This is a genomic window from Bradyrhizobium sp. USDA 4501, assembly GCF_054062115.1.
In genome coordinates, this window is record NZ_JBSSEX010000001.1 from 5113295 (window position 1) to 5170965 (window position 57671).

Consider the following 57671-nt stretch of genomic DNA (forward strand, 5'->3'; position numbering starts at 1 on the left):
TCGATGGTGAACCGCGCGGTCCCGAGGTTCAGCGTCGTCTTAACCCACTCGACAAACGTGTCGTAGTCGGCCGCATAAAAGCGAACCGGTTGCGTCACCGTGCCGACATTGTCGCCAGGCCGCGGACGCTGCCGCGTGTTGCCTTGCTCCATGTCGGTCGAGATCGGATCGCAGCATGCGCTGCAGGCCGAAACCGTCTTTGAGGATGACGGCGTCTGCGATCGGGAATGCCAGTAAAGCCATAACTTATTGCCCGTGAACGGTTTGACGCCGTACTGGCTGCCGAGCACGCGCGGCCGGTCCCAGTTGACAGCGAGTCCCCGACCGCGCCGTCGACCATCTTGCGCAACGTCACGCTGACGTCGCCATTCGGCGACTGCTCGACGCTCGGCGTCACATCCGCATAGTTGTTGATGGTGACCTGCGGCGGCCGGCCTCCGTTGGCGCCGGCGCCGAGCGCGGCCATTTGACCAGGCGTAAAGACGTCCTCGCCGCGCTGCGCGATGATCGGCACTGTCAATCGGCGTTGGACTGGGGCTCTGTCGCAATTTTGGTGCAGCTCCGATTATTCTGCGCCGATTAGTCTGGCCTGAAGCAGATCGATTTTCCCGCGGCCATACATCTGACGCCTGACGAGCTTGAGGCGCGTGATCTGACCTTCAGTCTGTCCATTGGACCAGGGCGAGGTGATTGCCGCCCGAACCGCCGCTTCGTCCCTGACGACGCCGCTCGCGAACGAGGCGACGAGACTGATGCGAGCGCGCTCGATCCATGCGGTAAGCCCTTCCTCAACCTTTCGCCGGATCATCACGTGGAATTCGGCGATGATGTCGCGGGCCTCGACCAAGCTTGGTACGCCCGCTTCGATCGCCGCGATCATGACGGTCTCCGCTTTCGTCAGCAAGTCCCGGCCGATTGTCATGAGGCGAGCGATCGTTCTGGCCGACGGAATCCGTTGAAGGTTTTGCGTGTCGGCCTTTTCAGCTCGTCGTCTGCGGGTCGCCCACTCGCTGATGACGCGAAGCGAGCCTCGAAAGCCTCGCGCCTTCAGGCGGCGCCAAAGTTCAGCTCCGTTTCGACAGCCGGACGCCCACTGATCGTCGAGCCAAGGCAAATGCAGGTCCAACGAGCTTTGTCGGGTCCGGAAAACATCGTTGCGCTCGCCGCGGATCACGTGCCGAACCAGCTTCCTGCTGTGGCCAATTTGACGCACGATCTGCTTGATGGGTAAGCCATTCTTCGAAAGAGTCAGGATGGCCGCATTGGTCTCCTCGCGGCGAAGATAGCCCTCATACTGGAGGCGCTCGGCGGCTGTGAGCAGTTTGGGATCGATCGTGGTCACACCGATGACGGTGCGCATCTGTGCATCGAATTGCGGACGGCATCAAGGAAGACTCGGCTGGCGTTCTCCATCAGATGCCAACGATCCGCGACCTGTACCGCGTGCGGCAAGGCCTTTGCTGCCGCTTCGCCATAGCCACCGCCACGATCGCGGGCGACGATCTGGATCGCAGGATGGGCAGCAAGCCAGGCTTGGGCGGTCGCAGGCTCCCGATCCGGCAGCAAGGTGACGACCCGGCGGCGTTCCAGATTGCAGATGATGCTGGCGTATCGGTGATTGCGGCGCCAAGCCCAATCATCAATGCCGATAACTCTAAGCGGATCAGCCGGCGGACGGCTACGGCGCCGGACGACGCGCAGCAACGTATCCTTGCTCACCGGCAGCATCAGCCTTTTTGCGAAGCCTGCCGCCAGTCGACCACCAAGCGCCAAGCCGAGGTGATGAACGATCGACTCCATCCTCGCCGTGCGCCGCGCCGACGGAGCCAGTACCCCTTCGGCGAAGCGCTCCGTGAAGATCTGACGCCCGCACAGGACGGCGTCGCAGCGGAAGCGGCGGGCAATTACCAGGAGCTGGACGATCCGCCCCGAGAGCGGCAGATCGGTCACACGTCGCCGATATCGGCTATGGACACGCCGGGAAACCGTTCCGCACGATGGACACAGACCAACGCTTCCGGACGCCCGGACCGCAATAACGGCCTTATCGCCTTCGAAGTACGCACTCTCTACAACAAACCCACTCGGCACCAGATTGGAGCGCTGGAGTGCCTGCTGCATGGCGCTGATTCTCCCCCAATGAATGCGCCAGACATCCCCCAAACTGCATCAAAAGTGAGTCAGAGCCCAAAATTGACCCCCTACAGTTAGGTCTGTTGCGCTGCCTGCTTTGGAATGAAGCAGGTGGATGGGATGCTGGTCGTGGAGACGATTGCGCGGATTCGGCGCGAGCACTTCATCAAGGGCAAGACGATCAAGGAGATCGCCCGTGACCTGAAGGTGTCGCGGAACACGGTTCGGAAGGTGCTGAGGTCGGGAGAGACCTCCTTCGAGTACGAACGGCAGGTGCAGCCACGGCCAAAGCTGGGACGATGGGCAGTAGAGCTTGACGGATTGCTGGCGGCGAACGCGGCCAAATCGGCTCGTGAACAACAACTGACCTTGATCCGGATCTTCGAAGAGCTGCGCGGCCGCGGCTATGACGGCGGCTACGATGCCGTGCGGCGTTACGCCAGGCGGTGGAGCAAAGAACGCGGGCAATCGACCGCGGCCGCTTATGTCCCGCTGAGCTTTGCCCCAGGCGAAGCCTACCAGTTCGACTGGAGCCACGAGGTGGTATTGCTGAGCGGCACCACGGTGATGGTGAAGGCCGCCCATGTCCGGCTCTGTCACAGCCGCATGCTGTTCGTGCGGGCCTATCCGCGGGAGACGCAGGAGATGGTGTTCGACGCCCACGACCGGGCGTTCGCCCTGTTCAATGGCACGCAGTAAAAGCACTGCGGCGAAGTGAATCAGTGAGCCGAAAGGGCAAGAGAACCGGGGCAAATGTGATCTTGTCGGGTCAATGACGCCGCCCGATCTCAGCCTCCCGAATGACGTAGAGCAGCTGAAGGCCATGGTTTTTGCCATGGCCGAAAAGGCAGCCCGCGCCAGATGCTCTGGCGAGCGAAGTCACCGATCTTGTCGAAGCACGGAATGCGTGGCGCGCGATTCAAAGTCGGGATGATGCCCGAATTAAGAGAAGTCCGCCTTTCGAGGCAAGATCGTAAGGTGCTTGAGGCGTGTTGTCGCTCACCGATGACATTCAGCGATTTGAAGCGAGCGCGGATAGTTCTATTGGCGAAGGCCGGGAGTAGGCCGCAGACAGGCGTGCACATGAGGACGGGGAGAAGCAGCGCAAGCACACCTGACCTGGAAACCTCCCACGCGTCGTCGCTGTGCTTGGTATTTGAGCCAGGATCGGGATCAGATCGATGCTTAGCCAGGCTGTTGCTCGACCACCTGTTTGTGCAAGCACCGCAACTCGCCACGGTGTCCGATCTGGCGAAGCGGTTTGTGTCCCTTCTCAGTGGTAGCGACATCGCCGAGCTCGATGAGAAGCAGGCATTAGGCTCGGTCTTTAAAGCGCGTCACACGTCACCAACTCCCCCAACGGACCACAACGTTTCGCGTGCGCCTGGCGCTCGGCCTTGCCACCTCATTCAGTTGCAATACGAAATCATAATTCATTCATGCATCTGTTACGGACTCGGCCTATGCTTCAACGCCGTCAAATGACCGAGGGTTGATCATGAGCCATTTGTCAGACATGCTGCGAAGCCTGCGGTGGGATGACTACCGCTACTATCACCGGAGCAGAACTAACCAGACGCTGCATTTGATCAGCGCTTTCATCTTCCTCGGTTGCTATGCGCTCTTGTTCAAGGACCCGGCAATGGCCGGCATCCTCGGCTGGCTTGCGATGCTGACGCGGCAGACTGGACATTTCTTCTTCGAGCCGAACGGCTACGATGACGTGAACAAAGTCAGCAACGAGTACAAGGAGGCGGTCAAGGTCGGCTACAACCAGGCGCGCAAGATTGTGCTTTTGATAATCTGGGGCCTGGCGCCGGTCGCACTGTACGTCTTTCCGCTGTTTGGCATGTTCGATCCGCCTGCGGGGAGGCTTGACTTCATCTGGCAAGTCGGCACGGTATGGCTCGTCATCGGCATTGGCGGCGGCCTGTTTCGGATGATCCAGCTCTTCGTCACCCGTGACGGCCAGACCGCGATTGTATGGGTCTTCAAAGTCCTGACGGATCCCCTCCACAACGTCGCGCTGTACTACAAATCGCCGCTCGCGCTGTTGCGCGGAGAGCTGATCGACACATCGATCGCGGACGCTGGTTGGGGTGGTGACGACGCCGGAAAGGCGCCGCATCTCACCTGAGAGACGCACATTGAGCAGGTGCCCACGAGACGACCCAAGCGGCCGGCCGAGTGGGGAGGTCTGGCTTCTCAAAACACGCCGCATCTATCGCGAATTGGGCCTGCAATTGCGCAACAAGACGCCAAAGCGCCGGGTCAAGGCCAAACTGCGCGATGACCGCAGGCCGGCGACACGATCGAACGAGACCTGGGCAATGGACTTCGTCCATGACCAGCTGGCGACGGGACACAAGTTACGCGTGCTTACGATCATCGATACCTTCTCCCGCTTCTCGCCGGCGCTGGCGCCACGGTTCATCTTCCGCGGCAGCGACGTCGCGGCGATACTGGAAAGGGCCTGCAAGGAAGTGGGATTCCCGGCAACGATCCGGGTCGATCAAGGCAGCGAGTTCGTGTCGCGCGATCTTGATCTGTGGGCTTACCAGCGCGGCGTCACGCTGGACTTCTCGCGGCCCGGCAAGCCAACCGACAACTCGTTCATCGAGGCCTTCAATGGCCGCTTCCGGGCCGAATGCCTCAACGCCCACTGGTTCCTGTCCCTTGCGGACGCCCAGCAAAAAGTGGAGGATTGGCGCAGATATTACAATGAAGAACGGCCCCACGGGGCGATCGGCAATCGACCGCCGATTTTGCTGCAAAACCACGTCGGCGCAACCAGCCCGCCAACGTGACCAAAACGCAAAACTCTAGTTCTGGGTGGTCCAAAGTTCGGTCTCGCTGCACACGCCCCGAGACTCTAACCGCCGCTGGATGAAAGTTTGGTGACAGGTCACCCCGTGTTCTGGCGGTAAAGCGGCTCGCCATTGTGCATATTTGGCGACGGTGATCTGGGCCAGAAGCGCTTCCGCCGTCAACGCTATTGGAGCGTCGGAAACGAGAGACGCGGAAGCCAGCTCCAGCGTCGCCGGCCGCTTCGCAGTTCTCCTCTCCAGTTCAACGTCGTCCCGGCCTAACTCCGCCGTAGAAATCATTCGGCTCGGCGAACCGAGGGGCATCAGCAGCTATCGGATTGCGCGTCTCTCCACCATACTGTGTATGTGAAGGGCAGGACTTGGCGGCAATCAAATACCTGAACGTGACCGCTGATGATTTTCACCGAAAAGAAGGACAATGTGTCGTCCTCATAGCCGATGCATATCTCCGACGTCTTGGGGCTCAATATCCAAGGCGATTTCGCGCCGTGGTGATATAAGTACGGCAACAAGCCGCTGACCTGGCATTCACGGTCGTGGTCGTATCCGTCCACTTGTCTTCCGCATACGGCGACACTAATATCGTTGCACGTTTTGGTCTCGCGTTCGTACACGCCGAGGACATCGCAGCGGCGATGGTAAGCGAACGCGACCGCAGCTGACGCCGCTCGGACATGCTGTTTCATGTCGCCTACCTAATGTGGGACGGACGAAGGGCGGGACGCGCCGAGTTCGCCCACCATGTCGTCACTAGAGCGGTTTCCAGTTGAGGTGAATCGGAACAGTCAAAGGGGATTCCCACGGGCACGCAAATCAGATTCGGTGTTGCCCGCGGCAACATGCGGGGCATGCGATGGCGAAGGGATACTCCAAGGACCTCAGGGTGCGTGCGGTTGAGCTTGTTGAGTCCGGCGAAAGCGCACGTGAGGCTGCGCGCATTCTCAATCTCGGCGCTTCGACTACGATCCGATGGATGGATCGTTGGAGGAAGACCGGAAACGTTGAGGCCAAGCCCGGCACCGGGCACAGCCGCTCGCCGTTGGAGCAGCACAAGCAGTGGCTGATCGAGCTGATCGCCGCGGAGCCGGACCTGACGCTCGAGGAGATCCGCGCGCGTCTGCGCTCTCAGAGAAAGCAAAAGGCCGGCATCGGTTCGATCTGGCGTTTCTTCGACCGTCACAGCATCACCTTCAAAAAAAACACTGCACGCCGCCGAGCAGGATCGACCTGACGTCGCTGCCGAGCGTGCCGCGCTGAAAGCCGAGCAGCCCAAGCTGCGTGCACCGCGCCTCATCTTTATCGACGAGACTGCGGTCACGACGAAGATGGTCCGGCACTATGGGCGCTCTCCTCGCGGTGAGCGCCTCGTCTCTGGCGTGCCCCATGGTCACTGGAAGACGCTGACGCTTGTCGCCGCGCTGCGCATCGATGGCCTCACGGCGCCCTATGTCATCGACGGTGCAATGGATGGGCCCTCGTTCCTGGCTTATGTCGAGCAAGTCCTGGCGCCGACCTTGCGCAAGGGCGACATCGTCTTCATGGACAACTTGCGCACTCACAAGATCGCCGGTGTCCGCGAGGCGATCGAGGCTGTCGGCGCCCGCGTGCGTTATCTGCCGGCCTACTCGCCCGACCTCAATCCAATCGAACAGGCCTTCTCCCGGTTGAAAGCTGCGCTGCGCAAAGGCGCCACCCGCACGGTCCAAGCCCTGCTCAAACTCATCGGCAAACTCGTCAAGTCGTTTGCGCCGCAGATGTGTGCCAACTACTTTAGGCATGCTGGATACACCAGATGATCCACATCATGTGGAAAATGCTCTAGCCGGCAACGATCGCCGAGGGTAAGGGGAGTCCAAATAAAAAACGTCGCTCCTCTTCACTCTAACTCACCGCCGTGGGTTCTTTCTTTAGGCGTGCAAGGGTGGTGACCCGGGTTCTGATCGCCGACTCTCACTGCGCTTTTGCTCACTCGCGATCTCTTTCGCAGCAGCCCGGCTTCCCACAGTTCGATTACCCGCTGGTCGTCCGGCTTAGACCATCGGTAAATCGCTTGCCTGGCAAGTCCCACCTAGAAGCGCTCATTTATCTAGGCTGCCCCCAGCTAAATTCGTGTCCTATGGCTGTGCGACGTCAGTGCTTTGCCTGACCAGCTCGCGCACTCTTACGCGACAAGGTCTTGTCTGAGGATGCTGACGTCCAGTGCTCGGTGCAGCGCATTGCCCTCACATGTTGTCATCCTGCCAGCAGACCGCTCGGACGCACAATCCATCATGACCCGTTGACTCTGGACCGGTGTCATTACTTTCGATCTGGGCAATGCGCGTCTTAACTTCGGGGCGCAAGTTGGTAGTCATTTTAGACATCGCCCGATCCTGATGCTCCACGGAGTCCAGCCCGAAAGGCTAACGACGTTTGACGGTACAGCATCAACATTGGATCTGGCTCCTACCTACTCTTGGGGGGCCGTCGCTCCCTGGCCACTCGCCTCTATTCGGTTCTGCGACAGGCGGACCTTCTCCCCTGACGCGTGAACCGAATGAGGGATATGTCCGCACGGGTGAAATCACGCGCTACATTTGCGGGGATGGCTTCGCCATCCGGCGGAACAAGGAAGCGCTTGCAATCGCCATTGCGGCCATGGTCGTGAACCACGACTTGCCCGATTGCTGCGTAGAGCGACTGCCGCTTGCAGCTCGACTTCACCTCGACGATTTCGCGCAAGACGCCCCCGGCCTAGATCCCGAGATCAACATGCTATCCTTGAAACTGGTCTAAGCGGTAGCTGCAATGACCCGTGCTTTGCACGGGAATGTTGCATCGTTGATAATGGCGCAGTCAACAGAGTTGCCGAGCAAACCGTTCCGCCCATAAAAACCGAGCCAAAGTACTTGTCGCGGAAAATTCGTGTGTTGTTATCACCCTGTTTAAGAGCGCCATGACGGCCTCTTGCGAAACCAAGCCGAGGTCGGCCAAGGCGCAAGAAGCAAGCTGGGATGAAATTATGTCCGAACGAGCCATAATTGCCTTTGGCAGTACAAGTGCAAAAGTCTCCTTTGTGTAACCAGTTGGAAATACGTCGGAGCCCAAGCGCTCACGCAAGTAACAACGGAGGAGTTCCTTGCGCGAGCGAAGTGCAAATGGAAGCTGGGCTCCAAACTTGATCAATCTCGGATCGCCAAATGGGCGGACGGGCCAAAGTCCTCGCGTCGCGAGTGGGCGAGCATGGCAAAGACTTGCGAGCAGAATTGTGGATTGAGTTGCACTGATGGGGGCGCTAAAAAGGAAGGATGAACGAGCGGCGTCGAGCCCGCGCTTCGTCAATAGGTCTTCTGCAAGCCCAAGCGCGATATCCAGGTGGGGTGAAGATGGAGACCTGGGTTCATCCTCGTCGCTGGTGAAGCGAGCGCAAAACTCGTCTCCTCCTATGCCGGACCAGATTATTTCGCAGCCGTCACCGCGAAACCGATCCCAGAGCGACCCGAACGCCTCAAGGTAATATTCAGAAATTAGTGGCAGGCGTCCTTTCGGGTCGAGATCTAAATCAATCGCCGGCATGTAGGCGCGCATTTCAACTTTGTGATCGCGGCAATTCAGTGCGCTCAAAATGCTCGCTCGGCGGTCAACCTGCTTGGGGCTACTCCCGTCGCCCAATAGTATCCCGCCACATGCTAGCGGCTCTATGTTCTCGCCAACAGCAATTGCGACGGAAGCGGAGTCCATTCCTCCGCTCAGCTCCACAGCACTTGCGCAGAAGGCGGTCGGCCGCGAACGAACAACCGCCTGAAGAGTATTAGAAAACTCAAGGACATGATTGCTGTCCTCTCGTCCAGAGAGCTCAGGGGCTGATGAAGGTGTCGTGCCATACTCAAATGACGTTCGCGATCTGTCGACGTACAAGGTGGCGCCAGCGGTCAGCAGGTTAACGCCTACGCAGGCCTGCCGCGCAGAGTAGAACGTTCTCATAGATAGATGATGGCTTATGATTTCTGCATCAATCGTTCTCGATTTATCCAAAAGATCCATGAAATCCCAGGAGAGCGTAACCGTACGAGTGCGCTCCTCCACGTGGAAGTAAATTGGGAGGCTGCCAATATGGCCTCCTCGTACACGCAACCGAGGACCCCGGCGAGCGCCCTCGATCACGATAAAATCGAGCGGCCAGTGCATGTATTTCTGGTAGTTCTGACGAAACTGATCCGTAGACGCATGGGCTATTACGACCGAATGAACGCCAGCTTCGTCCGCCGCTCCTTGACGCTCACGTATGACGAAGAACCATTGCTCAGAGTTCGTCACTAGCGAACTCTCAAGGCTCTTATGTTGGAATGGCCAGATGTAGCTTTCACCAAACTGTATCGAACTGCCTTTGGCAAAAGGATCGAAGCTTTCCAAATCGGCTATTGTCAGAGTGGCCTTGAGCATTTGTTCCTGGACTTAATCGTTACCGCCTCTCGTGTGAGAGGCGGTAACGGAGTGACGAATGATCTTAAAGGTAGCCCTGGTTAGCGCTGTCGTTAGGGAAAGGGGCCTTCTCTCCCTCAATAGTGGGAGGCGGCAGCACCGGCAAGGGGAGGTCAGTTGTATCGGGCCGCAATGGCCGCTTAGGCGTGTCTGCAGTTGCGCTCTTCATGTCAATCTCCGGGTGATCGAGCTTCTCGTCTCAAGTCTGGGCTTCAGTAAAAGCCACAGAGAGTGGCGCGGCAACGTGTCGAGCCATAACAGACACGCTCTCATGTGAGAAGGTGGGCGACAACCTACCAATGTCGGCAGTTGGATGACGGTGCTGGTGAACCGCCCCGGGTTTGCCGGAGGCCAATTGGAAACGGGTTGGTGAGGACCTGGTTGCTGATTCCGCTCGATGTCGCCCACGATTCCGGAATGATCTCGCCCACCGTTCCGATTTGATGTCGCCCGCCATTCCGAGATGATCTCGCCCACCATTCCGGGATGATGTCGCCCGGGGTATCGCAAGGGCGAACCCGGGGCGACGAGGCCTCTTCTGGCTCCGATACGGTCCCGCCTTTCGGCTTTGCGAAGGGGGACCTGGATGCCGATGGAGAGGTTTGCGATGCGCCAAGTGCGCGAAGTGATCAGATTGAAGTCGGCCGGGGTGCCGACCCGCGAGATTGCGCGGCGGGTGGGGACAGCCCCTTCGACGGTGCGGTTGACGATCCACCGGTTCGAGGCGGCGGGGCTGACCTGGCCATTGCCCGACGACATCACCGACGCTGCGCTGGAAGCCCGGCTGTTCGCCAGTGCGGGAGCCGGTCCCGGCACCCGGCGGGGCCATCGCCGGCAGGCCGGACTGGGCGGCGGTACACCGCGAACTCCGGCGCAAGCATGTGACGCTGTCGATCCTGTGGGACGAGTACATCGCAGGCGAACCCGGCGGGTATCGTTATTCGCGTTATGTTGCGGCCAGATTTATGTTGTCGCTGCTGGAGTGAGCCATGGATTTCGCCGACCTCCTTGGCTCGCTCCGCAACATAAGAGTGTGGACCTTTCGACCTACAGGGCCTTCAGGAATGCCATCAACGACGGGAGAGAGGGTTGCCGAGGCGGCGGCCTCAGGCTGCTGATATCGACCCTGGCTAACGCCTCTGCTTTCATCTCCAGGTCGACTTCAGCATAGATGTGCGTGGTATCTAATGACACGTGGCCCAGCCAAGCACGGATCGTGTTGATGTCGACGCCGGCGCGCAGCAGGTGCACGGCCGTTGTGTGCCGAACAGTATGTGGACTCACGCGCTTCGTCGCCAACGTCGGCACCGTTTCGCCCGCCATAGCGGCATATTGCGTCACGAGACGATGTATTCCGAAGCGCGTCAAAGGCTGGTTCGTCCGCCCGAGAAAGACCGCTTCACTTTTGTTCCGGTCGGCCACAAGACGAGTCAACGAGGTTGCCGTCGTTGACCACAATGGACAGATTCTGACCTTGTTTCCCTTGCCGTGAAGTCGCACTGACGGGGACGCACCCAGTTGGAGATTGCCGACCATCAATTTTGCTGCCTCATCGGCGCGAGCACCGCTGTTGTATAGGAAAAGCAGCAGAACATGGTCGCGCACCCCAAGACTCGTGCGTCTGTTAGGTTGGTTTAGCAACGCGTCCATCTCGGCCTTTTCGAGATATCCGATCACGGTCTTAGCCGTCTTCTTGAACGGCACTGCCCGTATCTCGGAACACCAGGCCAGGTGGATCGGCGATCGCGTCCCGATAAAGCGCGCTAGTGAATGGATGGTCGCCAGCCGTTGGTTACGGGTAACCTCGCTGCACTGGCGATCGCGCTCCAGGTGGTCCAGGAACTTGCGGACGACTTCCGGCGTCAGCTCTTCCACGGTCATGCGATCGATGGCGCAGCCTCCCTGCTTGCTGGCAAACGGCAGCAACAATGTCAGCGTGTCGCGGTAGCTGGCTTGGGTGTTGCGGGAAAGATTGCGCTCGGCGACCAGATGTTCCAGCAAGAACCGCCGGATCCACGGACCAAGCAGGCTCTTATCCTTCATGGCCGGCCTCCATCGCGTACCGAGCAAAGCGCTCGCCGGCCGCCTGGAGGAGATCCGGCGTCATCTGCAAATAGCGCTGGGTTGAACGGATATCGATGTGACCAAGGTAGGTTGCGAGTTGCGGAAGCAGTCGCTGCACCTCCTGGCCGGAGCGATACCATGCGATCACCCTGTGCACCGCGGCTGTGTGGCGAATATCGTGCAGCCGTGGAGGTCGAGGCTCGCCGACAGGGCAACTGATTCCGGCGGCTCGGCGGACATGCTGAAACCAGGAGATGACGCGCACATAGTGCCACGGTCGACCGCCGCGCGTAGTGAATAATGGAGATTCTTGCCCGCGCGGCAGAGGGAGCCGGCGACGGCGCTCGACGTACTCGACCAGTTCCTGGTTGAGCTTTGGTCCGATTGGCACGAGGCGCGTTTTGAAGAACTTCGTGTCACGGACGGTGATGATCTGATCAGTCAGATCCACGTCTTGCAAGACCAAACGAAGCGCCTCGCCAATGCGCATGCCGCTTCCGTACAGCAACAAGAGGAGCGTACGGTACATAGCCGGCACGTGAGGGCGATGCCCAACCTTCAGGATCGAGGTCGCGTCCAACAGGCGGCGCAGTTCTTCCGTGGAATAAACATAGGGCGTTTGTTGCGGCGGCAGCTTTGGAGACGTTGTCGGCAGTGGGGAGGATCTCGCGTACCCGCGACTGATGGCAAATCTATAAAGGCCGCTCAAAACCCTATATCGCAGCATCCAGTCGGCACTGAGCGATCCTTTGCCTTGGAGGAACTCGGCCACCGCCTCTGGGGTGACTTCGCCGATATCTCGATTGCCCATCGCTCGGCAGAACCTGCGGAGCAGAACCTCAGCGGACTCGAAACGCGTCCCCAGTGATCGCTGCTTGGCCAGATAGGCGTCGACAACATGGGTCAGCATCATTGGAGGCCTCCCAGGTCGAACGCTCCGACCTCGCGAAGCGCTTGCATGTTCACCTTGGCGTAGATGCTGGTTGACGCCGCGCTGCGATGTCCCAAATGGTCTCCGATCTCCTTTATCGACAGACCTTCGGCGAGAAGCCGAGAGGCGCAGGCGTGGCGCAACGCATGGCCGCCGCGGTGGGCAGCGTCGATTCCAAGTGCAACAAATCTGCGGTTAGCGACATCATAGATGCTCCCTGCCTTCAACGGCCGACGGGGCGCATGCATGCAGAGGAATACTTCCGGGCATGATGACGGCGGCCGCACCGTGTCGATGTAGCGGGCGAGCGCCTCAGCCACAGAGGAAACCAGCGGGTAAATCTGCGGCTGGCGGCGCTTCAGGCGGTAAAGCCGGAGCGTCCTACCTTCCCAGTCGATCTGATCGAGGCGCAATGCCGCCACCTCGCCGCTGCGCATCCCATAGACCGCAAGTAGCAGCAGGATCGCACGATCACGGATGTCCCGAGGCTCGTCGGTCTCGGCATCGGCCAACATGCGCTGCACGTCGCACCAATCTGGGGCATACGGCAGCGATTCCTGTCGATAGAGCCGAGGCCGGCAAATCGAGGCCGCTAAGCGGTCCGTACACATTCCCCGCTTTGCCGCGTAGCGCAGAAATGCCCGCAAGGTCGAGGCTGTGTTGGCCACCGAAACGCGAGACCATCGTCCCGTCGCCTGGTCGACGAAATAGGCGTCGACGTCTTCAGGCTGAAGAGCCCTGAGTTGCCGATTGGTTTTGTCGCACCAGCGCAGGAATCTGCCGACTATCCGGCTCCATTGCTCCACCGTCGATGGCGTGAACCCGCGCTCATTGCGCATCCATGTCACATACTGGTCGAGTTGGCTCTGGCACTGAAACACGACGGTTGGTTCACGCCACCAACCTAGAAATCGAAGCCAAGGTCGTCCGATGTCGACCACTCTTCGTGCTGCGGTGACAGCGCCCGTCAGGCGCAGACGCTCAGTCGCGATCCGTTGGAGCGCCTCGATATCGATGCCCTGCGAAGCATCTGGACCGAGATATGCGGCAATCCGCAACAGCTCGTTCCGCTTGATTCTGAGAGAACCTGCGGTCGCGCCGGCTTCTGCACAGTGGCGAAGGTAACGGTACCGCTCGTCGGTGAATGGCGCGTCATCGCGGTGGGGCACGGTCAAGGGGATGGAATAAATCGTCTGATCCATAGCGAGCCTCCATTGGACAAATGGTTCGCTACCCAGCGTCGAATTATGTTGCGTGAACAATGCCCGCAGTGTTCATGCTCCCCGCAATTATAGCTCCTTGCACAACATAAATCTGGCCGCAACATAACGCGAGATATGTTCACGATCACATATCTCGCGGTTCTGCGAGCTCTACCGCGCCTGGGAAGGCCGCCTGTCGGTGACGATGCGCCAGTCGCATACGGCCGGCGACAAGCTGTTCGTCGACTATGCCGGCGACGGCGTGCCGGTGGCAATCGACCGGTTCACCGGCGAGCGACGCGCCGCGCAGATCTTCGTCGCGGTGCTCGGCGCATCGAGCTTCACCTACGCGCAGGCGACCTGGACGCAGGGGCTCGCCGACTGGATCAGCGGCCACGTCGGCGCCTTCGAGGCGATCGGCGGCGTGCCGGCGCTGCTGGTGCCGGACAATACCAAGGTCGCAGTGATCAAGGCCTGCCTCTACGACCCGCAGATCAACCGCAGCTACGCCGACATGGCGGCGCATTACGGCACCGCCATTCTGCCGGCCAGGCCGCGACGGCCACGGGACAAGGCGAAGGTCGAACAGGCGGTCCTCATGGTCGAGCGCTGGCTGCTCGGGCGGCTGCGCCACCGCACCTTCCACAGCCTCGCCGAGGTCAACGCGGCGATCACCGAGCTAATGACCCGGCTCAACGAGGAGCGGCCGATCCGGTGGCTCGGCGTGACCCGCCGCAAGCTATTGGAGGAGATCGACCGGCCGGCGCTCAAGGACCTGCCGGAGAGCCCCTACGTGTTCGCCGAGTGGCGGATCTGCCGGGTCAGCATCGACTATCACGTCGAAGTCGAGGCGCATTACTATAGCGTCCCGCATCGCTTCGTCCGCGCCGAGGTCGAGGTGCGCTTCACCGCCCGCACCGTCGAGATTTTCCACAAGGGCGAGCGGATCGCCGCGCATCAGCGCATGAGCGGCAACCACAAGCACACCACCGTGCCGGAACACATGGCGTCCAGTCATCGGCGCTACGCCGGCTGGACCATCGAGCGCATTCGCAAGGAGGCCGTCACGATCGGGCCGGCCACCGCGGCGCTGTGCGACCTGATCCTCGATGAGCGGGCGCACCCTGAGCAGGGCTTCCGCGCTTGCCTCGGCATCATCCGGCCCGGCCAATCCTACGGGCAAGAGCGGCTCGATGCTGCCGCCATGCGGGCGATCGACATCGGCGCGCGCACCTACGGCTCGGTCAAATCGATCCTTGCCAACAACCTCGATCGGCGTCCTTCACCCAAGCGCCCCGCGGACAACGCGCCGGTCCTTCATCCCAACATCCGCGGGCCGCGCTACTACAACTAGGAGATCACGCCTTGCTCACGCATCCGACCCTCGATCAACTCCACGCGCTCGGCCTTCATGGCATGGCCAAGGCCTTTGCCGACATCGAAGCCGGCGGCGATGCCGCAAGCCTCGGCCATGCCGAATGGCTCGCGCTGCTGCTCGAACGCGAAGCCTCGCTGCGACGGGACAAGCGGCTATCGAAGCGGCTGCAATACGCCAAGCTGCGCCAGCAGGCTTGCGTCGAGGGCATCGACTATCGCACCCCGCGCGGCCTCGACCGCAGCCTCCTGACGATGCTGGTCGAAGGCCAATGGATCGACGACCACGCCAACCTGCTGATCTGCGGGCCCTCCGGCGTCGGCAAGAGCTGGCTCGCCTCGGCGCTCGGCAACAAGGCCTGCCGCGACAATCGCTCCGTGCTCTATCAGCGTGTCCCGCGGCTGTTCACCGATCTCGCTTTGGCGCGCGGCGACGGCCGCCACCCGCGGCTCCTGCGGGCGCTCGGCCGCATCGATCTGCTCATCCTCGACGACTGGGGCCTCGAGCCGCTCGACGCCGCAGCCCGCCACGACCTCCTCGAGATCCTCGAGGACCGCTACGGCCGCCGCTCCACCACCGTCACCAGCCAGCTCCCCGTCGATCAATGGCACGCGCTGATCGGCGATCCCACCTACGCCTACGCCGTCCTCGACCGCCTGGTCCACAACGCCCACCGGATCGATCTCAACGGCGAGAGCCTGCGGCGAACCCGCAAACCCGATCGAAAGGCCTGAGCCAGTGGCGCTGTGGACATGCCGCTGCGCTTGGACAACGCAAAGAGCGTTGCCCACATGCCCACAGCAGACCAACAGCAGACGAAGAAGGGCCTCAAGCCGCGATTCAAGGTTGACCCCGCGGCTTCACCGATGCCAGAAACCAAACAGCCAGAATGCCTCGCGCCCCGGGCGACATCAAATCGGAATGGTGGGCGAGATCATCTCGGAATCCTGGGCGAGATCAAATCGGTACACCCGGGCGAGATCATCGGAATCCGCAGACCTGGTGGATCTTTGTGTAAGTGGGGGCGACCCAGCGGAGATCGACAAGGCTGTTGGAGTGCAGCGGAAAGCGCAGGCCTTGCGAGCGGAACCACAGCCACACGCGTCGTGCCGAGCCGAATTCGGCAAAGCGGTCGAAGACAGCATGGATCGCGGCTTGCACCGACTCGTCAGGATGCAACAGCACCTCCCCGTCGGCGTCGCCCCGTACCAGACCCACCGGCAGCCCGCGGTGCAGTTCTCCGCGTGCGGCCTTGTTGCGGATGCCACCGAGCAGCCGCGCACGCAGCACATGCAGCTCTGCCTCTGACATCGTACCTTTGAGCCCGAGCACCAGGCGGTCATTGAACAAGCCCGGATGATAAATCCCATCTCCATCACCGATGAGCGTGTGGGTCAGGCCACATAGATCGAGCAGACGGTACCAATCAGCATTATTGCGCGCTAGTCGCGAGACTTCCAAGCCGAGCACGATGCCCACCTGGCCGAGGCCGACCTCCGCGGTCATACGCGCGAAGCCGGTGCGCTCGGAAAGGCCGGAACCGGAAATACCGAGGTCCTCATCGATGACCTTCACCTGATCGCGTCGCCAACCAAGCCGCGCGGCGCGTTCGGCTAACTCGTACTGACGGGCAGTGGACTCGCGATTATGCTCGACCTGCGTCGTACTGGACTGACGCACGTAGACGATTGCGCATCGGCGTAGGTGCTCAGCGGTGATCTTGCTCAGTTCGTTCATCGTTGTGATCTCCGGCAGTGGCGATTGCTCGGGCGATTAGTCGGGCGAGTCGCAGCACGAGATGTGCGCGCTGTTTTTTATCGAGGGCCTCCCATACGGGTACGGCCCCGCGCTGAGGTGGTGGGTCGAGAAAGCTTAGCTGCTGCATGGCTGTCCTCCGATTCCGGTGGCAGGACAGTATGCGCGGCATCCAATTGCCGCAGCAAAGCGTCGACGATCGTCCGGGCATGCAGCAGCTCGGCGTGGGAAGCCAGGAATGCCGCTCGAGCGCATTGCGGGCTTGCACGCCGTAAATGTTGTGCGATAGGCAGATCTGTCCACGCGGCCGGTACAAGGGCACGGGTACCATCGGGCAGTACAAGCGTCAGATGAAGTTCGCCGCGTCGATGACACCAGCCAAGCACATTAAGCGCAGATCCCTCAAAGGGATGGCGCGACCGAACGATGGTTACCTGATCGGGATAGTCGTCGAGATGATGAGCGCGGTGGTGGGTAGTCTGTCGAGTAGTCTTTTGACTCGATGTCGCATGAACTTTTGCTCAAGGCGATTCGGAAGCACACGGACTGCGCCTGGGTGTTGTTGTACATTGAACGGTGGCTTAAAGCTCCCGTTCAACTGGAAGACGGCACCTTTGAACCCCGAGAGAAGGGCACGCCGCAGGGCTCGGTGGTATCACCGCTGATGGCGAATCTCTTTCTCCACTATACGTTCGACATGTGGATGCGAAGAAATCATCCGAGCATCCCGTTCGAGCGTTATGCCGATGGTATTCTCTGCCATTGCGACAGTGAGCGGCAGGCACAAGAACTGAAGGAGGCGCTTGCGAAGCGCTTTGCCGAATGCGGACTGGAGCTTCATCCGAACAAGACGAAGGTAGTCTATTGTAAGGATGACGACCGGCGAGGTGATTATCCTGAACAGAAATTCGACTTTTTGGGCTACACGTTCCGTGCCCGTCGGTCGAAGAATCGTTGGGGAAAGCACTTCGTCAACTTCAGCCCCGGTGTCAGCAATGCCGCGACGAAGGCAATCCGACAGGAAATCCGTGCCTGGCAACTACGCTGCCGGGTGGATAAGAGGATCGACGACCTGGCGAGGATGTTCAACCCGATCATTCGAGGCTGGATGAACTACTATGGTCGGTACTACAAGTCGGCGCTTTATCCGACACTACGCCATCTCGACCGATGTCTCGCGCGATGGGCGATGTCGAAATACAAACGTCTGCGGCGACATCGAAGACGGGCAGAGCACTGGGTACGGGACATTGCGTGCCGCACCCCCGCGCTGTTGGCCCATTGGCCGATGCTGCACAAGACGGCGGCTGGGCGGTAAGAGCCGGATGAGCGTAGACGTTCACGTCCGGATCTGTGAGCGCCTGGGGGGGAAACTCCCCCGGGCGACTCGACTCATCTGCCATTGCCGCACGCGGCAGGAAGCGGAGGAGCTTAAATCGGCGCTGGAACGACGGTTTGCCGACTGCCATTTATTGCTGCATCCGGAGAAGACTAAAGTGGTCTACTGCGCTGACAGCAATCGACGGCGGTCCTACCCGCATATCCATTTTGACTTCCTGGGCTTTAGCTTCCGCCCCCGTATGGCGAAGAACCGGTGGGGCAGGATCTTCACCTGCTTCCTTCCGAGCGTGAGTCCGAACTCTCTCAAGGAGATGAGGGCTCGCATTCGAGGATGGCGCTTGCCTCAGCACTCGTCGCCTCCGCTTGAAGACATCGCGCGTAGTCTCAACCCCGTCCTTCGGGGCTGGGATCAATACTACGGGCGATTCTACCCGACGGAACTGCGTAGGCTCTATGAGTACTTCGATGAGCGCCTCGGCGCGTGGCTTCGGTGCAAGTACAAGCAACTGAAGGGCCATCGGGGACGGTCGTTGCGGAAACCCAATGAGATGGCGAAGCAAAATCCAAAGCTCTTTGTCCATTGGCAAAAGCTTGGACGGGCTACGGTTGGATGACAGGAGCCGGATGATGCGAGAGTATCACGTCCGGATCTGTGAGCGGCCGAGGGTGAAACTCCCTCGGCCTACTCGACAATACTTCTGCGGCGAGTTGAGCTTCTGCCACCGGCTGCCGTTCGATCGATCGTCGATGACGCGCTGGCGGCAGCGGCTCGGCGAGGAGCAGCTCGTTGCGCTAATCCAGGAAAGTCTGTCGGTGGCGCACAAGACAGGCGCCCTCGGCCCGAAGGACCTGGAGCGCGTGGTGGTCGGTCGAGTAGCCCCGGGGATTTGCACCCCGAGGCTCTCACGAAACCGGACGTGAACCTCTCGATTCATCCGGCTTCTATCTTCCAGCCGCAGGTCGAATGCCGACCCGCCACAAATAGAGTAGGTTCGGATCGCGCTGTGTGAGCCGTCCCAACCAATATACTGAGGCGACTTTCCGGCCTTTCAACCGCTTGTATTTCCGCCTCGTCCAACGGGCGAGCGCGTCGTTTACGTGACGAAGGACGTTGACACATTCCGTCCGGTAAAACCGTCCGTAATAGTTCAGCCATCCTTGCACGACAGGATCAATCAGCTTGGCGAGTTCTTCAAGACTCCAGTGGTTTCGCGTCGAACCCAGTCGCCATGAGCGAATGGTTTGTCGGATTCCTTTGGCAGCCTTGTTGCTGATTGCCGGGAGGAAGTTGAGGAACTTCTCGCCCTTTCGATCGCGAGCGCTGCGCGGCTGGAAGGTGTAGCCAAGGAAGTCGAACGAGATGTGTTCGCATTCCTTTCTCCGTTTGTTATCCTTGCAGTAGACGATCCGGGTTTTCTCCGGGTGGAGCTCCAGACCACATTCCGCAAGACGTTTTCGGATCGCCTCCATCACGGTTCGAGCCTCGCTTTCAGTTCTGCAATGGACTATCGCATCGTCAGCGTATCTTTCGAAACACAAACAAGGGAAGGTCCGCTGCATCCAGCGATCGAATGCATAGTGCAGAACCAAATTTGCGAGCAGCGGAGAAACCACTGAACCCTGAGGGGTTCCGCGTGTTCTCTCCACTAGACTAGGATTCCGTCTTCTTTCTCCACGGGAGCTTGCAGCCACCGCTTTACGTAGAGACGAATCCAGCTCAGCTCCGTGTGGTGGGCGACGGCCTTTTCGATCAGGTGCCAAGGAATCGAGTCGAAGAACGACTTGATATCAAGGTCGATAACCCAGTCGAATTTCCAGCAACGCTTTCGCGCTGTCCCCACTGCGTCAAGCGCCGAACGGCCGGGCCGATAGCCGTAGGAGTCGGGATGGAATATTCGTTCCATCGTCGGCTCTATAACCATCTTTGCAACCGTCTGAGCCACGCGGTCAGCTATAGAGGGTATTCCTAACGGACGCTTCCCTCCATTAGCCTTGGGAATTTCCACGAGACGGACGGGAGGCGGAAAGTATGTCCCCGACGACATTCGATTCCAGATCTTGTAGAGGTTTCTCTTCAAGTCCTTCTCGAATTCCTCGATGGAGACCCCGTCCACACCCGCTGACCCGCGGTTCGCTTTCACCTGTTTCCAAGCTTCCCAAACGAGATGTTTGGGGATCTGATACGACTTTGCCTCAGTCATCGGCTCCTCCCGTTTCCGGTTGGCCTGTGACTTTGGCTGGAAGATCGGGTCCCTTCGCTCCGCCCGTGTTACCGGGCCTCATCACTATTACGAACCCGTCCGCCCCTGCGTCGCGCATTGGTACTCCGCCCTCGGGGGGCCGCCGCCTTTGGGGTCTCCCTTGGCATTGCGACGCAGGTTCCCATGTTCCGCGCAAGAGCCTGCCATCGGGATCACGCCGCCTCTACACCGGTTGCCGCCCGGCCAATAGACAGGCTCTCGCCGCGCTTGATCCCAGGAGGTGGTATCGCCCCTGGTTTCGACAACACCTGAACTGTACTTTCGATGCATCATCGGCGGTTTACTTGCGTTCGTCTTCCCGTGGCTCACCTGACGGGCTGATCGCCCGCCTTTTCCAGCAACGCTCACCACCTCAGCCATTGAGCTAAGGCAGCTTGTGGCGGTTTGGACTCTGATCCTGCAATCCGAGTCCGAGGGGCCTGCCCTCATCTCTTGCGCAGCAAGGCTGCTCGAAAGATGGTCTACATATTCAACCTCCTTCTTCGCGCCGTCATGGCGCACATACCACGGTGCAGCCCAGGCGGTTGCGCATCCGACCGACGCGCGGCTCCTGCATCGAGCAATCATCAAGCTGGTCGGGCTCGCCAAGCGCAACCGTGTGCCGCTACGCCAGAGCTATCTGCGCCTGGCCAAGCGCGCCGCCATCATGACCGGCCGCTATACCCACGCCCACCAGTTCAAACGCGCCCGGCGGCAGCTCAAGTTCCTGCGGACACGGCTTGGCCGGATCATCCGCGACATCCGCCGCAAGATTGATGGCGATACGGTGCTGGAAGCTCGCTTCGGCCCGTTGCTCGGTTTAGCGCAGCAGGTGCGCAGCCAGGATCAGCATCAGCGCGGTCCGAAGGTCTATGCGTTACATGCTCCGGAGGTTGAGTGCATCGGCAAGGTAAAGCCCGCGCGCCCTACGAGTTCGGCTGCAAGGTCAGCATCGCCACCCCTGTGACGTCTCCGAAGGGCGGCCAGTTCGTGCTCCATGCGAAGGCCCTGCATGGCAATCCCTTCGATGGGCACACGCTCGGTCCCGTAATCGCCGACATGGAGAAGCTTACCGGGGTGGAGGTTCGCCGTATCCACGTCGACAAAGGATATCGCGGTCACAACCACCCGCATCGGTTCAGGGTCTGGATCTCGGGTCAGGTCCGCCGCGTCACAGCTTCCATCCGTCGCGAGATGAAGCGTCGCGCGGCTGTCGAGCCCGTCATCGGCCACGTCAAGGCCGAGCACCGCATGGACAGAAATTATCTCAAGGGACGCCTCGGCGACCGCATCAACGCTGTTCTCGCCGCTGCCGGCTATAACTTCGGCCTGCTGCTGCGATGGCTCGCAGAGCTCTTGCGTGTCATCATCCGAGCCTTCTTCGAGACCGTCCCGGCTCGAAACACCGCTTAAGCCGGGCGCCGGCGCCAGTTCTTCACGAACGACTCTCGAGCCCGTCGATCCGCTTCTGCGCCGCCATGAAGGCCCTTGGGGTCCGTCACGACGAAGCGGGACGTGGTCGGCACCACCAACTTCTCCTGCGCCTGGCGATCACGGTCCAATTCAACAACTCGGCAACGAACAGTTTACGCGCGAGCTTCAAGCGCTGATCGCCAAATCCATCACGCCCGCGAGTTCCTTCGCGGACTATTGCGCCATCACCGATGAATTGACCGAGGAGGAGCACGGCTCGCCGAGAAGACCGAAACGTTTCCGGATGAGGAGGTCAATGCCTCGGTGACCGGCCCGGCACCGGACCCTATAAAGGGTAAATGATCACCGACGACCTACGAGTTGTGCCAGCAAGCACTCAGTCGACGATTTCAAGTTGGTGCCCCCAAGGATCAAGAACATAGAGATTGGTCTTTCCAGCCAGCGGGCCCGCATCGATGTAAATTGCGTCGAGGACAGTGCAGCCGTGAGCGGCCAAATAGCTAGCCGCCTTACCGACATCATCCACCCGAAGGCCAAGGTGGTGTCCGCCACGATCGCAGTTCCGGGGCAAGTCAAACCGGCGCTGTTTAGGCTTGTCGTATTGAACAAGTTGAAATTTCAGATTCGGCGTGAGTTTCAACATAGCGAACTTCAACCTGGCCTCCGCCACGTTGACGTGAGATTCCATCCAGTCTCGACCGTCCGTTCCGCGAGGTAGGTCGGCGGCATCCAGCGGTCCCAAGCGAAAGAGCTCGGTGGCGCCGAAGACATCGCAGTAGAAAGAAATGGCGGCATCAAGATCCGGCACCGTCCAAGAAACATGGTCTGCTTCAAGGAAATTTGGCTTTTCCATAGCTGCACCATCCAGTTGACACGGCACCTCCATCGCATTTTGAGACATGCCGCATGCGAAATATGAGATCCACCTCGCTTCATCACAGCTCCAGACTGCATCGCAAACTGCGATCGGCTTCTACGACCGCGCATCAGAACACCATTTGTCTATGTTGTTGAAGAGAAGAGACTTTGCTGATTGGGATGCTCCTGGGGGTATTTTGGGGTTCTGCCGCGCCAGTGCCACCCTGCGGCGGATCTTCGCACCTGCCCCAGGGACGCCGAACCCGTCGCGGCTGTTCTACCATAAACGTGGGCTCCGCCGTAGACCAAATTCTCGACCATCCTGTGGAGGGTCGCGTAGTTGGGCCGCCGCCAGGCTGTGTCGCCGTTCAGCTGCTACACCCGGTAGGTCGAGGCCGTGTTCATGGAACCACAGCAGCGCCTGCCGCGCGTTCGATTATCCCCGATGGGATCTCCAGAAGACGCTCCGTCTCTGATCCATCCAGCGTGCAGCAGAGAGAACATCGCCGTCCGCGTTGTCGATCACAGCATGATGGCGGCGAACAGATGCAGGTCGCGAACGCGGTGGACATGATGGACAACGCCGGCGCGTTGACCATCATGTCCACAGCAACAGCAGCAGACAGAGTCTCTGGCAGCGTGATAGAAAGGGAACAGGAGCGGTCAGTTTCCAACTAACAAACCGGTTCAAGCGGTCCCGCTCCGCGGGTCCATTTCAGAGTCCTGACATGCATTCACCCCGGAGAAATCCGCGAGCTACCTCGACAATTCAGGCTATCGCACCTAATTCTATGACGCCACCGGACGGGACGCGCATTTTGTAATGCGGGAATGAAACGTTGGCAGCAACTTACCATATGTCCGATTGTGCGACAAGTTCTTGTTCACCGCGCAAGCGGTCTAGGATCGCGTCTTGGCGCAAACCTGCCGGCGTCACTGAGATCGCATGATGAGTTCGTCCACGATTCTCCGCGACTTGAAACTCCTAGTGCGCGGTAAAGCCCGGATAGCCACTTGCGGCGACTTCGTCGCACTTTTGCCGATAGTTGCCTGCGCCCCCGGTGTAGGCGAGTACTCGGCGCGGTTTGCCTTCAACATTCGACCCCAAGTACCAGGAATTCGTCTTGGCGATCAGCATTGCGTTGGCGAGCTCGTCGTGATGCGCCACCCATTGATCTTCCAACTCTTTGGAGGGTTCGATCACCTTCAAATTGTTGTCCCGGAGATAGCTAATGCATCCAGTTATCCACTCGACCTGCTGCTGCAAGCAGGTTGTCGCGTTGCAAAGCGCGGCCACCGGGGCAAGCGGCACTGCGGTTGTGAAGAGATTGGGATAGCCGTGCACCTGCAACCCCATGGTGGTCCGGATGTCTCGGCCCCAATCCTCCTTCAGGGATCGTCCATCGCGGCCGCGGATGTCGATGCGGGTCAAAGCGCCCGTTGCTGCGTCGAAGCCCGTTGCCAAGATGATGACGTCGAGCGGGTGAACTGTGCCGTCCACCGTCTGGATCCCTTCGGTCGTGATGCGCTCGATAGGGTTGGTCTTGACGCTGACAACTTCCACATTGACTCGATGGAACGCCTCGAGGAAATTCTGCTCCAAGGGCACCCGATGAGTGCCGAATCCGTAATCGCTCGGGATCAGCAGGTCATAAAGTTTTGGATCTCTGAGCCGCTCGCGCATTTTCGCGCGCACGAATTCGGAGATCTCCGCGTTCACCGCCTCATCGAAGAACAGCTCGGCGAAGGACGATATCCACAACTTCACGGAACCGTCGTTCCAGCAGTCTTCAATCACCCTGCGGCGTTGTTGCGGTGGCAGACCGGCCCAGGCGTACTCGACGTCATGTTCGAAGCCCGTGAACGTGTGCGGCAGTCGCTCGGTAAGGGTTTTGAACTTTGACTTGTAGGCCTCGACGTCCCCGGCAGTGTACTTGGAATTCTTCATAGGTATGATGTATTGCGGCGTGCGGACGAATACTTTGAGATGGCCAACCTTTTCCGCGATCGTCTGGATCACCTGGATCCCCGTTGGTCCGTTACCAACCACGCCGACGAGCTTCTCATCAAGATCGACCGGTTGCTGCGGCCATCGCGCCGTATGAAACACCTGCCCCTTGAACGCCTCCTGCCCCGGAAAGGACACATGGGGTGCCGAAAGCACACCGCAACAGGCGACGACAAACTGGGTATCGATCACATTACCTTTGTCGGTCACGACCACCCATCGCTCCGTCGCTTCATTAAAATGCGCGCTCTGGACCGTTGTGCCGAACTGAATGTCCTTGCGCAGGTCAAGCTGATCCGCCACGTAATTCAGCCAGCGTTCGATTTCGGGCTGGCTCGGAAATCTTTCGCTCCAGCTCCATCGTTTGTAGAGGTCTTCGGAGAAAAGGTACTGGTACTGGTAGCCTTCTGAATCGACACGCGCACCAGGATAACGGTTCCAATACCAAGTGCCGCCGACACCCGAGGCAGCGTCGATCGCCCTGACGTTCAGCCCGAGCTCTCGTAGCCGGTACAGCTGGTAAAGACCGGCGACGCCTGCTCCGACGACCAGGGCATCGAATTTCGTTGTCGCACGCCCGCCACTACGACAATTGTCCTTGTTCGGCGTCTTGGTCATTTCTCCTCCCTTCTGTTTTTGACGACCTGCGAGGAGAACAGCAAGTATCGTACCAATGAGGGGAGGGGGCGCAAGAAGTCCGCAGTCCTAAGCGAGATGAAGCCGCCAAAGAATGGCTGTCAGCAGCGCCCCACGCGGTACTCTGACGTGTTCGGTGATCCCGTCGTCGCCACTGCGATCCTCGACCGGCTCCTGCACCACAGCCACATGCTGACCGTGAAGCCCTATGTCAATTCGAATAAGAACGACGTGATCGACGCGGCTGCGATCGCCGAGGCCGTCACGCGGCCGACCATGCGCTTTGTTGAGATCAAGACGGAGACGCAGGCGGAGCTGCAAGCGCTTCACCGTATCCGCGACCGCATGGTAACCGGGCGAACCCGACTGATCTGCCAGATGCGGGCGCTGTGTATCGAGTTCGGCGTCGCAATCCATCAGGGGGTGGGTAAGTTCAAGGCCGACATGCCGCGAGTACTGGCCAGCGAGGAAAACAACCTGACGCCGATGATGCGCCGGCTGCTGGGAGATCTGTTCGGCGACCTGTGCCATCTCGAAGAGCGGATCACCGAAGTCACCCGTGAGATCGAAGCAAATGCCGCAGAGGATTCGACGGCTGATGACAGTACCCGGCATCGGCCCGCTCATAGCCACCGCAATCCTGGCTTCGGCTGGAGACGGCCGGCAGTCCCGCACCGCACGTGATATGGCTGCTTGGCTGGGCCTCGTCCCAAGACGGCACTCGACTGTCGGAAAGACGACGCTGCTGGGAATCAGCCGCCGAGGGAACCACTATTTGCGGCGCGTGCTCATCCACGGCGCACGATCCTGTGTCATCCACCTTGATCGAAGCCGAGGCCGGCTCGGCGCCTGGATCGACACCTTGCAGAAGCGCATGCACATCAACAAAGTCACGGTGGCATTGGCGGCAAAGGTCGCGCGCGTCGCATGGGTGATTCTCAATCGGCCGGGAGCAACCTACGAACGCCGTGACCCCACGGTGGCATAGAGCTCCTGGCCGGCAGACTGCGAGGCTCGAGGAAACGATGACGAGAACGTTGATCCGGCGCACTGTAAGCCTTCCTGCCGAAAGCGTGCTCCAGCACGACGAAGCTATCCAGGAACAGCGCGCGCGTATCTCATCTTGGCCTGGCTGCAACCGCAGCTCGCTCGCGAGAGGCCGGATACATTTAAGCAGACTGTGCTCGTTACGAGACCGAACAGGCTTGCACGGACGGAGTGGACCATACATTTTGGCGGATCACGTCCTGCAGCATCTCCTTGTCGAGCGGCAGATCCGCCACCAGCTTCTTCAGCTTGCTGTTCTCTTCCTCGAGCTGCTTCAACCGTCGCATCTCGGTCGGCAGCAATCCGTCGTACTTCTTCTTCCAGTTGAAATAGGTCCGCCTGGCTGATCCCGGCCTTGCGGCAGGTCTCCGCCACCGCAACGCCATCGTTGCCCTGCTTCAGGATGAACGCCTTCTGGCCGTCCGAAAACTTCGAGGCCTTCATCGTCTTCACTCCTCCCAGCCGAGGGAATCGATGCGAAAACTCTAGCCAAAACTCGTCCAGTTTGCCGGCCTCAGATCATCCCGCGCACAGGTCGTGAACCTCGTCAAGTTCTCAGCCGATCTAATGACCATTATGGACAAGTACCCCACGGCGTTGGCGCCAGAGTTTGAGCCGAGTGGTGCGGTCAAAACACCATTCGATGAATGGTGGGCTCCGGGTTCAATCATCATTTCCTAGTGTGCCGGAGGAAGTCGCGCGCGAGTGGCTGCATCGGCATTGGAAGTATTCGCCGCATGGGTACCTGGTATCGCGGAATTACAGCTTCGAGCTGAAGCGCTGGCGAGACCTGGATGTTGTGGAGCGATTTCAAAGCCAACAATGCCGGCGCGTTCCGTAAAGGTGAAGAGCTGATCGATCTCCAGCCTGGCTGGATGCCTGGGTACCAAAGTACATGTTGGCAAGACAACGACACGCAAGTCGGAAAGTAGACAAAGCCGTCACAACTACGCTGCAGATTGCAGGGGTTTTGTTTTGGCACAAAGAATGCAGCTCTTCGGGCATAGCCCAGGCCGCCCTCTCTTGGGTATGGTTATCATCGCAAGTTGAAGCTTTGGTTGGCCAGCGGAGTTAGCGGCGCGTGACTTGAGGCGCGGGACGGCGTCCGCTCGGCCGACACCGACGGGCGTTAGGTCACCACGCGTATCGCGGCATTTCCCCCGGGCTCCTAGTTGATGAACATGAAGGGAACACGGACGACGAGAAGGCGCGAAGGCTTCGGAAAATGAACGCAGAGAACGACTTCGCGGCGCGGCTCATTGATGCCGGGCGCCTTGCAACGATAGCCCGCACATGCGGCCTTAGAGCTGACGTCTCCCACTACGTTAACGAGGCACTCAAGGAGCCTTGGCAAACCCAGTCTCCTGAAAAGGCAAGAAAGATCGCCGAGCGCTGGGTCTTTTGGGACGCGGAGGGGAAGCCGTGGCCGTGCATGCCCCCGTTGGATAACGTGGTCCAGTTCCATCGCGCCGGCCCAACACAGATATCGATGGCGAGCCAGCCGGCAACACCATTGCAGTCAATCCGGGATTGGTTCGAACGACAGGATTGCATTTTAAATGGCCGCCGCGAGTGCAGGTTCAATAGATAGCTCCTCGACAACGGCACACACAAGCACGCCATCGCGGCTGCATCTCAGCCCTTGGTGTGCGCACCCAGGCAATAGAGAGCGGAATGCTATGAAAGGCTCTTCTGTTTTGGTGGCTTGGGAGGCTCCCCGCCGACCGCGAAGCCGATCGCCAGTTGGCTTTTACCGAGTCGGGACGTGCGTCTCGCCTTCGGCCGCACCGTCTCGAGCTATGCGGGAAACTGGGTGATGAGGGACTGAGATAGGCGGCGTATCGAGGCGGGTGACGAGCCTGCCAGAACCTCTCGAGGAGAGCGATACGCCATGAACGAGACTAGCGATATTGTTGCACTTCGTCAGCCCGATGAGATCGACGATCCACTGACCGATATTCTGCGCGCTGGTGCGCGGCAGCTTCTGGCGCAGGCGATCAAGGTCGAAGTCGAGACCTTTCTTGCCACCGTGAAGGACTTGAAGCTTGCCGACGGGCGCGCCCGTGTGGTGCGGCATGGTTACGGGCCGGCGCGGAGGATCCAGACCGGGGTCGGCCCGGTCGAGGTCGCGCGGGCGAAGATTCGCGACCGCGGGACGTCCAGCGATGGCGAGCGGATCCGGTTCAGCTCGGCGATCCTGCCGCTGTGGGCACGGCGGACCAGAAGTCTGGATGCGCTGTTGCCGGTTCTGTACCTGCGCGGCATCTCGACCGGCGATTTCCAGGAGACGCTGACGGCCTTGCTGGGCAAGGACGCGCCGAACCTGTCGCCCGCGGTGATTTCCCGGCTGACGGCCGAGTGGCAGGGCGAGTACGAGCGCTGGAGAGGCGCGACTTGTCGGCGCGACGATACGTGTATGTGTGGGCCGATGGCGTCTTCCTGCAGGCCCGCATGGAAGATCACAGCGAATGCATGCTGGTGCTGATCGGCGCGACGCCGGAAGGCAAGAAGGAACTGATCGGCTTTCAGGTCGGCGTGCGGGGAAGCGCGCAGAGCTGGCGCGAGTTCCTGATCGACGTCAAGCAGCGCGGGTTGCAGACCGCCCCGGAAATTGCCGTCGGCGACGGCGCGCTCGGCTTCTGGAAGGCGCTCGACGAGATCTGTCCCGATACGCAGCACCAGCGATGCTGGGTGCACAAGACCGTGAACGTCCTCGACAAGGTCCCGCTCTCGGTACAGGCCACCATGAAGAAGGATCTGCGCGAGGTCTACTGGGCACCGAACCGGGCGTCCGCCGAAGCGGCGATCGACGTTTTCGCCGAGAAATACCGCGCCAAGTACGGTCGGGCGGTTGAATGCCTTACCAAGGATCGCGACGAGCTGCTGGCGTTCTACGACTTCCCTGCCGAGCATTGGGATCATTTGCGAACGACAAACCCAATCGAGAGCGTATTCGCCACCGTGCGGCACAGGACGGTGCGCACCAAGGGCTCGTTGTCGCTGACCACGGCCAGGCTGATGGTGTTCAAGCTGGTCATCGCTGCAGCAAAGACTTGGCGGCGGCTCAAAGGCACAAATCAGTTGCCGAAGCTGATCGCAGGTGTCAGATTCAACGACGGCATCGAGGTCATCCAAATGCCGGCAAACCACGCCGCCTGATCACCTCGTCACCCAAAATCCCGCATAACTCCGCTTACCCTTCTTGGGAAGTGAGGTGTCATCAATAACCAGCACCGCATCCCTGCCGCCGACAAGTCGGTCCGCCTGGTTGAGCAGCTCTGTCTCCAGCGGCGTCGCGTCCCAGACACCGTCCGCAATGAAATGGTGCAACGGTCCAAGAACGGCATCAGCCAGCGTTCGAGTTCGTCTTCCCATCCGGGCATGGTCAGCCCTCCCAGAGCCGACCACCCATGAATCATTGAAAAATTGATTCGGGAATCCTATAAAACGCGGCAAAATCAACAATCTGCCAACGTAGTGCTAGTATAGAGTGACTGATCGAAGCTCTTGAGTGTACTCGCGAGTTGCCCGCGATTGAGTGGGTTCAGGCGGCCATAGATGTGCTGCAGAATGAGTCCGGCCTGATCGTAGCCGCATTGGTCGATATACGGTTCCTTGTTGGCGCTGCAGTCGTTCAGTCCCGCGTCGTTCTGTTTCGTCACGACGAAAGAATGGCCCGCGCCAAGCACGGTCTGATAGAAGAGATTGCCGCGCTTGCCATCGCCCAAATAGTGGCGGTAGAACTCGGCAGCCGCATCGGGCGCGGCTTTATAGACAACCGCGTCGTTGTAGCCGTGAAAGAGGTAGATTTTCTGCCTGGCAAGATTGCTAAGTGCATCGATCTCGCCGGCTGACGCCTTCGCATCAGCTTGATTCGTGAAGTGCTTGATGTTCAGGTCCGACGCAGGCCCTTTCATGCATTGACCCGTCGCCCGCCAGATCGGCCCCCAATACCCGGTGATGACATCGTACCAGTAGTTCGCCTCCGCGCACCAATAGGGGCCGCCAGCGGCCGCACCGACTTCCTTGATGATCGAAGACCAGGCTGTGCCGAACTGGATTGCCATGAAGGCGCCGAATGAAATGCCGGAGACCGAGCTCTCGCCGATCGGCGCATTATAACTGCGCAATGCCGAAGGCTGGGCAGCGAGCGGCGATATTCCAACGGCCATAGCACAGATCAGGCCGACAACGTGTTGCCGCAACATGGTCACGTGCATGGAAGCCTCGCCAATCAACAGGCCAGTGATTGGACAACCGTAGGGCAATTGAACGGGACAAGCGACCCACCAAAAATGAGGGGAGTCCGCCAATCCGCTGGATAGTTGCCGAGCTCTCCACGTGACGATGAAACGAGGACGGCGCCCAGTCGCGTACCCGGTCGACGAGCCTCGTTTCGCGCCAGACGACGCTGTGAATCGGCGTGGGGTCCGGACGCCGATCGGCGTCCCAAGTGCTTGATTGACTTCGCGCGTGCGGGGTCAATGTTCGGGTCTGGCTCAGATCTGATGATGTTCTCTGCCGAGCTTGCGGTTCTCCAATGGGGGACTCAGGACCATGCGAACCGGCATTCGAATTTCGTCGCTTGTGCCGAGTGGGTTGGCTATCGAGAGCGTAAGTGATTCATCTGACTCGATTATTATAGCCGTCCGAGCGGAAAGCGGCGTGGCCGAATGCCCATTGTGCGGGGCGAGATCAAGCCGAATCCATAGCCGATACGACCGACAGGCTCCGGATTTGCCTTGTGCTGGCAAGGAAATACGCCTCCGCGTGATCACGCGGAGGTTCGTTTGCGAGGTGCCTCATTGTCGGCGGCGGATTTTCGCTGAACGGTTCGGGGACGATGTTCTCCCGTCCCGGTCGCGCCGGACCGCACGGCTGGATTGCATCGTCCACCATCTGGGGCTGGTACTGGGCGGCAGACCTGCAGCGAGCTTTGCCAAAGGACTGATGCTGCCGGTCAGCAACGATACGTTGCTTCGGGTTGTGCGACGGCGGACGGCGCTTCGAACGGATCCGCTGACGGTTGTCGGCATTGATGATTGGGCTTTTCGACGCAATCGCCGCTACGGAACGATTGTCTGCGATCTCGAGCGACGACGGATTGTGACGTTGTTGCCAGATCGGGAGGTCGCGACCGTTCGAGCTTGGCTCGCTGAACATCCTGGGATCAAGGTCGTGTCACGCGATCGCGGTGGCGGTTATGGTGAGGCGGTTGCCAAGGCACTACCCGATGCGGTTCAGGTCGCCGATCGTTGGCACCTGATGGAGAACGCCAGCCGCGCGCCTTCCTCGACGCGGTGCGCAAGTCCATGCACGCAATCCGCAGCGCGATCGGTTCGCCAACAATCACCCCAGAGCTGCTCACCTCGGCAGAGAAGCTGCGGTACGAGAGCTATCTGCGGCGGGAGGATACAAATGCGGCGACGGATCGAAAACAATTTTGCCGCAAGTTCGCGGCCGGGACAGAAAGGGAAGATCCAGACATGACCGGGCTGGCCGTTATAGAAAATGTGCGCCGCTACCGTGCAATAGCTTCGATATGCCGCCAGACCGCGGCATTTCGACCGGTACTGCGCTGCTCTCTGCTTACGCGGGCTGAGGAGTGGGAGCGCCGGGCGGTTGTAGAGCTCGAAAGACACTTCGAAAGGCATCGTCAACTTAATCGACCGCCGAGCTGAAGGAGGCGCGACTCCAAGGTTCGAGATTCGGCGATAGCGCTTGTCGTGGAGATCTCGCGCCAAGTCGCAAAGGCTCGCTCGCGCGAAGCGCGACGGAAGTCGGCCGTGACGGCTCCGGGATAGGGAAGTGGAAAAGGTTCGACCTGATTATGAACTGACAGAAACCGTTGAGCCTGATGGGACGATTTGAAACGCTTCATGATCCGCTCGCGTCAGCCGTGTCGGCTGATGAGAATTCTCGGGCCGATCGTTGAGAGCTTTGTGCTGGCTATGTTCGACGTGAAAGCCCATCTTCGCTCTCGCAGCGCCGTACGAACGCAGCTTGTCCGTGATCATCACGCGCGGCAGCGTGCCGGCGGATTTCAAGAGCTTCTTCATTGCGCAGAGCGCGAATCTCTTCGGCGCTGGATCAAGACGTCGAGAACGAAGCCATTCTGGTCGACAGCGCGCCAAAGCCAATGTTATTCGCCCGCGATCGAGATAATGACTTCGTCCAGATGCCATTTGTCACCGCGAGCGGGTGCGCGCTGGCGGATCCGATCGGAGAACGCCTTGCCGATTTCCGCCCCACTTGCGCACGGTTTCATAGGTCACGCCAATGCCACGCGCCGCCAGCATTTCCTCGACCATGCGCAAGCTTAAGGGAAACTGGAAATACAACCAAACGGCATGCTGATCACTTCCGGTGGGAAGCGATGGCGGCGATAAAGAGGGTCCCGGGTGGTCGGCATGGCCCGTCGTCTACCCCTCGGCCGCTCTAATTCGTTAACTTGACGGTGCTGTCCTGACGCCTGGAGCAGCTGAAAGCTCAAGGTGCTGAGGCTTGTGCGCTGCTCGACCATCTCCTTTCGTAAATTGTTATCGCCTGTGCCGCGGCGACGATGCGCGCCCTTCGATTTCGTTCGTCGCAACTTCAGACACTGGGCTGTGTCGGACCTCTCTCTTCCGCCTACCGACACCGCCGCCTTCCTCGTTGCGTTATGTCTCGATGATCACCTTCAAGGCCCCGGTCTCTGCCGCACGCGAGAACATGTCGTAGGCGTCCATGATCTCGTCGAGCTTGAAGCGGTGTGTAATCAGCAGCTTCGGTTCGATGCGGTGGGAAACGACCGTCTTCAGCAGCATGGGCGTCGAGACGGTGTCCACCAGCCGCGTGGTGATCGATATGTTCTGGAACCAGAGCCGTTCCAGGTGCAGATCGACCTTGACGCCGTGTACGCCAGCGTTTGCCACGACGCCGCCCGGCGAGACGATGTCGGTGCAGAGTTTGAAAGTCGCCGGTACACCGACGGCCTCAACGGCGGCATCCACGCCCTCTCCCCCCGTCAGCGCGCGAACCTTCTCAACTGCTTTGCCGTCGGCGCTGTTGACCGTCTGTGTCGCGCCAAACTGGCGCGCAATGGCGAGGCGCTTGTCATTGACATCGATCACGATGATCTCGGCAGGCGAGTAGAATTGTGCGGTCAGCAGCGTAGCCAAGCCGACGGGGCCGGCACCGACGATGGCGACGGCGGAGCCGGGCGAGATCTTGCCGTTGAGCACGCCGCACTCGAATCCGGTGGGAAGGATGTCGCTGAGCATGACGAGAGCTTCCTCATCGACCCCATCAGGCAAATGGTGGAGGCTGGTGTCGGCATGTGGCGCCCGGACATATTCGGCCTGCGTGCCGTCGATCTTGTTGCCGAGGATCCACCCGCCGGTGCGACAGTGCGAATACATACCTCTCCGGCAGAAGTCGCATTTGCCGCAGGACGATATGCAGGAGATGAGGACGCGGTCACCCGCCTTGAAAGCGGTCACGCCACCGCCAACCTGGTCAACGACGCCCACGCCCTCATGGCCTAGGATTCGGCCGGGCTGACAGGTCGTTACATCGCCCTTGAGGATGTGGAGATCAGTGCCGCAGATCGTGGTTTTCACGATGCGCACGATGGCGTCTCCGGATTCCAGGATGGCCGGCTTCGGTCGCTGCGCGAGAGACGTTTTACCGGGACCTTCGAAGATAAGCGCTTTCATTTCGCATCTCCTCCTTGCGTATTCAGTCCGCCGGTTTTGCCTCGGGCAATTGCCACCGTCGCCCGGTAGAGCCGAACCGTGTAGTTCCAGACTTTGGTGATCGGCAGGCAGTTTTGGATCTTGCCGTCGTAGCCTCCAAACTGGCACCGCAACTGAGCCGTCCGAGCCAGCCGCGCACTGAGCTTGCGAACGCATCGGTGGTCATGCCGGCATACGGCACCGCCATTAATCTGCACCAGGCCCTTCTCGCCGCTGGCGGCAAGCGCCCCGCTGTCCTTCTCTAGAATCGCTTCGAACGGCTGCCGCGGAAGAGCGCGCGCTCGACCACGCTGATCTCGGCGTCGAGTACAGGATCGTGGGCAGCGAGCCGCAATGCCTCGATCGCATGCGTGGCGCGACCAGTTCGAACCGTTGCAGCCAGTCGCGCGCGAACACGTCGCGCTTGCCTCGACATGCAGGTCACCGCATCGAAATGCGTCACGTCGATTCTTTGCGCGCCGACGTCTGAAGCGACGATTGAGCGGGATAGAGCTTGAGCCCGTCTAGGACAGCAAATTTCTCCGGCGACAACAGCATCGTCGGAATGCCCTCGGTCCTCGATAGTGACGGTTCGCGTCACGGCATTCCCGGTCTCGAGCTGATCCGACGAGCGATTGATGGTCTGCGCGATCGACAGACTGCCTGCAGCGAGGAAGGGCTGCAGATCGGATGCCACATGCGGGATGAAGGTCTGAAATGCGATCCGCGGGAGCGTGAGCGTTGCCTCGCGTGTGGCCGGCGGATCGGCCGCACAAATGGCGACGATTGTCAGGCCAGAGATCGCATAGCTGCCCGGCTCCTGCGGATGGATCGCGAATTCGAACCGGACGCCGCCATAAGTGAGGCCGTCGCGCTCTTCGCTCTCATTGGAGCTGCGTAGCTGGCGCGTCAGGGCATTGCGCGGTTGGAAGTCTGGCAGCTTGGGCGGCGCCGTCATGTAGTTCGGCGCCAGCACCTCGATCCGCTCCGTGGCAGCCTGTCTCACCACGACGCACGGCGGATCGAGCGTCACCCGCAGGATCGGCTCGGGCGTGTGTTCCTGAGCGTGGGCCGCGCATGGCGCGAGCAAGCCAAGCATCGGGGCTGCGTTAGACTGCGGATACCTCATTGCTTCGCTCCCGCAGGCTGCGTCGCATCCTGGTGGGCAACTTTCAGCTTGAGAAATCAGCAGGCGTGGCCTGAGCCTGTCCAGGCTTCGGCGGCGCGGGGCGTGGTCAAGTCTGCCGGTGTAACCTGATCTTCTTGCCCCTTCTGGGCTAGGTGGTTGCGACGGCCTGCCAAATAGTCAAGCCCCTCCATCGACGACAATTGCCGCAAACGATCAACTACCAATACTCGCAATTGACTGCCGATGGAGGCAAGACCACCCTAGGTAATGATCGTCACTGAAAAACTGTGCTGACCCGGCTGCATCACATGCGTTGGGGCATAGAGTCATCGTCGGCCGATGAGCACGAAAAGGATAGGGCTAAAACACACTTGGTATGTTTCCTTCAACCAGTCGAAGGGGCCAAATCGATACCCCATTCGAGAAACAGAACCTTTCCGAGTGAGGCTGACGCGAAGAGATTCGCGGACGAACTGCTGAACAGCCCATCCGCGAATTCGACTACCATACTGGCTGGCACGATAAACCCGCATTCTCCAAGGCGCGGAATTGGATCGAGCAACATAGTACTTTGGATATGTGATCGCAACTGCCATAATTGACAACCGCGCACGAACACGGTGTGTTGGCGTCATTCAGTCGATACCCATCAGAAAATTGTATCGGGCACTTCAGATTTGTGTGGGACGCCGATCGTGAGACTGCCATCCACGACCATCTCTGAACCGGTAATGTAAGAGGACTCGTCGCTGAGTAGGAACACCACTGCCTGAACGGCGTCTGCTCGGCCGTTAACGACGGGACGAATGATTTCCGATGCCTCCAATCTTTGACGCCTCGAATACTTCGCACCGGCCGGAACCGAGCGTGGCGGAGGCGCGCGGATAGGCTTCGACTAGACTAGAGCTCGCCGGCGCCCGGAAACCCAAGGAATTAATTGCGCGGATCTGATCAGCAACACTTCCGCGATCGTCGCATCTACCGGAGAAGCGCGCCACGCTCGATATGCTCATAAAGCCGCCAGCTCCACTGGAGGAGCAAGCGTGTAGCCTCACTGCGCGCAGCTGAGGCTGAGTTAGCGGCTCGGCAGTCGCCATGACCGACTTTGCCAACCACCAGTACACGGAGGCATATTCTGTCGCGATATATGGCGAATGGAGAATGGAGAATTCTGGATCGACGCAGGAGAGTGACGAACTGTGGATGCCTTGGGCCGCTCCTCAGCGAGCCATCTCGCCAACATCGCCTATTACCAGCCGATCAATCGCAGCGAATTGTCATCCTTCTTCGGCAAGGAGGTCAGCCGCGATACCATCGCCCGTCTGCGCGCACTCGAGTTCATCGCTGCCGGGCCGCGCAGCCCGCAGCTAGTTAGGGGCCCCCTACACCTACGTGACGACAAAAGCGTTCCTGTCGCACTTCGGCCTCCAGACGCTGCGCGATCTTCCGGACATGGAGATGCTCGAGGAGGCTGGCCTGCTCAGCAAGGACAAAATGCTGGCGGGAGAGTTTCCGGTGCTGGCGTCGGACGAGGCCGACCAACTCGAGGCGGACCGAGACGAAGACGACGATGTGACTTGAATCGCTGCCGAGGAGTCTCCGACAATGCACTGACTGTGGATCGACGCTGAACATTGACCCCGCACGCGCGAAGTCAATCAAGCACTTGGGACGCCGATCGGCGTCCGGACCCCACGCCGATTCACATCTATATCCGCGGCGAGCTTTCGATCGTAAGTGCAGTAGGCCACGGCAGCGCGGCTGGAGGTTCGTTGTCCGCGCTTTCGGCAGGAGCTTGGAGCTTGAGCAATTCGCGTTTGATAAAGGCGAGCGGCCGAGCGCAGCCGTGGGCACGAAAACCCAAGGGAGCACGGGCCATTCCTTATCGAGCAACGTGTCTTCCGTCAGCGTCAAGCCTTGCAACCGCTTTACGAGAGCGCGCGGTTTCGTTGCGCCCTGAGTAGAAAATGGCTATTGCAAACGTCTAGGTTGTATGCAACACGTAGGCTTGGGCGTCAGAAATCCAAGATAGCATCAGTGGCCATCAATGGGCCAGCGTATAACAGCCCCGTTCGGTGGGACGGTGCGCCCCATGTCGAAGGGGCACCCCAAAAAGCACGTTGGCCTTTCAGGATTACGGTTTCTGAACCCCGCCCGCACTGACAGTTCAGGGGCCGGTCATCATGAATCAGGAACAGCAGAAGCCCGTTCCCGAAGATCATACGTCCGTCAGCAAGGACGAGGAATTGGGCGCACGGGGGTTGCAGCGCGATTTGCAGGATCGGTTGCAGCCGGCACACGACGAGCCGGTCAGCGAGCCGGCCAGCGATAGCGCTCCCCATCCCGAAGCGCCCGCAGGCTCAGGCCGGATGGTTCGCCGCCTGCTCAAGGTCGGCATTGGCCTTGCCATCGTCACCGTCTTCGGATGGCTGCCGCTCAGGGCTGTGTTGCAGACCTCGAGCGTGGAGGCCGTGGTCAACGCCAGGATCGTGACCTTGCGCTCACCGATCGACGGCACCGTGAGCGCGAAGCCGCAGAAATCCACGCAGCTCAGCGTGGTTCACGAGGGCGATGCGATCCTTCACGTCGTTAACGCACGCGGCGATCGCGCCCGGCTCGATGATCTCCGGCGACAGATGTCGCGGTTGGAAAATGAGCGCCCGAGTCTGGCCGCCAAGCTTGCGGCCGCCGAGACGGCGCAACAGGATCTTGCCCGCCAGGCCGGCCAGTTCCGTGACGGCCGCATCCTTCAGCTCGAGGCCCGGATCGCCGAAATCCAGACCGCGATCGAGGCCGCCGCCGCACGGCGGGAGGAGGCCGTGGCCGCCGTCGAGCGGGCGTCGTCGCTGATCAAGTCGGGCAGCGTGTCGACGGTCGAAATGGCCCGCCTGACGCGCGAGCAGGCGATCTCGCAGCAGACCGAAATCGGCGCTCGACGGCGTCTCGACGCCGCCAAGGTCGAGCTCACCGCCGCAAGGAATGGCACTTATCTCGGCGACAGCTACAATGACCGGCCGAGCTCCGTGCAGCGCGAAGAGGAGATGCGCCAGCGCGTTAGCGATCTGCGCGCCGATCTGGCGCATGCCGATGCCGAGATCGACTGGCTGACCCACGAGATCGCAGCCGAGCAGCTGCACTACGTCAACCGGGCGGAAGCCGACATCAAGGCGCCGGTCGGCGGGCGCATCTGGGAGATGATGACGTCGCCCGGCGAGGACGTCAGGGCCGGGCAGCCCTTGCTCAAGCTGCTCGATTGCAGCGGCGCGGTGGTCACGGCGAACGTCACCGAGAGCGTCTACAACGGACTGAAACTCGGCGAGCAGGCGAGCTTCGAGCCGAATGACGGCAGCGCCGCGCTGCAGGGCGAGATCGTCAATCTCACCGGCGCGTCGGGCGCGCCCGCGAACCTTGCGATCAATCCGGATGCGCTGAACAAGGAACCCTATCGGGTCACGGTCTCGATGCCGGCGCTCGATACCACGGGCAAGGATTGCGCGGTCGGCCGCACCGGGCGCGTGGTGTTCAACGCGGACGTGGCAAAGTCATGATGGCGGCATTCGCGCCCGGGCTGGTCGCCTTCGGCGCCTGCCTTGCCATCCTGCCCCTGCTCCGCCGCGAGCAGACCCTGGCCCGCGTCATGATGACCGGCATGTCGTTCGTCCTGCTGGTCCACTATTTCGCGTGGCGGGTGACCCACACCCTGCCGCCTCCGGGCCTCACCGCCGACGCGCTGGTCGGCTATCCCTTCATGCTGGCCGAGGCGGCCTCGATGATCGCGGTGTGCCTGTCGCTGCTGTTCCTCAGCCGCACGATCGACCGCTCACCCGAGGTCAATTCGATCCTGCGCCGATCGAAGCTGCCCGCAAACGCGCCGCTCGTCGACGTCTTCATCTGCACCTACAACGAGGAGAAGGCGATCCTGGAGCGCACCATCATCGGCGCGACCGGGCTCAACTATCCCAATTACCGCGTCTGGGTGCTCGACGACGGGCGGCGGCTCTGGCTCCGCCGGCTCGCCCAGGAGCTCGGCTGCAACTATCTGGCCCGCCCGGACAACCGCCACGCCAAGGCCGGCAACATCAATCATGCGCTCCAGCACGTTTCCGGGCTGGCCGAGCGGCCGGAGTTCATCTCGATCCTCGACGCGGATTTCGTCCCGATGCCGGATTTCCTGACCCGGGCGATGAGCCTGATGCAGGACGGCAGCGTCGGCGTCGTGCAGACGCCGCAGCACTTCATCAACCCGGATCCGATCCAGACCAATCTCGCGGCGACCGATGTGTGGCCCGACGAGCAGCGCTTCTTCTTCGATATTTTGATGCCGGCCAAGGATGCCTGGGACACGGCGTTCTGCTGCGGCACCTCATCGCTGATCCGCTTCTCCGGCCTGATGCAGATCGGCGGCTTCCCGACCGATTCGGTGACGGAGGATTACCTCGTCACACTGCGGCTGAAGGAGAAGGGACTGCGCACGGTCTATCTGAACGAGCGCCTGACCATCGGACTCGCGCCGGAGGGACTGAAGGAATACATCACGCAGCGCGGACGCTGGTGTCTCGGCTTCATGCAGATCTTCCGCGGCCGCAGCGGGCCGTTCTCGCGGCAATCGAAGCTCGCCTTTATGGACCGGCTGTCGCTGGTCGACGCCTTCATGAGCTGGGCGGCGGTCTACGGCACCAAGGTGTTCGGCCTGGTCGTGCCGTGGCTTTATCTGCTGTTCGGGATCAAGGCGGTCCATGCCGACCTGTTCGAGCTGCTAAAATATTTCCTGCCGTTCTATGTCTGGCACGCCTTCACGATGGCCTGGATTTCGCGCGGCCGCTCGCTCGCGATCATGACCGACGTGTCGCAATACCTCGCGGCGCCCGCGGTGCTGAAGGCGGTCGTGACCGGCCTCGCCAGGCCGCAGGGCCACAAATTCAAGGTGACGGCCAAGGGCGGCGACCGCAACCGCCGCTTCATCGAGTGGCCGCTGCTGCGGCTCTACGGTGCCGCCCTGCTGATCACGCTGTTTGCGATCGCCTACGCCTTCATCCTGCATCTGCGCGGCGACAGCATCGCCTATGGCGGGCTGGCGCTGGCCTGGAGCCTGTACAATTGCGTCGTGCTCGCGATCGTGTGCTTCATCTGCATCGAGCAGCCGCGGCGCCGCAAGGCCGAGCGGTTCGAGCGCGACGAGCCGATCCTGATCCACGAAGGCGCCGAGCCGCGGCTGGTGCGGATGGCCGACATCTCGATTTCGGGCGCGCGCTTCATCGATCCCACACCGCCCGCAATCGGCGCTTCGATCAGGTGCAATGTCTACGGCCAGAACGTGAGCGCGACCGTGGTCCGCCGCACCCGCGACGGCTTCGGCGTCCGTTTCGAGGACGCGGTCGCGACGCGGATCAATGTCGTCCGCGCATTCTATGCCGGTGAATATGTCCGCGCCTTCCGCAGCGTGCGCGCGGCGCCGGTCGGCAAGGCGTTGCTGATGCGACTGTTCGGCTAGAGCGGTATGAATGAGGTGGGCCTGCAGCAGTCCCATCCGTCATCATTCCCCGATGCGCAATTGCGCATCTGAGGGCTCGCGCAGCGAGAGCCCGGAATCCATGTTACCGCAAAATGCTCGGCCCGATGGATTCCGGGTTTGCGCTTGTGTGCGCCCGGCATGACGCCGCCGGCTTCGCCGCCTGGTCCTCGGTCGACAACAGATGCAGCAGCGCGCTCTTGATCGCGGCCTGCCGGGTCGGCGCGGTGATCTGAGCGCCGAGCAGGTCGGTGACATAGAACACGTCGCTGGCGCGATCGCCCAAGGTCGCGACATGGGCCGAGGCGATGTTGAGGTTGAGCTTCGAGATCGCGGTGGTGAGCTGATAGAGCAGGCCGGGCCGGTCGAGGCCGGAGACCTCGATCACGGTGTAGCGGTCGGACCACTGGTTATTGATGGTCACTTCGGGCTCGACGATGAACGGCCGCGCCTTGCTACGCACCGCGCGCTTCGCCGTCGCCTCGGGCAGCTCAGCTTGCCTTCCAGCACCTGCTCGATCATCTCGCCGATCCGCGTCGCGCGGCGGCCTTCGTCATCGTCGCGATCGTATTCGCGCGAGATCGAGATGGTGTCGAGCGCGCGGCCGTCAGTCGTGGTGTAGATCTGCGCGTCGACGATGTTGGCGCCGGCCGAAGCGCAGGCGCCCGCGATGATCGACAGCAGCCAGGGATGGTCGGTCGCCAGAATCGTCAACTCGGTGACGGCGCGGATAGGACAGCGTATCGATTGCGGATCGCGCGTCCGTGGCGATGGCCTCATGGTCGTCACGCCTCATAGCTTCGCAGGCGACGGTTGTTCCGAAGCACTCGATCGCGGGAACGGGGACCACGGACTTTCAGGGACATTTCCGAATCTGTTGCGGATACTGAAACGGTGTAGGAGATATGACGAAGCTTCCCAAATTCACGCTGACCTAAAACGACACGAAGGATCGCTGGGACCTGGAACAGGATAGGACCAACAAGGTGGTCAAATCTTTCGAAAAGAAGACGGACGCGACGGCTGGCGGCGCCCTGGCCAGGGCCATCGGCAAAGGGGGCGGCTCAGTGAAAATCCAAAAGCTTGATAGGAAATTCCAAGAGGAGCGGACTTTTCCGCGTAGCGCCGATCCGAAGAGGAGCCCGGGCTAATTGCACCGTTCGCCAGCTTGGGCTCGGCACGCAGCGCTCGCAAGACGATCAATGGCTCTCCAATCAAACCGACGGCAAGAAATCAGAACCGAGGGCAATGCCAAATATACCGGAACTGGCTCAGACCGCGAGAAAGGCCATGCCGAGAAACGACGGAAGCTACCCTGTTCACGGACACCTGGATAACGGGTGAAATCCCGGAGCTTGGTCCCTAGACGTTCATCAGCACCATCTCACACACGATGCACATCCGGGCAAGACGTTGTTACCGGCTGTGGTTATGCGTGTTAGCACGACTTTGGGTGCGCCGGGAGACCGGCAAGGAGTAGATGGTGAAAGTCCATTGCGATGAAGGTGTAGCGAACCACATCGGCCCCGAGCCGTGCGCAGGCCTCCGCGAGGGGGTCGGCGAAGCGTCGGTAGGGGAGCATGCAGGCCAGCCATTGAGCCGCGAAACAGTGTTATCCCGGGCGTCGACGCTGTCCAAAGAGCGGAAGGCAACATGGGCGAGTGCGCAAACGCGAGCACCCGTCCAGCCCGGCGTGGTCGTAGACCCTGGCATGCATGGAAGCTCCTTGTACGGGAACCGGGATATCTCCGGGTCGGCCACCTTCCTCCTCCGAGGATATGGTCCGCAGCGGGAAGGCGAGGAGCCGTAGCCGCTGATGCACGACACGGAGAAGTCTGACTCTGGCATAGTAGCTGAGAAGCCGACGAACAAAGCCGGATTACCGGCGGAGGAGTGGGTGGAGCCAAGGCTGGGGACCAAGGGAAACGCGGAACAGCGGCGCATACACCGGACACAGGGCCGGGCTCGCATGACCCAGTCGCTGGACCGCGTACGGGCAGCCGCAAGGCTGAGGAAGAAGGACCGGTTCACCGCGCTCCTTCACCACATCAATGTCGATACACTGCGGGCGGCGTTCTTTGCGCTCAGGCGTAGGGCCGCTCCCGGAGTGGATGGCATGACGTGGCAGGACTACGAGGAAGATCTCGAGCCCCAGCTCGCCGATCTGCACAAACGGGTCCAACGAGGAACATACCGCCCGCAACCGTCTCGCCGGACGTACATACCAAAGGCAGACGGCAAGCAGCGGCCGTTAGCGATCGCGGCTCTCGAGAACAAAATCGTCCAGGGCGCCACCGTCATCGTGCTCAACGCCATCTACGAAGGAGACTTCTGTGGCTTTTCCTACGGGTTTCGGCCCGGCAGAGGGCCACATGATGCGTTGGACGCGCTCTGCACAGCGATCGAGACGCGGCAGGTGAACTGGATCGTTGACGCCGACATCCAAAATTTCTTTGGCGCAGTCAGTCAATCTTGGCTGGTGCGCTTCTTGGAACATAGGATCGGCGACAAGCGCATCATCCGCCTCATCCAGAAATGGCTGAAGGCAGGTATTCTCGAAGACGGCGTCGTAACCGTTGATGACAGGGGAACGGGTCAAGGTTCGGTGATTTCACCGCTCCTCGGCAACATCTACCTACACTACGCTCTCGACCTGTGGGCCAAGCGCTGGCGACAACGCGAGGCCTCCGGCGGCATGATCATCGTGCGTTACGCGGACGATGGTGCGCCACGACGGCGCGAAGGAGGTGTGATGTAGAGCACCTTTGAGCAGCCTTGCTGCACAGAAGATGGGGGTTGGCCCCTCGAACTCGGGTTGCAGGATCAGGGTTCAAACCACCGGCTGCTGCTTCGGCCCAATGGTCGAGGTGGTGAGCGAGACCGGAAAAGGCAGAGCAAGACTCTGTCAGGTAAGGATCGAGGAGACGAGCGCAAGCGAACCACCGATGAACTGTCGAAAGCGTAGGGAAGACGTCAAAACCAAGGGGTAGTCGTTATCTTGGGATCAGTCTGAGCGATACCTGTTTACGGCTCAGGCGGCGTCCGGCAGGCGAGGTGGCGTGACCTCGGTTCAGGCTTCTGTGCGGAACGTGGGAACCTGTATCGCGATGCCAAGGGAATGGTTCAAGTGGAAGCCCCACAAGAGTCTGAGTACCAATGCGCGATGCAGGGACGGAGCCGTGTGTAGTAGTGACGAAGGCACTGTAATGGTGGCGGAGCGAAGGCACGGCACTGTCCCGCTTGATTGGAAGAACAACCGGAAACGGGAGGACTCTTTTGGGTCAAGCAAAGCCGTATGACATCCCCAAGCGCTGGGTTTGGGAGGCGTACAAACGGGTCAAAGCAAATCGGGGCGCAGCCGGTGTGGACGAGCAGTCGATCGAGGTGTTCGAGGCAGACTTGCAGAGCAATCTGTACAAGCTCTGGAATCGAATGTCTTCGGGTAGCTACTTTCCACCGCCGGTCAAGCGTGTGCAGATCGACAAGCGCGACGGCGGGAAGAGGCCACTAGGAATTCCTACGGTGTCGGATCGCGTTGCTCAGGCGGTCGTCAAAGGATATCTGGAGCCGGATTTGGAGAAACACTTTCATCCAGACTCGTTCGGATATCGACCCGGAAAATCGGCGCTCGATGCCGTTGGGGTTGCTCGCCAGCGATGCTGGCGGCATCCCTTCGTGCTCGATCTCGACATTCGGGCCTATTTTGACTCGATATCGCATGAGCTTTTGCTCAAGGCGATTCGGAAGCACACGGACTGCGCTTGGGTGTTGTTGTACATTGAACGGTGGCTTAAAGCTCCCGTTCAACTGGAAGACGGCACCCCTGAACCCCGAGAGAAGGGCACGCCGCAGGGCTCGGTGGTATCACCGCTGATGGCGAATCTCTTTCTCCACTATGCGTTCGACATGTGGATGCGAAGAAATCATCCGAGCATCCCGTTCGAGCGTTATGCCGATGATATTCTCTGCCATTGCGACAGTGAGCGGCAGGCACAAGAACTGAAGGAGGCGCTTGCGAAGCGCTTTGCCGAATGCGGACTGGAGCTTCATCCGGACAAGACGAAGATAGTCTATTGTAAGGATGACGACCGGCGAGGTGATTATCCTGAACAGAAATTCGACTTTTTGGGCTACACGTTCCGTGCCCGTCGGTCGAAGAACCGTTGGGGAAAGCACTTCGTCAACTTCAGCCCCGGTGTCAGCAATGCCGCGACGAAGGCAATCCGACAGGAAATCCGTGCCTGGCAACTACGCTGCCGGGTGGATAAGAGGATCGACGACCTGGCGAGGATGTTCAACCCGATCATTCGAGGCTGGATGAACTACTATGGTCGGTACTACAAGTCGGCGCTTTACCCGACACTACGCCATCTCGACCGATGTCTCGCGCGATGGGCGATGTCGAAATACAAACGTCTGCGGCGACATCGAAGACGGGCAGAGCACTGGGTACGGGACATTGCTTGCCGCACCCCCACGCTGTTGGCCCATTGGCCGATGCTGCACAAGACGGCGGCTGGACGGTAAGAGCCGGATGAGCGGAGACGTTCACGTCCGGATCTGTGAGCGCCTGGGGGTGAAACTCCCCCGGGCGACTCGACTCGTCGTCGGTTTCGAACATGAGGACGACGCCCGTCGCTTCTGGGACGCGATGCGAACGCGACTGCAGGAGTTCGCACTGTCGCTCCATCCGGAAAAGACCCGCCTGATCGAGTTTGGCCGCCGTGCTGCGACCAATCGCGAGCGGCGCGGGCTCGGCAAACCGGAGACCTTCAATTTCCTCGGGTTCAGCTTCATCTGCGGCACATCGCGCCGAGGCGGCTTCCTGCTCAAGCGGAAGTCACGGCGCGATCGCATACGAGCGAAACTCAGCGAGATTAAGGATGAGATGCGACGACGGCGGCATCAGCCGATCCTCGACCAGGGGAAATGGTTGAGGCAAGTCGTCACCGGCTTCTTCGCCTACCATGCCGTGCCGACCAATGGGCGCGTGCTGGAGGCGTTCCGCTACCACGTCATCGACCTATGGCGGCGCTCGCTAAGGCGACGCAGCCAGAAGGACCACCTGACTTGGGCGCGGATCACGAAGCTGTCGGATGACTGGCTCCCGAAAGCGAGGATCCTTCACCCCTGGCCAGAACAGCGCTTCGCCGTCAAGCACCCGAGGTGGGAGCCGGATGCGGGAAAGCTGCATGTCCGGATCTGTCCGGGGGGCGCTCAGCAATGAGCGTCCCTACCGGGATCACAAAACCGCCGGCTAGAATCAATGATGGTTGCAGCATGGACCATTAGCCGATGAGGCCGACATGAGCGGGCGTGGCACGAAGACGAGCGAGAAGCGATTTGAGGCGTATTTGGAAGGGCTTGCCAGTGTCATCGGCCATGCTGATCGGAAGGCGCCGCTGCGCGACTACTGCGTCGGCCTGATGGCCTGTGGCGGTCGCAAGAGCGTGGAGCCGATGGCGGCGGTGACGGCTCCGGAGCAGGCGGCAGCCCAGCATCACTGGCCTGTCTGGACGTGGCGCTGTGTGGGCTTGGACTGCTCTCAGCTCATCGGTTCGTTTCCACAGTAAATACGAAGGAATAATCGGACGCGTAATCCGGATTATCAGTTGCACCCATTCGCGCTTTTTGCGGCTCGACCAGGACGCGGCGCACCCGGCGGCCGGCAACTTTAGCGAATATTTGCTGCGTTGGATTGCCTATCCTGGCGGATTGATGGCAATCCATGCATGACTTCTGGGTCTGCAAGTAGGTCTCAAGTGTGGTGTTGGCGACGATGTGACTGGCGCTCGACGGCGTGATGTCGCCGGTCGAGAGCGGTACAGTGCTCTGCGGCGGTACTGGCTGCGGGCTGTTCGGCCATTGCACGTCGATCAGACGGTAATAGTTGAACACCGAATCCGCCGGCAGGATTTTCCAAGCATAATCAGTGACGGAATTCGCCTGCGAGTCCACCGGCGTGATACGGGTGATCTGCATCGGCGCCGAATAGGGAAAGCAGTCTAGCGTCGGCGGCTTGCCAATCGGACACGCGTCGCCCGGAGGAGTGTTGGGCTTGCAGCGATAATAGATGTCGGTCTGCGGATTGCAGTTCGCATTGAAAAAAGTATAGCCTGGAGGTGGTTTCTGGTTGGGATTGCTCGGCAAGGTTGGCGCGACCGGATTGCCGTTGTTGTCATCGGGATCATTGTCAATCTGCTCGAAGGTTGCCCAGACGAACTGGTTGGCCCCAGGCACCTTGTGAATGATGTGCAGGCCGACGAGGCCCATGGTCGCCTGAACAGGCTTTCCGCCAGGCAGGGTGTATTCAGCCAATGCCGTCTTGTAACGGTAGTTGAGCGAACCGTCCGAGGGCAGCGCCACCCAGGCGGCTTTGATCTCGATGGCGCCGACGCCTTGGCCATAGGTAGTGACCTTGCCCTTGCAGTCGACGTCTGTGTTGCCTAGCGCATTTCCGGCTGGCAGATTGAAGCCGCCGCGTCCGCCCTGGCCCTGCTGCGAGGCGCAGGCGCGCTGGCCGGCGAATGTGGTGAGATCCAAATCGTCGAACACATTGGTGGTGATGTAGGCGTACTCGTCCTCGTTCAACAGGATCTCATAGAACGCCGGAACGCCGCGCTGGTCGGTGATCCATTTGCCATTGCCAGCCTGGCCGATGTTTTCGAGCACAGCGTCTCCGAGCTTTGACACATTGAACGGCAGTTTCGTTGACGGACGCTTGTCATGCCAAGCCGATTTGGCGCGCGCGTCCGATTGCGTGAACGCCTGGCTCGCCGAGAGGAAGCTTTCCCAGACCGTCGCCGAGGTATCGCCCGGCATGCCGAAACTCGCCCACGGGGTATTCGCATCGGGCGTCCCCGAAACCTTCGGGTCGGCCTTCCAGTTGAGGTAAATGAACTCCTGCCAGGCGAAGCAGTCTGCTGCGATCTGATTCTTCGAGGCGGCGCTGAAATAAGTTGGCAGTAACGGCTTCGGCTGTACCTGGGTCACGCCGATGGCACCGCAGGGATTGGTGTCAGTCGGCTGGGCCAGCGCCGGACCGCCGCGCGCGAATGCGAACAGAGCGGCGGCGAGGACGAGTGTCCGCGAACAGTAAGCCATGGCTCTAGCTTTCAATTACCCACATTTGACGTCGGATTTGAGCGAGGCGCGGCGGGCGAAATCTTGAATCGGCAGAATCTGTTGTGATTCATTGTTGAGCACCTGATTCGGAAGTGGGGTGCTCGATGGGGTTGGTGAAGGAACGCGCGGAGACGCGTGCTCAGCGATTGACGACCGGTATCGAGACGTGGGTTGATCGAAGCTGCGGGATGATGAGCGGCTTGGTCGCCGGTTCTGCAAATTGCTCGCACAAGTCGGGAGCGACATGGGTCAAAGCATCCCGTTGGTTTGTCAGGACTGGGCCAACACGAAGGCCGCCTATCGCTTCTTCTCCAATGAGCGGGTCAACGAGGCGGATATTCTTTGCGGTCATTTCGAGGCGACGCGCGGGCGCGTAGCGGCGACGGAGGGACCGATCCTCGTCCTCCATGACACGACGGAATTCAGCTTCAAGCGCGAGAAGCCGGATCTGATCGGCTTTACGGGCAAGACGGCAGGACGCACACAGTGCGGCATCCTGATGCATTCTAGTCTCGCCGTGACGACCGAGGGGCTTCCGCTCGGACTGTCGGCAATCAAGTTCTGGACCCGCAAGAAGTTCAAGGGGACGACGGCGCTGAAGCGAAAGATCAATCCGACACGGGTGCCGATCGAGCAGAAGGAGAGCATCCGCTGGCTCGGGAATTTACGGCAATCGACCGACCTTCTCGCTGCTCCTGGACGATGCGTTCATATTGGTGATCGCGAGAGCGACATCTATGAGCTGTTTTGCCTGGCCGAGGAGGTCGGAACGCATTTCCTGGTGCGAACCTGTGTTGATCGGCTTGCCGGGGACGGCAATCATACAATTGCCGACGAAATGGACGAGGTGACGATCAAGGGTCTACATCGGATCAAGGTCAAGGACGACAAAGGCGATCCCGACGACGCCGTTCTTGAGATCAGGTACCGCAAGATACGCGTCCTGCCGCCGATCGGCAAACAGACGAAATATCCCGCACTCACTCTGACCGTGATCCATGCTCAGGAGCGGGGAAGGCCGAAGCGGCGAAAGAAAATCGAGTGGAAGCTCCTCACCGATCTCCCGGTCCGATCGCGCAAGGACGCCATCAATAAGATCGACTGGTATGCCTTGAGGTGGAAGATCGAAGTCTTCCATAAGATCCTCAAATCGGGCTGCAAAGCAGAGGACTCAAAATTGCGAACTGCTGAGCGTCTGGTCAATCTGGTCGCGGTCTTCTGCATTGTGAGTTGGCGCGTCTTCTGGATGACGATGCTCAATCGCTCCTCGCCGAATGTCGTACCGCAAACGGCGCTGACAGATCCCGAAATCAGGCTTCTTGATCATTTTGTGAAAGACAGGGGTGGCGATTGCTCTCGACGAAGCACGCTCTCGCACTATGTCGTCAAGATCGCGCGGCTCGGAGGATATTTAGCCCGAGCCAACGATCCGCCTCCAGGAAATACCGTGATCTGGCGCGGACTATCGCGGCTGACCGACATCGAATTGGGAGCTGCGATCGAGGCAAAAATTATGGGTAATTGAAAGCTGGCGGACGGCACGGTGCTCATCGGCGCTGCGGCCCCTGATCGACTTCTCGACGGCATAGAGAGCGGCCATACGCTCGGGTGCTTCACTCGCGATCGGGCAGGCCGTCCTGCGCAACGTCGAAGAAGCGCCACCGCAGATGAGCCCAGCAGAAGGCGAGCGTGATCGCCGCGTCAGGCGCGGTGTCGGCAACGGTCTTGTAGACGGTATAGCCGTCGCATTGCACGATGCCGCGATAACTGTCGAGCAGCTAAGGCGTGGACGGCGCCGCGACCGGGTGCGTAAGTGTAGGCCACCGCCGGCGGGTCGGCCCCGCCCCACGGCCGATCGTCGCGCGCGATCGCCCAGAAGAAGCCCTTCTTGTTGCGGCCGCGGTCGAGCACCGGCGCTGTTGTCTCGTCGACCGCGAGCTTGCTCGCGGTCAGAATGATCTGCGCAGCCTGAGCCGGAGCGGACGAAGCTCCACGGCCGCATGGCCGCCCCAGAACGCCAGGACCGAGCGCTTGATGTCAATACCTTGCGCCAGCAGCACCTGAACCTGCCGGCACAGCGGCAGGTGCCACGCATATTTGGCGACCGGCACATGGGCGACCATCGCCTCAGTCGGCAACCCGCCCTTGATCAGCCGCTCCGGTGCCGGCGCCTGAACCACGCCATCCGTGCAGGCCCGGCAGCCATATTTGGGACGATGGGTGACGATCACGCGGAATTGCGCCGAGACGACATCGAGCCGCCGTGAGGTCTCCTCACCGATCACATGCCGAGGCGCGCGGCAGCACGGACAGTGGGTCATCTCTCGGTCTCGTGCCGTTGGAGCATTCGAGCGGTGCCACCATCCGACGGTATCACCAAGGCCGGCAATGCTCTGGCGAGGCGCGCTCTGATCGAGGGGACGTTGATCTGAAGCGATTCGGCCCCAAAAACGGTCAACTACCACAATTTGCAGCTTACGGAAGCTGCTATTCGGCTTAACATTCGAAATCATCGCGGTGACGGGCTTTGCGGCCGCATTGGAGCGGCTCCAATCACCGAAAGTCTCGTGTGATGCCGAGTTTCCTTGTTGTCAGTTCCAAATTGAAGGACGCCCAGCCAGATCCACCTAAGGCTGCGCGGTTTATGACGTTGGGGGGCCTATAATTAAGGAGAAGGCCAAGCAGGGTCATTCGCAGTTGGAGATCGCGCCGTACCCCCGTTCACTGCGCAACCGGAGGCTCGAGCCCGGAAGCCTGGCATTGGTCAAATTTCACGAACGGTTGGCTGCGGGGCTCGATTCCGAGATTGCCTTGGCGCCAGTGGTGCAAGACCTGCTAGACCTCCTCAATGGTAATCAGGTCGTCGCCATCGATGATGATGGCGCAGGCCCGCGACCTGGACACGGGGGTGTGCCCCGACCGCCGATCCCCGATCGCTGCTGTCGTTCGCGCTTTATTGCAACGTGCTGCTGAGTATATGCACCCCGGAGGCAGACCAGATGAATACCAACCCACCCGTTCAGCTCACCGCGAATTTCTCCATTTCCACTCGCGAGCAGTCGCCGCATCCGGCGCAGAGCCTATTTTCGCACAACTCCGTTAGCATTGTTGGCCGGCAGCGAAAACGCCCGCTTGGCCTGCTCAGCGATTTTGTCACCGATGAACTGCCGCACCGCGTTGAGGAGATTAGATGCAGTGAACAACCAAATGAGGCGGTCCAGCTCCTTGGCCGCAGCATCAACGCAATACTTTCGAAGGCGGACTATGATGCACAGCTGCTGAGCCTACCGCAGTCCGATTTTGGCATCGCCAAGACCGACATCCATTATCTTGTCAATTGTTTGTATCAGATGTCGGCGTTTGCGGGTCTTAATCCGATAAACGCCGAGCAGACGGTGGGCAACTCGCTAAACCGCCTCGCACGCTTAAGCTGTCAGCAGCAGCCCAGCATTGATGTCCTCTCCTATGAAGATGTCATTCTCACGAATCCGTTGCAGAGCGACCCGCGCTTATATTGTCTCGGAGCGGCCGGGGTCGAGGAGCGAGATTTTTGTTTGGGCCATCAACTGATCGAGGGCGACTTACAATCAGCGATGGATGCTCTGCTTGAGTTGCGCGATACGATCGACGTGGATCCGCGTCAATGTCTTACGCGATGCTTGAAGCACCTTGACTCGGCAATTTATGTTCTGACCCGCTTTCATGAGCGGATGTCGCCCGATCTGTTTAGGCAATTTCGTGCGCACTATGTAAAAAATCCCTACAAGAATCGGCTTGGCCCAAGCGGCCGCTTTTCTGCTCGCATGGTGGCTGTCTCAGTTCTTCTCATGGGTGAAGAACTCTTTCACCAGAGCCCGCAATTTTATAGGGACATATATCGACTATCTGACCACTATCCCCAAGCCTGCATTCGCGAGGTATTCCGCTGGCTAGTGCCAGATAACGGGAGTGGTGAACTCGAGCCAACTTGGTTAGAAGGGGGGGGGCGGCATTTCCCAGGTCCGCGACTGTTTCGTCCGCTGTAGAACGCCACGGCTACGAGATCGGAAAGCTGCGAGCATCCTGTGTTCGTGCGTTAGATCAGTTCACCCGAATGCATCGTAATACGGCGTTAAAATATACCATTGAGCCGGGCCATTCAGTTAGCGGCGCCGAAGCAGAGGAGTGTGTTGAGGCCATCCTTTGTCAACGGCTATTGACGGCGCGGTATTGATAAAGATCCGACGCAATTTTTAGTGACGGGATCCTGTAGCCGTCCGATAGTCGGGACGTATGGTCGATGTCCCAAAACGAAGTAGTCTTTCGTAGGTTCGCACCAGGAGATAGCGATGCTGTATGGCGCCTACATAGAAGCGCGTTTGCGGATGCTGGTGCGCCCGGACGAGGCGTGCGCCGATGATTTACGCGATATCAGGAAAGTATACATTCGGTCAGGTGGCGACTTTACCATTGCGCATATTGCCTTTCGGCTCGCTGCAATGGGAGGATTGAAAGCTGTTGATCGTGATGTCGCAGAGCTGAAGCGCATCCGGGTCAGATCCCGCCTTTCATCAACGCGGCCTTGGAAGGAGGATTCTTCGTAAATTGGAATCAAGATCTGTTGCTCTGGGTGGGTACAGCCAGTGGCTATCCGCGCTTAGCTTCCTTGAGGAAAGCTGAGAGAAGCTGCCGTATCGACTCGAACTGGAGCGGGAGACGTTTTGTTCGAATCGGGCCGGCAGCACTGGTTGGATCACCGGGCATCCGTACAGAAACTATGGAAAGGAGATTGCGGAAGTGGTCCTATCGATTGCGCTGCCGACGCCGTGAGAACTTTGAACTGGGAAGGGCTATGGACAGAAATAGTGTGAGTTGGTTCGGTTATATTCCTGCAATCACCACCCCCTTTCGCAAGAATGGATCTATCGCGTGGGACGACTTTGCGGTGGAACTAGATTGGTATGTCACCGAGCGAATGCATGGTGTCGTAGTGGCTGGCACGTCGGGTGAATGGTTTAGTCTGAGCGAAGACGAGCGCAGTGAACTATTTAGTCAAACCAGCCGCGGTATCGATAGCCGCATCACGACATTGGGAGGTTGTAACGCCTACACGGCAGATGAGGCGATTCGTCACGCCAGGGCCGCGGAGAGGGCTGGACTGGACGGCATTCTGCTGACGCCGCCTCCATATGTTGTGCCAAACAGGTGCGAGCTTGTTCAATTTTACCGCGACGTTTCAGACGCAACCGACATACCTATTTGTGTATACAACTGGCCCCGCGGTTGTGTCGTCGACATGGATATAGAGACTCTTGGCGAGATCTCCGATATAGATCACGTCGTTGCTATAAAAAACTCGACTGGAAATTTCTCCGCCTTCCTGGACGGCCTGTATGTTTTGGGTCGAAAAGTGCGTTACTTCAACATGCCCACTTCCGAGCTCGGAGCGGACATTGCGGGTCTTGGTCTCTCGGATGGGCTCATGGGAGCTGGCGGTATCCTGGGATCCGGGCATCCGGACTTTTGGCGTGCGATTCAGGAGGGCGACCGTCAACGAGCCGTGGTGCTCGGGGAGCGCGACCGGATCATCATGCGCGAATTGTTTAACAAGGACTATGCTGGTGCATTTGGTAATGCGCAGGCAATTCTCAAAACTGCTCTGCGGTTGCGGGGTGTCCCTGCTGGGTACGTTCGCAGGCCCCTTCTTGATCTCGCTGCCGAGGAGGTTCGGCGCGTCGCGGACACGCTCCAGCGCCTCGGGATTGAGGTTGTGAACGAAGATGCCTGAAACAGTCGATTGCCTAGTGGTCGGCGGCGGCTTGCTAGGCTCGGCACTGGCGTATTACTTGGTGTGTTCGGGGAGCACCGCGTGTCTTGTTGAGAAAGACCAACTGAACCAGCACGCCTCCGGGCGAAATGCGGGCAGCCTCCATTTCCAGCTCGAATATCGAATGATTGAGCACGGACTGGATGCAGCGAAGAAGGCGGCTGAGGCCCTGCCACTACATCTCGATGCCGCGCGGGAGTGGAGCCTGCTGAGCACTAGAATAGGTGGGAATGTTGGCGTCTTGCAGAGTGGCGGAATGATGCTTGCGGAAACGAGCGAGCAGGCGCTGCTCCTGGAGAGAAAAACCGAACTCGAGCGCAGTTATGGGCTGGAGAATCGAATGCTTTCGAGCGATGAGATTCGCCAGAGAGCACCTTATCTCAGCTCGGCAATTGTTGCAGCGGCGCTTTGCCCTCTAGAGGGTAAGGCAAATCCGCGCGCCGCCACTTTGGCATTTGCCAAAGTTGCTGAGGAGTTTGGAGCACGGATCCGGGTGGGTATAACCGTGACCGGCGTGAAACAACAACGGGGCCGCTGGAGGACAACTCTTTCCGACGGGAGCGAAATCTTAGCGCGTAAGGTCGCCATTGCTGCAGGTCCCTGGTCGGCTCGCATCGCCGCTATGGCAGGGATTGCCCTTCCAGTCGTGCCGATCGGATTGATGATGGCGGCAACGGTCCAAGTGGCGCCATTTATCAAGCATCTCATCCAACATGCAGGACGGCGTCTATCATTGAATCAATCGGCCGAGGGTACCATTCTGGTAGGTGGGGGATGGCCCGCACGGCTGCATGAGACAGGCGGAGTTTATGATCTGGACCTGCCGCCCGAAATCTTGCCTTCATCGATTCAGGGCAATTTGCGCGCCGCCGTTTCGGTGGTACCGAGGATTGGTGAGATCCCGGTCCTTCGCATATGGAGTGGTGCAACCTTGCTCGTTGCCGATCAATTGCCTCTTGTCGGAGCCTTGCCGCGCCGCTCGGATCTCTTCATTGCAACAGGAGGATCCGCGTTCACGCTCGGGCCCACCTACGCGCGGGTACTTGCAAGCAAGATCTTGGAGAAGCCTGTTGATCTCGATGTGTCGCGCTTCGATCCCGGCCGCTTCGTGAGTCTAAATAATGCTTAATGGGCATTACCTCACGGGTTCACGCGGTTCGGAAATAGAACTATCCGTGAATGGCAATTCCGTCGTTTGCCACCGCGGTGATACTTTGCTTGCCGCCCTCCTTGCGTCCGGCCTGCGATCTTTTCGTCGGTCGATCGTTAGCAATGAGCCGCGTGCGCCATGCTGCAATACGGGGGTCTGTTTCGACTGCATGGTTACTGTGAATGGGACGTCATACATAAGGGCATGCATGATTGATGCCGAGCCCGGGATGGCCATTGAGACCGGAGACAAGACTGATGGCTGATCTCAAGTGTTTTGACGTGGCCATCATTGGTGCAGGTCCGGCCGGTATGTCCGCAGCGCTTGAATGTTGTCGAAACGACCTATCCGTCGTTGTTTTCGATGAGCAAGGACGGGCAGGGGGGCAGATATTTCGACAGCCGCCGCCGCACCCCTCCGTCCAAGTGAACTCTCCCGCTTGCCGTCTCTATCCCTTTGGCGATGTATTAGTGAGAAAGGCGGAGGCCGAGTCGCGCATAGACTGGCGATTCAGGCAGACAGTTTGGGGCATATTTCCCGACGAGGATCGAATCCGCGTTTGTACAAACAAAACAACCGTCTTGGCGAGGAAGACGTTGGTGGCGACCGGCGCCTATGAAATGCCAGTAGCTTTCCCGGGATGGACGCTTCCTGGCGTAATGGGGGTGGGAGCGATCCAGACGCTGCTCAGGAGCCAAAATGTCTTGCTTGGGCGGCGGTTCGTATTGGCGGGATCACACCCGCTTCTTATTCTGGTTGCCGATATGCTTCTCGCGGCCGGTGCGGAGATACAGGAAGTTGCAATCGCGAGGTCGCGCCCTCGTTTTCGAGAGATCTTGGATGGATTGCTCGCCGTTCCTGGAAATATCCCAATTTTTAAAGAGACTGCTAGCTCTCTTTACAAACTCACAAAAGCGCGTGTGTCGATTCGGTTCGGGAGGATTATGGTCGAAGCTCGCGGTAACGAGGAGGGACTGACTCACGTTACGTTGTCAGATTGTGATCGCGATTGGACTCCGAGCGGAGCGCACCGTGTGTTTGAAACGGATATTCTCGGGACGGGCTTCGGATCGCTTCCGTCCAACGAGCTTTGCCGCCAGATAGGTTGTGCAACACAGTGGGATAGCCGAAATGGCGGCTGGATAGTGAAGCATGATGGATTTCAGCGTACCACTGTGAGAAACGTCTACGTGGCGGGAGAACCAGCGGGCATCCGCGGCGCTGCGAGCGCTCGTACTGAAGGCGAACTCGCGGGGCTAATGATTGTGCAAGACTTGATCCCGCAGCGGCGAGATGATCGATTGATCCGCCGTAACCTGTCGCAGACGAAGCGTAATCGGAAATTCTCGGATCGAGTCGCGAAATTTTTTCAACCTAACATGAGAGCGCTGTCTGATCTGGCAAGCGATGGAACTGTGATCTGTCGATGCGAGGATGTGAAACGTTCTGCGGTCACGAAGTTTCTAGAGAGAAATAGCCACACGACCTCGATCAACAGTGTTAAGCTAGCCTGCCGTACTGGTATGGGCTTTTGTCAAGGACGATATTGTCATCACACACTTGCGCAAATCCTGTCCAATGCCACAAGTCAGCCCGTTGAGCGGTGCGGAGAGTTTACGGCTCGGGTGCCGATCAAGCCAATTTCGGCCAGAGGTTTATCAGATGTTTAGCAGATGCCTTTTCTGTTACGAGGCCGGCCCGACTGGCTATGGTCTTTATCGCCTGATCCGGTTCCTCGGCCGTGAATGCACGGTGGTGGCACCATATGGGTTCCCGATGAAGGCCCGAGGCGATGCGCGATCTCGTTCGCGCCCGAGCGGCAGCGGTTGAAGCGCTGCGGGTCCCATCGACAACAGGTGAGCGCGTTCATGCCCAAGCACGGCCGCACCTATCCCCGCAAGAAGGGCTGGAGTTATCTGCGCTGGTTTCAGAAACAGAAGTGACCTGCTCCCCTGAAACGCCCTCGGTTTTGAGTTAGGGTTCTGTCGTCCACCGAGAAGACAGGCGATGCGTAAAGGCAGCTTCACGGAAGAGCAGATCATCGGGGTCTTGAAGGAACACGCCGCCGGGATGTCGGCGAGCGATCTTTGCCGTAAGCACGACATCAGCGATGCGACGTTCTACAAGTGGCGGTCGCGCTATGGCGGGATGGACATCTCCGACGCTCGCAGGATGAGTAAGCGGCAAGCTGAGCTTTCAATTACCCATAATTTTTGCCTCGATCGCAGCTCCCAATTCGATGTCGGTCAGCCGCGATAGTCCGCGCCAGATCACGGTATTTCCTGGAGGCGGATCGTTGGCTCGGGCTAAATATCCTCCGAGCCGCGCGATCTTGACGACATAGTGCGAGAGCGTGCTTCGTCGAGAGCAATCGCCACCCCTGTCTTTCACAAAATGATCAAGAAGCCTGATTTCGGGATCTGTCAGCGCCGTTTGCGGTACGACATTCGGCGAGGAGCGATTGAGCATCGTCATCCAGAAGACGCGCCAACTCACAATGCAGAAGACCGCGACCAGATTGACCAGACGCTCAGCAGTTCGCAATTTTGAGTCCTCTGCTTTGCAGCCCGATTTGAGGATCTTATGGAAGACTTCGATCTTCCACCTCAAGGCATACCAGTCGATCTTATTGATGGCGTCCTTGCGCGATCGGACCGGGAGATCGGTGAGGAGCTTCCACTCGATTTTCTTTCGCCGCTTCGGCCTTCCCCGCTCCTGAGCATGGATCACGGTCAGAGTGAGTGCGGGATATTTCGTCTGTTTGCCGATCGGCGGCAGGACGCGTATCTTGCGGTACCTGATCTCAAGAACGGCGTCGTCGGGATCGCCTTTGTCGTCCTTGACCTTGATCCGATGTAGACCCTTGATCGTCACCTCGTCCATTTCGTCGGCAATTGTATGATTGCCGTCCCCGGCAAGCCGAT

Annotated in this window: 35 protein-coding genes and 21 pseudogenes (1 of these 56 cut by a window edge); 33 read left to right on the forward strand and 23 right to left on the reverse strand. The window is 59.8% G+C overall.

The window, feature by feature from the left end:
* Positions 1–565: 565 nt before the first annotated feature.
* A pseudogene (locus ACVWZM_RS23260) lies at positions 566–2121 on the reverse strand (ISL3 family transposase).
* 132 nt (positions 2122–2253) lie between these two features.
* Here ACVWZM_RS23260 and istA (ACVWZM_RS23265) point away from each other — a divergent pair.
* The 4 genes and pseudogenes from istA (ACVWZM_RS23265) to ACVWZM_RS23280 form a co-directional block, all read left to right on the forward strand.
* A pseudogene (istA, locus tag ACVWZM_RS23265) lies at positions 2254–2823 on the forward strand (IS21 family transposase); the annotation flags it as partial.
* Between the two features lie 240 nt (positions 2824–3063).
* Positions 3064–3192: pseudogene (locus ACVWZM_RS23270) on the forward strand (IS630 family transposase); the annotation flags it as partial.
* 439 nt (positions 3193–3631) lie between these two features.
* Positions 3632–4270: a hypothetical protein gene (locus ACVWZM_RS23275; RefSeq protein ID WP_375162652.1), complete on the forward strand. Its 639-nt coding sequence runs from the start codon at positions 3632–3634 to the stop codon at positions 4268–4270.
* Positions 4271–4340: 70 nt separating this feature from the next.
* Positions 4341–4940, forward strand: a pseudogene (locus ACVWZM_RS23280) (IS3 family transposase); the annotation flags it as partial.
* Between the two features lie 323 nt (positions 4941–5263).
* On the opposite strand, the gene ACVWZM_RS23285 reads toward ACVWZM_RS23280, so the two are convergent.
* Complete coding sequence (locus ACVWZM_RS23285; RefSeq protein ID WP_456855036.1) at positions 5264–5647, reverse strand: hypothetical protein; 384 nt, start codon at positions 5645–5647, stop codon at positions 5264–5266.
* 167 nt (positions 5648–5814) lie between these two features.
* On the opposite strand from ACVWZM_RS23285, the gene ACVWZM_RS23290 reads away from it, so the two are divergent.
* Positions 5815–6757 (forward strand): IS630 family transposase gene (locus ACVWZM_RS23290; RefSeq protein ID WP_141343507.1). Its coding sequence is split into 2 segments (ribosomal slippage): positions 5815–6153 and positions 6155–6757, totalling 942 coding nucleotides; the frame shifts between segments, so codons are not numbered across the junction.
* Positions 6758–7796: 1039 nt separating this feature from the next.
* Here the strand turns inward: ACVWZM_RS23290 and ACVWZM_RS23295 are convergent.
* Entirely contained in the window at positions 7797–9383 is a 1587-nt protein-coding gene (locus ACVWZM_RS23295) for a hypothetical protein (RefSeq protein ID WP_456855038.1), read from the reverse strand.
* Between the two features lie 646 nt (positions 9384–10029).
* On the opposite strand from ACVWZM_RS23295, the pseudogene ACVWZM_RS23300 reads away from it, so the two are divergent.
* Positions 10030–10372: pseudogene (locus tag ACVWZM_RS23300) on the forward strand (helix-turn-helix domain-containing protein); the annotation flags it as partial.
* Between the two features lie 97 nt (positions 10373–10469).
* Here the strand turns inward: ACVWZM_RS23300 and ACVWZM_RS23305 are convergent.
* Genes ACVWZM_RS23305 through ACVWZM_RS23315 form a run of 3 tightly spaced genes read right to left on the reverse strand, consistent with a single transcriptional unit; the run spans position 10470 to position 13619 of the window.
* Positions 10470–11465: a tyrosine-type recombinase/integrase gene (locus ACVWZM_RS23305; RefSeq protein WP_456855039.1), complete on the reverse strand. Its 996-nt coding sequence runs from the start codon at positions 11463–11465 to the stop codon at positions 10470–10472.
* A complete protein-coding gene (locus tag ACVWZM_RS23310) occupies positions 11455–12399 on the reverse strand; it encodes a tyrosine-type recombinase/integrase (protein WP_456855041.1) in 945 nt (314 codons plus the stop codon). The genes ACVWZM_RS23305 and ACVWZM_RS23310 overlap by 11 nt, the downstream gene beginning before the upstream one ends.
* Entirely contained in the window at positions 12396–13619 is a 1224-nt protein-coding gene (locus ACVWZM_RS23315; protein WP_456855043.1) for a tyrosine-type recombinase/integrase, read from the reverse strand. Before ACVWZM_RS23315 ends, ACVWZM_RS23310 begins: the two co-directional genes overlap by 4 nt.
* Positions 13620–13773: 154 nt before the next feature.
* Here ACVWZM_RS23315 and istA (ACVWZM_RS23320) point away from each other — a divergent pair.
* Positions 13774–14973: pseudogene (istA, locus tag ACVWZM_RS23320) on the forward strand (IS21 family transposase); the annotation flags it as partial.
* An 11-nt stretch (positions 14974–14984) separates the two neighbouring features.
* Positions 14985–15728: an IS21-like element helper ATPase IstB gene (istB, locus tag ACVWZM_RS23325; RefSeq protein ID WP_456855044.1), complete on the forward strand. Its 744-nt coding sequence runs from the start codon at positions 14985–14987 to the stop codon at positions 15726–15728.
* A gap of 247 nt (positions 15729–15975) precedes the next feature.
* Here istB and ACVWZM_RS23330 read toward each other — a convergent pair whose 3' ends face one another.
* Positions 15976–16731 (reverse strand): recombinase family protein, encoded by a 756-nt coding sequence (locus ACVWZM_RS23330; protein ID WP_456855046.1) that lies wholly within the window; start codon positions 16729–16731, stop codon positions 15976–15978.
* A gap of 520 nt (positions 16732–17251) precedes the next feature.
* Between ACVWZM_RS23330 and ACVWZM_RS23335 the strand changes: the two genes are divergently transcribed.
* The 3 genes and pseudogenes from ACVWZM_RS23335 to ACVWZM_RS23345 all read left to right on the forward strand — a co-directional run.
* The gene (locus ACVWZM_RS23335; RefSeq protein ID WP_456855047.1) at positions 17252–18067 is read left to right on the forward strand and encodes a reverse transcriptase domain-containing protein; all 816 of its coding nucleotides are present in this window, start codon (positions 17252–17254) and stop codon (positions 18065–18067) included.
* 334 nt (positions 18068–18401) lie between these two features.
* Positions 18402–18704 carry a group II intron maturase-specific domain-containing protein gene (locus ACVWZM_RS23340; RefSeq protein ID WP_456856755.1) on the forward strand — a complete coding sequence of 101 codons (303 nt, stop codon included), beginning with the start codon at positions 18402–18404 and terminating at the stop codon, positions 18702–18704.
* A gap of 67 nt (positions 18705–18771) precedes the next feature.
* A pseudogene (locus tag ACVWZM_RS23345) lies at positions 18772–18957 on the forward strand (IS5/IS1182 family transposase); the annotation flags it as partial.
* Between the two features lie 75 nt (positions 18958–19032).
* Here ACVWZM_RS23345 and ACVWZM_RS23350 read toward each other — a convergent pair.
* Positions 19033–19737 carry a reverse transcriptase domain-containing protein gene (locus ACVWZM_RS23350; RefSeq protein ID WP_456855048.1) on the reverse strand — a complete coding sequence of 235 codons (705 nt, stop codon included), beginning with the start codon at positions 19735–19737 and terminating at the stop codon, positions 19033–19035.
* On the reverse strand, positions 19737–20291 hold the full coding sequence (locus tag ACVWZM_RS23355) for a reverse transcriptase domain-containing protein (RefSeq protein ID WP_456855050.1): 555 nt from the start codon (positions 20289–20291) through the stop codon (positions 19737–19739). Before ACVWZM_RS23355 ends, ACVWZM_RS23350 begins: the two co-directional genes overlap by 1 nt.
* Positions 20292–20868: 577 nt before the next feature.
* Here ACVWZM_RS23355 and ACVWZM_RS23360 point away from each other — a divergent pair.
* A pseudogene (locus ACVWZM_RS23360) lies at positions 20869–21743 on the forward strand (IS5 family transposase); the annotation flags it as partial.
* A 397-nt stretch (positions 21744–22140) separates the two neighbouring features.
* On the opposite strand, the gene ACVWZM_RS23365 reads toward ACVWZM_RS23360, so the two are convergent.
* Positions 22141–22617 (reverse strand): VOC family protein, encoded by a 477-nt coding sequence (locus ACVWZM_RS23365; RefSeq protein ID WP_456855051.1) that lies wholly within the window; start codon positions 22615–22617, stop codon positions 22141–22143.
* 990 nt (positions 22618–23607) lie between these two features.
* On the reverse strand, positions 23608–25248 hold the full coding sequence (locus tag ACVWZM_RS23370; RefSeq protein ID WP_456855052.1) for a flavin-containing monooxygenase: 1641 nt from the start codon (positions 25246–25248) through the stop codon (positions 23608–23610).
* A 96-nt stretch (positions 25249–25344) separates the two neighbouring features.
* Between ACVWZM_RS23370 and ACVWZM_RS23375 the strand changes: the two are divergent.
* Positions 25345–25431: pseudogene (locus ACVWZM_RS23375) on the forward strand (hypothetical protein); the annotation flags it as partial.
* Between the two features lie 33 nt (positions 25432–25464).
* A pseudogene (locus ACVWZM_RS23380) lies at positions 25465–26254 on the forward strand (IS110 family RNA-guided transposase); the annotation flags it as partial.
* A 244-nt stretch (positions 26255–26498) separates the two neighbouring features.
* On the opposite strand, the pseudogene ACVWZM_RS23385 reads toward ACVWZM_RS23380, so the two are convergent.
* Positions 26499–26757: pseudogene (locus tag ACVWZM_RS23385) on the reverse strand (transposase); the annotation flags it as partial.
* Positions 26758–28204: 1447 nt separating this feature from the next.
* On the opposite strand from ACVWZM_RS23385, the pseudogene ACVWZM_RS23390 reads away from it, so the two are divergent.
* Positions 28205–29472: pseudogene (locus ACVWZM_RS23390) on the forward strand (IS256 family transposase).
* Between the two features lie 27 nt (positions 29473–29499).
* Here the strand turns inward: ACVWZM_RS23390 and ACVWZM_RS23395 are convergent.
* Both ACVWZM_RS23395 and ACVWZM_RS23400 read right to left on the reverse strand, forming a co-directional pair.
* Positions 29500–29732 (reverse strand): annotated as a pseudogene (locus tag ACVWZM_RS23395) (transposase); the annotation flags it as partial.
* 39 nt (positions 29733–29771) lie between these two features.
* Entirely contained in the window at positions 29772–30533 is a 762-nt protein-coding gene (locus ACVWZM_RS23400; protein ID WP_456855053.1) for a hypothetical protein, read from the reverse strand.
* A gap of 337 nt (positions 30534–30870) precedes the next feature.
* Between ACVWZM_RS23400 and ACVWZM_RS23405 the strand changes: the two genes are divergently transcribed.
* A complete protein-coding gene (locus ACVWZM_RS23405) occupies positions 30871–31803 on the forward strand; it encodes an ISL3 family transposase (protein ID WP_456855055.1) in 933 nt (310 codons plus the stop codon).
* A gap of 171 nt (positions 31804–31974) precedes the next feature.
* On the opposite strand, the pseudogene ACVWZM_RS23410 reads toward ACVWZM_RS23405, so the two are convergent.
* The 5 genes and pseudogenes from ACVWZM_RS23410 to ACVWZM_RS23430 form a co-directional block, all read right to left on the reverse strand.
* Positions 31975–32725 (reverse strand): annotated as a pseudogene (locus tag ACVWZM_RS23410) (IS6 family transposase).
* 247 nt (positions 32726–32972) lie between these two features.
* Positions 32973–34010 (reverse strand): zinc-dependent alcohol dehydrogenase family protein, encoded by a 1038-nt coding sequence (locus ACVWZM_RS23415; RefSeq protein WP_253639220.1) that lies wholly within the window; start codon positions 34008–34010, stop codon positions 32973–32975.
* Positions 34007–34246 carry a hypothetical protein gene (locus ACVWZM_RS23420; RefSeq protein ID WP_456855057.1) on the reverse strand — a complete coding sequence of 80 codons (240 nt, stop codon included), beginning with the start codon at positions 34244–34246 and terminating at the stop codon, positions 34007–34009. The genes ACVWZM_RS23415 and ACVWZM_RS23420 overlap by 4 nt, the downstream gene beginning before the upstream one ends.
* Positions 34247–34290: 44 nt before the next feature.
* Positions 34291–35061, reverse strand: a complete 771-nt coding sequence (locus tag ACVWZM_RS23425) for a hypothetical protein (protein ID WP_456855059.1) — start codon at positions 35059–35061, stop codon at positions 34291–34293.
* A gap of 745 nt (positions 35062–35806) precedes the next feature.
* Complete coding sequence (locus tag ACVWZM_RS23430; protein WP_283812347.1) at positions 35807–35983, reverse strand: SDR family oxidoreductase; 177 nt, start codon at positions 35981–35983, stop codon at positions 35807–35809.
* A 382-nt stretch (positions 35984–36365) separates the two neighbouring features.
* Between ACVWZM_RS23430 and scpB the strand changes: the two are divergent.
* The 3 genes and pseudogenes from scpB to ACVWZM_RS23445 all read left to right on the forward strand — a co-directional run.
* Positions 36366–36738, forward strand: a pseudogene (gene scpB / locus ACVWZM_RS23435) (SMC-Scp complex subunit ScpB); the annotation flags it as partial.
* Positions 36739–37340: 602 nt separating this feature from the next.
* Positions 37341–38705, forward strand: coding sequence for an HlyD family efflux transporter periplasmic adaptor subunit (locus ACVWZM_RS23440; protein WP_456855061.1), 1365 nt, complete (start codon positions 37341–37343; stop codon positions 38703–38705).
* Positions 38702–40648: a glycosyltransferase gene (locus tag ACVWZM_RS23445; protein ID WP_456855063.1), complete on the forward strand. Its 1947-nt coding sequence runs from the start codon at positions 38702–38704 to the stop codon at positions 40646–40648. The genes ACVWZM_RS23440 and ACVWZM_RS23445 overlap by 4 nt, the downstream gene beginning before the upstream one ends.
* Before the next feature lie 163 nt (positions 40649–40811).
* On the opposite strand, the pseudogene ACVWZM_RS23450 reads toward ACVWZM_RS23445, so the two are convergent.
* Positions 40812–41398: pseudogene (locus tag ACVWZM_RS23450) on the reverse strand (ACT domain-containing protein); the annotation flags it as partial.
* A gap of 227 nt (positions 41399–41625) precedes the next feature.
* On the opposite strand from ACVWZM_RS23450, the pseudogene ACVWZM_RS23455 reads away from it, so the two are divergent.
* The 5 genes and pseudogenes from ACVWZM_RS23455 to ACVWZM_RS23475 form a co-directional block, all read left to right on the forward strand.
* Positions 41626–41817: pseudogene (locus ACVWZM_RS23455) on the forward strand (DUF2188 domain-containing protein); the annotation flags it as partial.
* Between the two features lie 965 nt (positions 41818–42782).
* On the forward strand, positions 42783–43424 hold the full coding sequence (locus tag ACVWZM_RS23460) for a reverse transcriptase domain-containing protein (protein WP_456855064.1): 642 nt from the start codon (positions 42783–42785) through the stop codon (positions 43422–43424).
* A gap of 518 nt (positions 43425–43942) precedes the next feature.
* Positions 43943–45193 carry a group II intron reverse transcriptase/maturase gene (ltrA, locus tag ACVWZM_RS23465; RefSeq protein ID WP_456855066.1) on the forward strand — a complete coding sequence of 417 codons (1251 nt, stop codon included), beginning with the start codon at positions 43943–43945 and terminating at the stop codon, positions 45191–45193.
* Positions 45194–45200: 7 nt separating this feature from the next.
* Entirely contained in the window at positions 45201–45893 is a 693-nt protein-coding gene (locus ACVWZM_RS23470) for a hypothetical protein (RefSeq protein ID WP_456855068.1), read from the forward strand.
* 79 nt (positions 45894–45972) lie between these two features.
* A pseudogene (locus ACVWZM_RS23475) lies at positions 45973–46167 on the forward strand (transposase); the annotation flags it as partial.
* A 49-nt stretch (positions 46168–46216) separates the two neighbouring features.
* Here the strand turns inward: ACVWZM_RS23475 and ACVWZM_RS23480 are convergent.
* Positions 46217–47770 carry a hypothetical protein gene (locus tag ACVWZM_RS23480; protein ID WP_456855069.1) on the reverse strand — a complete coding sequence of 518 codons (1554 nt, stop codon included), beginning with the start codon at positions 47768–47770 and terminating at the stop codon, positions 46217–46219.
* A gap of 265 nt (positions 47771–48035) precedes the next feature.
* Here ACVWZM_RS23480 and ACVWZM_RS23485 point away from each other — a divergent pair, with 265 nt between their 5' ends.
* Positions 48036–49316 carry an IS4 family transposase gene (locus ACVWZM_RS23485; protein WP_456854778.1) on the forward strand — a complete coding sequence of 427 codons (1281 nt, stop codon included), beginning with the start codon at positions 48036–48038 and terminating at the stop codon, positions 49314–49316.
* A gap of 3 nt (positions 49317–49319) precedes the next feature.
* Here ACVWZM_RS23485 and tnpC read toward each other — a convergent pair.
* Positions 49320–50115 (reverse strand): annotated as a pseudogene (tnpC, locus tag ACVWZM_RS23490) (IS66 family transposase); the annotation flags it as partial.
* Positions 50116–50790: 675 nt separating this feature from the next.
* Between tnpC and ACVWZM_RS23495 the strand changes: the two are divergent.
* The 8 genes and pseudogenes from ACVWZM_RS23495 to ACVWZM_RS23530 form a co-directional block, all read left to right on the forward strand.
* The gene (locus ACVWZM_RS23495) at positions 50791–51816 is read left to right on the forward strand and encodes a hypothetical protein (RefSeq protein WP_456855070.1); all 1026 of its coding nucleotides are present in this window, start codon (positions 50791–50793) and stop codon (positions 51814–51816) included.
* A gap of 303 nt (positions 51817–52119) precedes the next feature.
* On the forward strand, positions 52120–52374 hold the full coding sequence (locus tag ACVWZM_RS23500) for a hypothetical protein (RefSeq protein WP_456855072.1): 255 nt from the start codon (positions 52120–52122) through the stop codon (positions 52372–52374).
* Positions 52375–52622: 248 nt separating this feature from the next.
* On the forward strand, positions 52623–53558 hold the full coding sequence (locus tag ACVWZM_RS23505; RefSeq protein ID WP_456855074.1) for a dihydrodipicolinate synthase family protein: 936 nt from the start codon (positions 52623–52625) through the stop codon (positions 53556–53558).
* Positions 53551–54726 (forward strand): NAD(P)/FAD-dependent oxidoreductase, encoded by a 1176-nt coding sequence (locus tag ACVWZM_RS23510; RefSeq protein WP_456855076.1) that lies wholly within the window; start codon positions 53551–53553, stop codon positions 54724–54726. Before ACVWZM_RS23505 ends, ACVWZM_RS23510 begins: the two co-directional genes overlap by 8 nt.
* A complete protein-coding gene (locus tag ACVWZM_RS23515; protein WP_456855078.1) occupies positions 54719–55012 on the forward strand; it encodes a (2Fe-2S)-binding protein in 294 nt (97 codons plus the stop codon). The genes ACVWZM_RS23510 and ACVWZM_RS23515 overlap by 8 nt, the downstream gene beginning before the upstream one ends.
* Positions 55005–56417 (forward strand): FAD-dependent oxidoreductase, encoded by a 1413-nt coding sequence (locus tag ACVWZM_RS23520; RefSeq protein WP_456855079.1) that lies wholly within the window; start codon positions 55005–55007, stop codon positions 56415–56417. Before ACVWZM_RS23515 ends, ACVWZM_RS23520 begins: the two co-directional genes overlap by 8 nt.
* A gap of 1 nt (position 56418) precedes the next feature.
* A pseudogene (locus tag ACVWZM_RS23525) lies at positions 56419–56687 on the forward strand (IS110 family transposase); the annotation flags it as partial.
* Between the two features lie 67 nt (positions 56688–56754).
* Positions 56755–56940, forward strand: a pseudogene (locus ACVWZM_RS23530) (transposase); the annotation flags it as partial.
* 3 nt (positions 56941–56943) lie between these two features.
* Here the strand turns inward: ACVWZM_RS23530 and ACVWZM_RS23535 are convergent.
* Positions 56944–57671: the 3' portion of an IS4 family transposase gene (locus ACVWZM_RS23535; RefSeq protein ID WP_456854778.1), read on the reverse strand. It continues 553 nt past the right edge of the window; 728 of the gene's 1281 nt are visible here — the last part of the coding sequence; its start codon lies off the right edge, out of view; it ends in the stop codon at positions 56944–56946.

Coding starts and splice junctions, on each gene's coding strand:
- ACVWZM_RS23480 (WP_456855069.1), bottom strand. CDS start 47,770: ATGGCTTACTGTTCGCGGACACTCGTCCTCGCCGCCGCTCTGTTCGCA.
- ACVWZM_RS23470 (WP_456855068.1), top strand. CDS start 45,201: ATGAGCGGAGACGTTCACGTCCGGATCTGTGAGCGCCTGGGGGTGAAA.
- ACVWZM_RS23335 (WP_456855047.1), top strand. CDS start 17,252: ATGTCGCATGAACTTTTGCTCAAGGCGATTCGGAAGCACACGGACTGC.
- ACVWZM_RS23365 (WP_456855051.1), bottom strand. CDS start 22,617: ATGGAAAAGCCAAATTTCCTTGAAGCAGACCATGTTTCTTGGACGGTG.
- ACVWZM_RS23370 (WP_456855052.1), bottom strand. CDS start 25,248: ATGACCAAGACGCCGAACAAGGACAATTGTCGTAGTGGCGGGCGTGCG.
- ACVWZM_RS23400 (WP_456855053.1), bottom strand. CDS start 30,533: ATGCACGTGACCATGTTGCGGCAACACGTTGTCGGCCTGATCTGTGCT.
- ACVWZM_RS23440 (WP_456855061.1), top strand. CDS start 37,341: ATGAATCAGGAACAGCAGAAGCCCGTTCCCGAAGATCATACGTCCGTC.
- ACVWZM_RS23460 (WP_456855064.1), top strand. CDS start 42,783: ATGACGTGGCAGGACTACGAGGAAGATCTCGAGCCCCAGCTCGCCGAT.
- ACVWZM_RS23295 (WP_456855038.1), bottom strand. CDS start 9,383: ATGCTCAAGGCCACTCTGACAATAGCCGATTTGGAAAGCTTCGATCCT.
- ACVWZM_RS23405 (WP_456855055.1), top strand. CDS start 30,871: ATGCGAACCGGCATTCGAATTTCGTCGCTTGTGCCGAGTGGGTTGGCT.
- ACVWZM_RS23520 (WP_456855079.1), top strand. CDS start 55,005: ATGGCTGATCTCAAGTGTTTTGACGTGGCCATCATTGGTGCAGGTCCG.
- ACVWZM_RS23415 (WP_253639220.1), bottom strand. CDS start 34,010: ATGAAAGCGCTTATCTTCGAAGGTCCCGGTAAAACGTCTCTCGCGCAG.
- ACVWZM_RS23485 (WP_456854778.1), top strand. CDS start 48,036: ATGGGTCAAAGCATCCCGTTGGTTTGTCAGGACTGGGCCAACACGAAG.
- ACVWZM_RS23330 (WP_456855046.1), bottom strand. CDS start 16,731: ATGAACGAACTGAGCAAGATCACCGCTGAGCACCTACGCCGATGCGCA.
- ACVWZM_RS23500 (WP_456855072.1), top strand. CDS start 52,120: ATGCTGTATGGCGCCTACATAGAAGCGCGTTTGCGGATGCTGGTGCGC.
- ACVWZM_RS23275 (WP_375162652.1), top strand. CDS start 3,632: ATGAGCCATTTGTCAGACATGCTGCGAAGCCTGCGGTGGGATGACTAC.
- ACVWZM_RS23355 (WP_456855050.1), bottom strand. CDS start 20,291: ATGACTGAGGCAAAGTCGTATCAGATCCCCAAACATCTCGTTTGGGAA.
- ACVWZM_RS23505 (WP_456855074.1), top strand. CDS start 52,623: ATGGACAGAAATAGTGTGAGTTGGTTCGGTTATATTCCTGCAATCACC.
- ACVWZM_RS23310 (WP_456855041.1), bottom strand. CDS start 12,399: ATGATGCTGACCCATGTTGTCGACGCCTATCTGGCCAAGCAGCGATCA.
- ACVWZM_RS23340 (WP_456856755.1), top strand. CDS start 18,402: ATGAGGGCTCGCATTCGAGGATGGCGCTTGCCTCAGCACTCGTCGCCT.
- ACVWZM_RS23445 (WP_456855063.1), top strand. CDS start 38,702: ATGATGGCGGCATTCGCGCCCGGGCTGGTCGCCTTCGGCGCCTGCCTT.
- ACVWZM_RS23510 (WP_456855076.1), top strand. CDS start 53,551: ATGCCTGAAACAGTCGATTGCCTAGTGGTCGGCGGCGGCTTGCTAGGC.
- ACVWZM_RS23315 (WP_456855043.1), bottom strand. CDS start 13,619: ATGGATCAGACGATTTATTCCATCCCCTTGACCGTGCCCCACCGCGAT.
- ACVWZM_RS23495 (WP_456855070.1), top strand. CDS start 50,791: ATGAATACCAACCCACCCGTTCAGCTCACCGCGAATTTCTCCATTTCC.
- ACVWZM_RS23515 (WP_456855078.1), top strand. CDS start 54,719: ATGCTTAATGGGCATTACCTCACGGGTTCACGCGGTTCGGAAATAGAA.
- ACVWZM_RS23285 (WP_456855036.1), bottom strand. CDS start 5,647: ATGAAACAGCATGTCCGAGCGGCGTCAGCTGCGGTCGCGTTCGCTTAC.
- ACVWZM_RS23305 (WP_456855039.1), bottom strand. CDS start 11,465: ATGAAGGATAAGAGCCTGCTTGGTCCGTGGATCCGGCGGTTCTTGCTG.